Annotated in this window: 53 protein-coding genes and 2 pseudogenes (1 of these 55 running past the window's edge); 38 read left to right on the top strand and 17 right to left on the bottom strand. The window is 70.4% G+C overall.

What is annotated here, in order from left to right; translation table 11 throughout:
* Window positions 1-72: 72 nt before the first annotated feature.
* On the bottom strand, window positions 73-510 hold the full coding sequence (locus CJ022_RS14905) for a hypothetical protein (protein ID WP_101927396.1): 438 nt from the start codon (window positions 508-510) through the stop codon (window positions 73-75).
* A 12-nt stretch (window positions 511-522) separates the two neighbouring features.
* Window positions 523-1,617, bottom strand: a complete 1,095-nt coding sequence (locus CJ022_RS14910; protein WP_101927397.1) for a DNA/RNA non-specific endonuclease — start codon at window positions 1,615-1,617, stop codon at window positions 523-525.
* A gap of 170 nt (window positions 1,618-1,787) precedes the next feature.
* Here CJ022_RS14910 and lptM point away from each other — a divergent pair, with 170 nt between their 5' ends.
* From lptM to CJ022_RS14965, 11 genes and pseudogenes are all read left to right on the top strand, one after another.
* Window positions 1,788-2,138 (top strand): LPS translocon maturation chaperone LptM, encoded by a 351-nt coding sequence (gene lptM, locus CJ022_RS14915; RefSeq protein ID WP_101927398.1) that lies wholly within the window; start codon window positions 1,788-1,790, stop codon window positions 2,136-2,138.
* A 63-nt stretch (window positions 2,139-2,201) separates the two neighbouring features.
* Window positions 2,202-3,068, top strand: coding sequence for a diaminopimelate epimerase (gene dapF / locus CJ022_RS14920; RefSeq protein WP_101927399.1), 867 nt, complete (start codon window positions 2,202-2,204; stop codon window positions 3,066-3,068).
* Window positions 3,065-3,739: a DUF484 family protein gene (locus tag CJ022_RS14925; RefSeq protein WP_101927400.1), complete on the top strand. Its 675-nt coding sequence runs from the start codon at window positions 3,065-3,067 to the stop codon at window positions 3,737-3,739. Before dapF ends, CJ022_RS14925 begins: the two co-directional genes overlap by 4 nt.
* Window positions 3,740-3,779: 40 nt before the next feature.
* Window positions 3,780-4,655, top strand: a complete 876-nt coding sequence (gene xerC / locus CJ022_RS14930) for a tyrosine recombinase XerC (RefSeq protein WP_101927401.1) — start codon at window positions 3,780-3,782, stop codon at window positions 4,653-4,655.
* Window positions 4,656-4,702: 47 nt separating this feature from the next.
* Entirely contained in the window at window positions 4,703-5,098 is a 396-nt protein-coding gene (locus CJ022_RS14935) for a hypothetical protein (RefSeq protein WP_101927402.1), read from the top strand.
* A 95-nt stretch (window positions 5,099-5,193) separates the two neighbouring features.
* On the top strand, window positions 5,194-5,745 hold the full coding sequence (gene hslV / locus CJ022_RS14940) for an ATP-dependent protease subunit HslV (RefSeq protein WP_101927403.1): 552 nt from the start codon (window positions 5,194-5,196) through the stop codon (window positions 5,743-5,745).
* 185 nt (window positions 5,746-5,930) lie between these two features.
* A pseudogene (gene hslU, locus CJ022_RS14945) lies at window positions 5,931-7,273 on the top strand (ATP-dependent protease ATPase subunit HslU).
* A 74-nt stretch (window positions 7,274-7,347) separates the two neighbouring features.
* Complete coding sequence (locus CJ022_RS14950; RefSeq protein ID WP_158238437.1) at window positions 7,348-8,544, top strand: DUF1176 domain-containing protein; 1,197 nt, start codon at window positions 7,348-7,350, stop codon at window positions 8,542-8,544.
* Window positions 8,545-8,595: 51 nt separating this feature from the next.
* On the top strand, window positions 8,596-9,039 hold the full coding sequence (locus tag CJ022_RS14955; protein ID WP_101927405.1) for a hypothetical protein: 444 nt from the start codon (window positions 8,596-8,598) through the stop codon (window positions 9,037-9,039).
* An 87-nt stretch (window positions 9,040-9,126) separates the two neighbouring features.
* The gene (locus CJ022_RS14960) at window positions 9,127-9,483 is read left to right on the top strand and encodes a type II toxin-antitoxin system prevent-host-death family antitoxin (RefSeq protein ID WP_143704005.1); all 357 of its coding nucleotides are present in this window, start codon (window positions 9,127-9,129) and stop codon (window positions 9,481-9,483) included.
* Between the two features lie 2 nt (window positions 9,484-9,485).
* A complete protein-coding gene (locus CJ022_RS14965) occupies window positions 9,486-10,133 on the top strand; it encodes an AAA family ATPase (RefSeq protein WP_199171566.1) in 648 nt (215 codons plus the stop codon).
* 84 nt (window positions 10,134-10,217) lie between these two features.
* On the opposite strand, the gene CJ022_RS14970 is transcribed toward CJ022_RS14965, so the two are convergent.
* From CJ022_RS14970 to CJ022_RS14985, 4 genes are all read right to left on the bottom strand, one after another.
* Complete coding sequence (locus CJ022_RS14970) at window positions 10,218-11,339, bottom strand: HlyD family secretion protein (protein WP_101927586.1); 1,122 nt, start codon at window positions 11,337-11,339, stop codon at window positions 10,218-10,220.
* Window positions 11,336-12,946 carry an MFS transporter gene (locus CJ022_RS14975; protein WP_233198824.1) on the bottom strand — a complete coding sequence of 537 codons (1,611 nt, stop codon included), beginning with the start codon at window positions 12,944-12,946 and terminating at the stop codon, window positions 11,336-11,338. Before CJ022_RS14975 ends, CJ022_RS14970 begins: the two co-directional genes overlap by 4 nt.
* A gap of 286 nt (window positions 12,947-13,232) precedes the next feature.
* Window positions 13,233-14,711 (bottom strand): SulP family inorganic anion transporter, encoded by a 1,479-nt coding sequence (locus CJ022_RS14980; RefSeq protein ID WP_101927408.1) that lies wholly within the window; start codon window positions 14,709-14,711, stop codon window positions 13,233-13,235.
* Window positions 14,712-14,890: 179 nt separating this feature from the next.
* Window positions 14,891-15,346, bottom strand: a complete 456-nt coding sequence (locus CJ022_RS14985) for a nucleoside deaminase (RefSeq protein WP_101927409.1) — start codon at window positions 15,344-15,346, stop codon at window positions 14,891-14,893.
* 103 nt (window positions 15,347-15,449) lie between these two features.
* Here CJ022_RS14985 and ubiE point away from each other — a divergent pair.
* The 3 genes and pseudogenes from ubiE (at window position 15,450) to CJ022_RS15000 (ending at window position 19,611) form a co-directional block, all read left to right on the top strand.
* Window positions 15,450-16,185, top strand: a pseudogene (gene ubiE / locus CJ022_RS14990) (bifunctional demethylmenaquinone methyltransferase/2-methoxy-6-polyprenyl-1,4-benzoquinol methylase UbiE).
* Window positions 16,186-16,473: 288 nt separating this feature from the next.
* On the top strand, window positions 16,474-18,597 hold the full coding sequence (locus tag CJ022_RS14995; protein WP_101927410.1) for a M1 family metallopeptidase: 2,124 nt from the start codon (window positions 16,474-16,476) through the stop codon (window positions 18,595-18,597).
* 279 nt (window positions 18,598-18,876) lie between these two features.
* On the top strand, window positions 18,877-19,611 hold the full coding sequence (locus tag CJ022_RS15000) for a hypothetical protein (protein ID WP_101927411.1): 735 nt from the start codon (window positions 18,877-18,879) through the stop codon (window positions 19,609-19,611).
* Between the two features lie 24 nt (window positions 19,612-19,635).
* Here CJ022_RS15000 and CJ022_RS15005 read toward each other — a convergent pair whose 3' ends face one another.
* Window positions 19,636-20,118, bottom strand: coding sequence for a hypothetical protein (locus CJ022_RS15005; protein ID WP_143704006.1), 483 nt, complete (start codon window positions 20,116-20,118; stop codon window positions 19,636-19,638).
* Window positions 20,119-20,233: 115 nt separating this feature from the next.
* Complete coding sequence (locus CJ022_RS15010; protein WP_101927587.1) at window positions 20,234-21,733, bottom strand: MATE family efflux transporter; 1,500 nt, start codon at window positions 21,731-21,733, stop codon at window positions 20,234-20,236.
* Window positions 21,734-22,077: 344 nt separating this feature from the next.
* Here CJ022_RS15010 and CJ022_RS17305 point away from each other — a divergent pair, with 344 nt between their 5' ends.
* Together CJ022_RS17305 and CJ022_RS16925 are read left to right on the top strand one after the other, a co-directional pair.
* Entirely contained in the window at window positions 22,078-22,254 is a 177-nt protein-coding gene (locus CJ022_RS17305) for a hypothetical protein (RefSeq protein ID WP_199171567.1), read from the top strand.
* Window positions 22,255-22,335: 81 nt separating this feature from the next.
* Window positions 22,336-23,124, top strand: coding sequence for a hypothetical protein (locus CJ022_RS16925; RefSeq protein WP_143704007.1), 789 nt, complete (start codon window positions 22,336-22,338; stop codon window positions 23,122-23,124).
* Window positions 23,125-23,421: 297 nt separating this feature from the next.
* Here the strand turns inward: CJ022_RS16925 and CJ022_RS16930 are convergent, their stop codons facing one another.
* The 3 genes from CJ022_RS16930 to CJ022_RS15015 all read right to left on the bottom strand — a co-directional run bounded on the left by CJ022_RS16930 (window position 23,422) and on the right by CJ022_RS15015 (window position 25,734).
* Window positions 23,422-24,069 carry a hypothetical protein gene (locus CJ022_RS16930; protein WP_143704008.1) on the bottom strand — a complete coding sequence of 216 codons (648 nt, stop codon included), beginning with the start codon at window positions 24,067-24,069 and terminating at the stop codon, window positions 23,422-23,424.
* A 57-nt stretch (window positions 24,070-24,126) separates the two neighbouring features.
* Complete coding sequence (locus tag CJ022_RS16935) at window positions 24,127-24,438, bottom strand: hypothetical protein (RefSeq protein ID WP_143704009.1); 312 nt, start codon at window positions 24,436-24,438, stop codon at window positions 24,127-24,129.
* A gap of 345 nt (window positions 24,439-24,783) precedes the next feature.
* Window positions 24,784-25,734, bottom strand: a complete 951-nt coding sequence (locus CJ022_RS15015; protein WP_101927413.1) for a carbohydrate kinase family protein — start codon at window positions 25,732-25,734, stop codon at window positions 24,784-24,786.
* Between the two features lie 216 nt (window positions 25,735-25,950).
* Between CJ022_RS15015 and CJ022_RS15020 the strand changes: the two genes are divergently transcribed.
* From CJ022_RS15020 to rarD, 15 genes are all read left to right on the top strand, one after another.
* Entirely contained in the window at window positions 25,951-26,994 is a 1,044-nt protein-coding gene (locus tag CJ022_RS15020; protein ID WP_101927414.1) for a rod shape-determining protein, read from the top strand.
* A 174-nt stretch (window positions 26,995-27,168) separates the two neighbouring features.
* Window positions 27,169-28,251 carry a rod shape-determining protein MreC gene (mreC, locus tag CJ022_RS15025; protein ID WP_101927415.1) on the top strand — a complete coding sequence of 361 codons (1,083 nt, stop codon included), beginning with the start codon at window positions 27,169-27,171 and terminating at the stop codon, window positions 28,249-28,251.
* The gene (gene mreD / locus CJ022_RS15030; protein ID WP_101927416.1) at window positions 28,248-28,727 is read left to right on the top strand and encodes a rod shape-determining protein MreD; all 480 of its coding nucleotides are present in this window, start codon (window positions 28,248-28,250) and stop codon (window positions 28,725-28,727) included. The genes mreC and mreD overlap by 4 nt, the downstream gene beginning before the upstream one ends.
* A 32-nt stretch (window positions 28,728-28,759) precedes the next feature.
* Window positions 28,760-30,823 (top strand): penicillin-binding protein 2, encoded by a 2,064-nt coding sequence (gene mrdA / locus CJ022_RS15035; protein ID WP_101927417.1) that lies wholly within the window; start codon window positions 28,760-28,762, stop codon window positions 30,821-30,823.
* Entirely contained in the window at window positions 30,820-31,932 is a 1,113-nt protein-coding gene (gene rodA / locus CJ022_RS15040) for a rod shape-determining protein RodA (protein ID WP_101927418.1), read from the top strand. Before mrdA ends, rodA begins: the two co-directional genes overlap by 4 nt.
* 89 nt (window positions 31,933-32,021) lie before the next feature.
* Window positions 32,022-33,155 (top strand): lytic murein transglycosylase B, encoded by a 1,134-nt coding sequence (gene mltB, locus CJ022_RS15045; RefSeq protein WP_101927419.1) that lies wholly within the window; start codon window positions 32,022-32,024, stop codon window positions 33,153-33,155.
* Window positions 33,152-34,456: a septal ring lytic transglycosylase RlpA family protein gene (locus CJ022_RS15050; protein ID WP_101927420.1), complete on the top strand. Its 1,305-nt coding sequence runs from the start codon at window positions 33,152-33,154 to the stop codon at window positions 34,454-34,456. The genes mltB and CJ022_RS15050 overlap by 4 nt, the downstream gene beginning before the upstream one ends.
* Before the next feature lie 55 nt (window positions 34,457-34,511).
* Complete coding sequence (locus CJ022_RS15055; protein ID WP_101927421.1) at window positions 34,512-35,759, top strand: D-alanyl-D-alanine carboxypeptidase family protein; 1,248 nt, start codon at window positions 34,512-34,514, stop codon at window positions 35,757-35,759.
* 383 nt (window positions 35,760-36,142) lie between these two features.
* Window positions 36,143-36,421, top strand: a complete 279-nt coding sequence (locus tag CJ022_RS15060) for a DUF493 family protein (protein WP_101927422.1) — start codon at window positions 36,143-36,145, stop codon at window positions 36,419-36,421.
* Between the two features lie 25 nt (window positions 36,422-36,446).
* Window positions 36,447-36,911, top strand: a complete 465-nt coding sequence (locus tag CJ022_RS15065) for a BLUF domain-containing protein (protein WP_101927423.1) — start codon at window positions 36,447-36,449, stop codon at window positions 36,909-36,911.
* Complete coding sequence (gene lipB / locus CJ022_RS15070; protein WP_101927424.1) at window positions 36,908-37,579, top strand: lipoyl(octanoyl) transferase LipB; 672 nt, start codon at window positions 36,908-36,910, stop codon at window positions 37,577-37,579. Before CJ022_RS15065 ends, lipB begins: the two co-directional genes overlap by 4 nt.
* Before the next feature lie 82 nt (window positions 37,580-37,661).
* Window positions 37,662-38,672, top strand: a complete 1,011-nt coding sequence (lipA, locus tag CJ022_RS15075) for a lipoyl synthase (RefSeq protein ID WP_101927425.1) — start codon at window positions 37,662-37,664, stop codon at window positions 38,670-38,672.
* Window positions 38,673-38,903: 231 nt separating this feature from the next.
* The gene (locus CJ022_RS15080) at window positions 38,904-41,096 is read left to right on the top strand and encodes a carboxy terminal-processing peptidase (protein WP_101927426.1); all 2,193 of its coding nucleotides are present in this window, start codon (window positions 38,904-38,906) and stop codon (window positions 41,094-41,096) included.
* A gap of 226 nt (window positions 41,097-41,322) precedes the next feature.
* Window positions 41,323-42,255 (top strand): drug/metabolite exporter YedA, encoded by a 933-nt coding sequence (gene yedA, locus CJ022_RS15085; protein WP_101927427.1) that lies wholly within the window; start codon window positions 41,323-41,325, stop codon window positions 42,253-42,255.
* Complete coding sequence (gene rarD / locus CJ022_RS15090) at window positions 42,252-43,163, top strand: EamA family transporter RarD (RefSeq protein WP_101927428.1); 912 nt, start codon at window positions 42,252-42,254, stop codon at window positions 43,161-43,163. Before yedA ends, rarD begins: the two co-directional genes overlap by 4 nt.
* Window positions 43,164-43,167: 4 nt before the next feature.
* Here rarD and CJ022_RS15095 read toward each other — a convergent pair whose 3' ends face one another.
* Window positions 43,168-44,244 (bottom strand): alpha/beta fold hydrolase, encoded by a 1,077-nt coding sequence (locus tag CJ022_RS15095; protein WP_158238438.1) that lies wholly within the window; start codon window positions 44,242-44,244, stop codon window positions 43,168-43,170.
* Window positions 44,245-44,397: 153 nt separating this feature from the next.
* On the opposite strand from CJ022_RS15095, the gene CJ022_RS15100 reads away from it, so the two are divergent.
* Both CJ022_RS15100 and CJ022_RS15105 read left to right on the top strand, forming a co-directional pair.
* Entirely contained in the window at window positions 44,398-45,411 is a 1,014-nt protein-coding gene (locus tag CJ022_RS15100) for an XdhC family protein (RefSeq protein ID WP_101927430.1), read from the top strand.
* Window positions 45,408-46,025: a nucleotidyltransferase family protein gene (locus tag CJ022_RS15105; RefSeq protein WP_101927431.1), complete on the top strand. Its 618-nt coding sequence runs from the start codon at window positions 45,408-45,410 to the stop codon at window positions 46,023-46,025. The genes CJ022_RS15100 and CJ022_RS15105 overlap by 4 nt, the downstream gene beginning before the upstream one ends.
* 12 nt (window positions 46,026-46,037) lie before the next feature.
* On the opposite strand, the gene CJ022_RS15110 is transcribed toward CJ022_RS15105, so the two are convergent.
* From CJ022_RS15110 to CJ022_RS15130, 5 genes are all read right to left on the bottom strand, one after another.
* The gene (locus tag CJ022_RS15110; RefSeq protein ID WP_101927432.1) at window positions 46,038-46,346 is read right to left on the bottom strand and encodes a hypothetical protein; all 309 of its coding nucleotides are present in this window, start codon (window positions 46,344-46,346) and stop codon (window positions 46,038-46,040) included.
* On the bottom strand, window positions 46,343-47,671 hold the full coding sequence (locus CJ022_RS15115) for an ABC transporter permease (protein ID WP_101927433.1): 1,329 nt from the start codon (window positions 47,669-47,671) through the stop codon (window positions 46,343-46,345). Before CJ022_RS15115 ends, CJ022_RS15110 begins: the two co-directional genes overlap by 4 nt.
* Before the next feature lie 10 nt (window positions 47,672-47,681).
* Window positions 47,682-48,848, bottom strand: a complete 1,167-nt coding sequence (locus CJ022_RS15120; RefSeq protein ID WP_101927434.1) for an ABC transporter permease — start codon at window positions 48,846-48,848, stop codon at window positions 47,682-47,684.
* A 46-nt stretch (window positions 48,849-48,894) separates the two neighbouring features.
* Entirely contained in the window at window positions 48,895-49,584 is a 690-nt protein-coding gene (locus CJ022_RS15125) for an ABC transporter ATP-binding protein (RefSeq protein WP_101927435.1), read from the bottom strand.
* A 118-nt stretch (window positions 49,585-49,702) separates the two neighbouring features.
* On the bottom strand, window positions 49,703-50,935 hold the full coding sequence (locus CJ022_RS15130; RefSeq protein ID WP_101927436.1) for an efflux RND transporter periplasmic adaptor subunit: 1,233 nt from the start codon (window positions 50,933-50,935) through the stop codon (window positions 49,703-49,705).
* Window positions 50,936-51,167: 232 nt separating this feature from the next.
* Here CJ022_RS15130 and CJ022_RS15135 point away from each other — a divergent pair, with 232 nt between their 5' ends.
* From CJ022_RS15135 to CJ022_RS15155, 5 genes are all read left to right on the top strand, one after another.
* A complete protein-coding gene (locus CJ022_RS15135) occupies window positions 51,168-52,118 on the top strand; it encodes an ABC transporter ATP-binding protein (RefSeq protein ID WP_101927437.1) in 951 nt (316 codons plus the stop codon).
* The gene (locus CJ022_RS15140) at window positions 52,118-52,909 is read left to right on the top strand and encodes an ABC transporter permease (protein WP_101927438.1); all 792 of its coding nucleotides are present in this window, start codon (window positions 52,118-52,120) and stop codon (window positions 52,907-52,909) included. Before CJ022_RS15135 ends, CJ022_RS15140 begins: the two co-directional genes overlap by 1 nt.
* A gap of 33 nt (window positions 52,910-52,942) precedes the next feature.
* The gene (locus CJ022_RS15145; RefSeq protein WP_101927439.1) at window positions 52,943-54,802 is read left to right on the top strand and encodes a CIA30 family protein; all 1,860 of its coding nucleotides are present in this window, start codon (window positions 52,943-52,945) and stop codon (window positions 54,800-54,802) included.
* 93 nt (window positions 54,803-54,895) lie between these two features.
* Window positions 54,896-56,077 carry a sensor histidine kinase gene (locus CJ022_RS15150; RefSeq protein WP_101927440.1) on the top strand — a complete coding sequence of 394 codons (1,182 nt, stop codon included), beginning with the start codon at window positions 54,896-54,898 and terminating at the stop codon, window positions 56,075-56,077.
* A gap of 79 nt (window positions 56,078-56,156) precedes the next feature.
* Window positions 56,157-56,240, top strand: partial view of a response regulator transcription factor gene (locus CJ022_RS15155; RefSeq protein WP_101927441.1) — the 5' portion only. Its footprint extends 546 nt past the window's final position; the window shows 84 of its 630 coding nt (coding positions 1-84); the start codon lies at window positions 56,157-56,159; the stop codon falls past the right edge of the window.

The raw sequence follows: 56,240 nt of genomic DNA on the forward strand, positions 1-56,240 counted from the left end.
GAAGCGCCACCGGCAACGCCCGATCGCGCGCCTGCACGCCGGCTCTGCGTCTGATCGTTCGCGAACGCGCGTTTACGGCGCGCCGGTCTCGGCCTTGTAGCGCTCGAGGTAATCGCGATATCGGGTGTCGTTGAGATTCCCCGACAGCCGGTAGGGCGGGGTGTAGGCGAACTGGAAGTCGTAGCGGCCGTCGCGTTCGACGATCAGCGTGCTGGTCGTCCAGGTCTGGCCCTTCTGCGCCTGCATGATGCGGTTGATCTCGGCGAAGCCGGCCTTGGCATCCGGCGACAGGCGGAACGCGACCTTCTCCAGCGGCGCCTGCGGGGCGCGTGCGATCGCGAAGGAGATGCTGCTGGTGCGCGGCGCGCCACCGTCGTCGTCGGCCAGCGATTCGAAATCCACGACCAGCCGCAGCCAGTCGCGCTCGCCCCATTCGCCGTCGTTGACGTCGCGGACGCTCGCGGCCACCGCACGCACGGTGTCCGCGTAGGCGGCATTCAGATCATCCATTCGCGGGTCGCATCACTTGTTGGGGAAGGTCTGGTCGATCCAGTCGCCGCCATCCACGCGATATTCGGCCACGAAGACATCCGGGCGGCTGCTGGTGTTGCCCGGATTGTATTGGGGCGAGACCCGCATATCCACGTCGTGCCCGGCTTCCGCCAGGCGCGCGAGCTGGTTCTCGAAGCGCTTGTACGCGCCGTTGTTCAGATTGGGCAGGTCGTCGCCGATCGGCTTGCCGTTGCCGGGCACGACGTTGAGCCGGTTGGTCGGGCCGCCGAGGCGGTCGGCGATGACGTGGAAGCCGACGTCGGTGGGACGGCCTTCGTGGCCGATGTCGCGCTGCAGGCCGGGGTCGTTGCGGCCGACCGGTTCCAGGTCGACGCGCCCTTCGGCGCGGATCACGCGCGCCTGGTCGTCGGTGGTCCAGCGGTAGGTGCCGAATTCGTAGACGCTGTCGGGACGCGTGGCATTCGCGGCGAGGTTGAAGTCGTCGATCGACTCGAAACTCAGCAGCGGCCGGCCGCCGACCGTGGTGCCGGTGTCCGCGCGGGCCAGCGCATCGCCGAGGGCGTCGTCGGTCGCGCGGGCCGCCGGGCCGGCGACGTCGCCCGGATCGTCGAGGCGTCCCGTGACGCGCGCGACGTCCGCAGTGTCGGCCGCGGCATCGGCGAGCTTCGCGCCCTTGGCCGCCTTGTCCGCGCCCTTGGTGCCGACGATGGCCAGTAACGCCTCGGTCGTGCCGCGGCCGATCGCCTCGCCGTAATGGCCGGCCTGCCAGTCGGCGACGATCGGATCGACGACCGCATCGACCAGCAGGCCCGGGTTGCGGGCGAGGGTGCTGACCACGTCGGCCGCCGCTTCCATCCGCTGGCCCCCGCGTTCGGCGGAGGGCATCCAGCCGGGGGGATCGAGGGTCTGACCGCTGGCCTGTTCGTAGAGGCCGGTGACGCCGTCGACGGCCCAGCCGGCGGGGCCGAGGTCGTAGCCGGTCCTGAGCACGCCGGCGCCGAGGTCGACGACGCCTTCGCCGGTTTCCCACAGCGTCTCGCCCGCGCCCTTGAAGAAGCCGCCGACCTGCGAGGCGGCGTCGCCCAGTCCATCCAGAATGCCCATCGTGGCGGTTCCCGTGCGCGCCGCGGCGCGTCGACAGTGGTGACCGGGGCAGTCTGGACAGGGGCGCGGATGCGGACAATCTGGGGCAGACCCTTGGTGATGGCCGCGCGGCTGCACCGGGTCCGCGCGCGCGGCTTCGCTTCCCCCGGGCCAGCCGCTAAACTCCCGCGATGACCACACGCCTCCCGATCGCCGTCTGCCTGACCGCGCTGCTGCTCACCGCCTGCGGCAACAAGGCCGACCTGCTGATGCCCAACGAAGTCCCGCCCGAGGACGCGAGGCGTTTCATCATCGAATCGTCCGTGCCGACGCAGGAAGAGCGTGATGCGGCGGCCGAAGCGGCGGAGGACGCGCAGATGGCCCGCGACGACGCCGAGGATGCGGCGCTCGACCGCGAGGCCGGCGACGACACCGGCACCGACGACATGGACAGCGATGCCGACGACATGCAGACCGATCCGGTCGATCCGCTGCCGCCGGTGCCGGTGATCCTGGACGTGCCCGCCCCCGTGACCCCGTGATCGCGCCTCTGCCGCCGACGCGGGACGCGCACGCCGCCGGTGGCTGACGCGGTCGCTCTCCGCATGGCGCGCTCGGGTGCGTCGTTGCGCTTCAGCAAGATGCACGGCGCCGGCAACGATTTCGTCGTGCTCGACCTGCGCGGTGGCGTGGCCGCGCCGTCGCCGGCCACGTGCCGCGCGCTGGCCGACCGCCACACCGGCGTGGGCTGCGACCAGATCCTGACCGTCGAGGCGCCACGCGCACCGGGCAGCGTCGCCAGCTACCGCATCTGGAATGCCGACGGTTCCGCGTCCGGTCAGTGCGGCAACGGCGCCCGCTGCGTCGCCGCGTGGCTGGTCCGCGACGGTGCCGCGCGCGCGCCGCGTTTCGCGCTCGACAGCCCGGCCGGCTCGCACGCGGTCGACGTGCTCGACGACGGCACCTATCGCATCGCGATGGGCGTGCCGCGGTTCGATCCGGGCGACGTGCCATTGGCCGGCCTCGGCACGGCGCAGGCGGTCTACACGGTCGACCTCGCGCCGTTCGGCGCGGTGCGTTTCGGCGCGGTGTCGATGGGCAATCCGCACGCGGTGCTCGAGGTCGACGACGTCGACGCCGCGCCGGTCGCCACGCTGGGGCCGCAGCTGCAGCGCGCTGCGTGGTTTCCCGAGTCGGCCAACATCGGCTTCGCCCAGGTCGTCGCCGACGATCGCATCCGCCTGCGCGTGTTCGAGCGCGGCGTCGGCGAAACGCTGGCCTGCGGCAGCGGCGCCTGCGCGGCGGTCGCGGTGCTGGTGCGACAGGGGCGGGTGGGGCGCGATGTCGCCGTCGCCCTGCCGGGCGGCACGCTGCGCATCGTCTGGCCCGACGACGCGGCGACGCTGACGATGGCCGGACCGGCCGCATTCGTTTTCGAAGGGGAGACTTCCGACATGAGCCAGACCGCATGACTGAGACCACCGGCAAGCTCGGCGCCCACGAGGTCGCGGCCTGGCTGCGCCGGCAGCCGAAATTCCTGCAGCAGTTCCCCGATCTGGCGTTGACCCTGGTCGTGCCGCGCGAAGACGGGCCGGCGGCGTCGCTGGCGAGCTACCAGCTCGAAGTGCTGCGCGACAAGAACCGCGAACTGACCAAGCGGCTGCGCGATCTGTATGCGATCTCGCAGGAGAACGAACGGCTGGCCGTGCGCACCCACCAGCTGACGCTGGCGCTGCTGCGCCAGACCGATGCCGCGTCGACGGTGCGTGCGCTCGCCGCGACCCTCGCCGAGGACTTCAACGGCGATCTCGTGCGCGTCGTGCTGTTCGCGCCGGTCGACGGCCTGGCGCAGGAGGACTGGCTGCAGATCGTCGAACGCGACGACCGCCTGCTGCAGCCGTTCGCCGACTGCCTGAAGGACGAGGAGCCGCTGTGCGGCCGCCTGCATCCCGACAAGCAGGCGCTGCTGTACGGCGCGCGCGTCGACGAGGTGCAGTCGAGTGCCTTGCTGCCGCTGGCGGGTGTCGGCCTGGTCGCGGTGGGCAGCCACGACGCCAACCGCTTCTATCCCGGCATGGGCACGCTGTTCCTGCGGATGATGGGCGAGGCCTTCGCTGCCGCCATGCGGCGTTTCGACGCCTGATCGCGCTGGTCCGCGCGGGCGACCCACCCTAGGATGCCGCATGGCCATCGACGCATTCCTCGCGCACCTGCAGGTCGAGCGCCGCATGTCGGCGCACACGCTCGACGCGTACAGGCGTGATCTCGGCGGTCTGCGCGACTGGGCCGAGGCATGCGGGCAGGCCGATCTGTCGGCGCTCGCGACCGAGAACATCCGCGCCTTCATCGCCGCCGAGCATCGCCGGGGCCTGTCGCCCAAGAGCCTGCAGCGACGCCTCTCGGCGTGCCGCAGCTATTTCCAGTGGCTGCTGAAGCACGGCCGCATCGTCGCCAATCCCGCCGCCGGCGTGCGGGGCCCGAAGGCGCCGCGCAAGCTGCCGCAGGTGCTCGACGTCGACGAGGCCACGCAACTGGTCGAAGTGCCGACCGACGCGCCGCTGGGCCTGCGCGACCGCGCGTTGCTGGAACTGTTCTATTCCTCGGGCCTGCGCCTGTCGGAACTGTGCGCGTTGTGCTGGCGCGATCTCGATCTCGCCGGCGGCCTGGTCACCGTGCTCGGCAAGGGCGGCAAGCAGCGCGTGGTGCCGGTCGGGCGGCATGCGCGGACCGCGCTCGACGCCTGGCGCCAGGAGAGCGGCGCGGCGCGCGATGCACCGGTCTTCCCCGGTCGCGGCGGCAAGCCGATCACCGCGCGCGCGGTGCAGTTGCGCATGCGCGTGCTCGCGCAGCGCCAGGGCCTGTTCAAGCGCGTGCATCCGCATCTGCTGCGGCACAGCTTCGCCAGCCACGTGCTGGAGTCGTCCGGCGATCTGCGCGGCGTGCAGGAACTGCTGGGGCACGCCGACATCGCGACGACCCAGATCTACACGCATCTCGATTTCCAGCATCTGGCGAAGGTCTACGACGCCGCCCATCCCCGCGCGAAGCGGCGTTCCTGAGCGCCCGTCCCCGCGTGTCGAACGCCGCGTCTCACGAGGTCCCCGGCATGAACCTGCGCATCGTCATCGGCCTGGCCGTCTCCGTCGTGCTGCAGATGCTGCTCGGCGCGCTCGCGACCGGGCTGTTTCCGCCGGCGCCTTCGGGCACCGCGCCGCTGTGGACGGCGCTGCAGGCCGGCGCGATCGCGCTGCTCGCCTCGGGCGCCGGCGCATATGCAGCGCGCCAGCCGTTCCTGCGTGCGGCGCTGGTGCTGTGGGCGGTCGGCTGGGTGTCGTCGGTGCTGGTGCTGCAGCGGCTCGGCGGCGCCGGCCTGACGTTCGCCGATGCCGCCACGCCGAACGCGATGGCGATCGTCGTCTCCGGCCTGGCGACCGTGCTCGGCGCGCGCCTCGGTTGGCGCCTGTACCGGCAGGCGCATCCGGCAGGACACGACGCGCGCTGAATCCGCGCGCACCGTCGGCCGCGCGTGGTGTGGCGGCGTGGGCTTGAACGCGGACGCCGCGTGCCCCACGTCTGCTGGACATCCACGGAGGCCGCATGGACCCCAGCCAGAACCCCAGTGTTTTCCACGCCACGACGATCCTGTCCGTGCGCCGCAACGGCAAGGTCGCGATCGCCGGCGATGGCCAGGTCACGCTCGGCCACACGGTGATGAAGGGCAACGCCCGCAAGGTGCGCCGCCTCGGCAAGGACGGGCGCGTGCTGGCCGGGTTCGCCGGCGCCGCCGCGGATGCGTTCACGCTGTTCGAACTCTTCGAATCGAAGCTGGAAAAACACGGCCAGCTGACCCGCGCCGCGGTCGAGATGGCGCGCGACTGGCGCACCGAACGCCGCTTTGGAAAGCTCGAAGCGCTGCTGACGGTCGCCGATGCCGAGACATCGCTGATCATCAGCGGCACCGGCGATGTCATCGAACCCGACGACGGCATCATCGCGATCGGCTCGGGCGGCTCGTACGCCCTGTCGGCCGCGCGCGCCCTGATGGCGCACACCGAACTCGACGCACGCACCGTCGCGACCGAAGCGCTGCACATCGCCGGTGACATCTGCATCTACACCAACCGCAACGTGGTCGTCGAAGAGCTCTGATCCGGAAAAGAGCCCTCGCCCGCCTGCGGGTGAGGGGTTGGGGTGAGGAGCCTTCGCTTCCGTACTCCAGTCGCTGCAATCGACGCCGTGCCATCGTCCCTCATCCGCCCACCGGGCACCTCCGCGTCCGCGGAGGCAAGCGCTTCTTCCGCACGCGGGAGAACGAAGCAAGCGAGAAGTCCCTTATGCCAAGCAAGCCCGATACCTCCAGCAGCACCATGACCCCGCGCGAGATCGTGCAGGAACTCGACCGCCACATCGTCGGCCAGCAGGCCGCCAAGCGCGCCGTCGCGATCGCGCTGCGCAACCGCTGGCGCCGCGCGCAGCTGCCGGCCGAGCTGCGCAACGAGGTGATGCCGAAGAACATCCTGATGATCGGCCCGACCGGCGTCGGCAAGACCGAGATCGCGCGGCGGCTGGCGACGCTCGCCAACGCGCCGTTCGTCAAGGTCGAAGCGACGCGCTTCACCGAGGTCGGCTACGTCGGCAAGGACGTCGAGCAGATCATCCGCGACCTCGCCGACACCGCGGTCAAGCTGTATCGCGAACAGGCCAAGGTGCGCGTGCGCACGCAGGCCGAAGAGCGCGCCGAGGACCGCATCCTCGATGCGCTGCTGCCCAAACGCGAGGCGCCGCCGCCGACCTTCGGGTTCGGCCCGCAGGCGACGGTGGACATCGGCGCCGAGCCGTCGAGCCAGGAGTCGGAAACGCGCCGCAAGTTGCGTCGCCAGCTGCGCGCGGGCGAACTCGATGCGCGCGAGATCGAGCTGGAGCTCGCGGCCGGGCAGGGCGTCGACATCATGACGCCGCCGGGCATGGAGGAGATGGGCCAGCAGCTGCGGCAGATGTTCGCCAACCTCGGCGGCGGCAAGACCCACAAGCGCAAACTGACGATCCAGGCCGCGCGTCCGCAGCTGATCGAGGACGAGGCCGGCAAGCTGGTCAACGAGGACGAGGTGCGCGAGGCCGCGATCGAGGCCTGCGAGCAGCACGGTATCGTCTTCATCGACGAGATCGACAAGGTCGCCAAGCGCGGTGAGAACGTCGGCGGCGGCGATGTCAGCCGCGAAGGCGTGCAGCGCGACCTGCTGCCCCTGGTCGAAGGCAGCACGGTCAGCACCAAGTACGGCTCGGTCAAGACCGACCACATCCTCTTTATCGCCTCGGGCGCGTTCCACCTCGCCAAGCCCAGCGACCTGATACCCGAGATGCAGGGCCGCTTCCCGATCCGGGTCGAACTGACCGCGCTGACCAAGGACGATTTCGTCCGCAGCTGAAGACCGAAGGCGTGGGCCTGACCTTCGCCGACGATGCCGTCGACCGCCTCGCCGAGATCGCCGCGCACGTCAACGAGCGCCAGGAGAACATCGGCGCGCGTCGCCTGCACACGGTGCTCGAACGCCTGCTCGATTCGCTGAGCTTCGAGGCGCCCGACCGCAACGAGCCTGTGGTCATCGACCGCGACTACGTCGACCGCCATCTGGGCGAACTGGTCGAAGACCAGGACCTGAGCCGCTACATCCTCTGATCGCGTCCGCGTTCATCGCGGTGGCACATCGGGCCCGCATCATGGCGGGCCCGATCGTGTGTGGACGACCTGCAATGTCGAACGCTGCATGCAAGGTGCTGGTGGTGCTGGGCCTGCTGGCGTCGACAAGCGCCTGCGCCCCGCGCGATGCGACCCCGCCCGGGGCCGTCGCGACGCCCGCGGCGACACCGGGCACCGACGCGGCCGTATCGCGCGACGCACCGGGCGTGCAGGCCGCGCCCGCCGGCACGCCCGCGGCGCCGGTGTATCGCACGTTCCGCGATGTCGTCGTCGCCTGCGACAACGCCCGGCGGTGCGCGGCGATCGCGGTCAGCGACAGTGCGTCGGGCCTGGTGCTGTCGCTGACCCGGGACGCGGGGGCGGACGGCGCGCAGATGCTGCGGCTGCGCGCGCCGTGGGACGGGATCGAGGCTTCCGGTCTGCAGCTCGACGATGCCGCCGCGCCTGCGCTCGCCGCGTTGCCGTGGCAGCGCGACGCGGGCGAATCCGCCGGCTTGCGGCTCGACGATCCCACGGCGATCGCGCGTTTCATCGAGCAGGTCCGCGACGGCGCGCAGTTGCGCAGCGGCGAGCGGCGCGTGTCCCTGTCGGGCCTCACCGCGGCGCTGCTCTACATCGACGCACACCAGCAACGGCTCGACACGCCCGGCGCCTGGGCACGACGCGGCGAGCGCGATGGCGCCGCCGTGCCGGACGCGCCGGCGCTGCCGGTGCTCGCGCGCGTCGCGACACCGCCGCCCGCGCTGTCCGATGCGGCCGCCGCGCGGCTCACGCGTGGCGTGCGCGCGTCCCAGGCGGCTGCCTTGCAGGCGCAGGACTGCAATCCGGCGGGCGGCGACTTCGATGTCGCGCGCCAGGACGCCGCGGTCGCGCTCGATGCGCGCGACGCGCTGGTGTTCGTGACCTGCTTCAGCGGCGCCTACCAGGCATCGAGCCTGGTGTTCCGCGTGGCGCGCGACGGCCGTGAGGTGCGCCGCCTGACGTGGCCGGTGCCGCACCTGTCCGACGACAGCGAGCCGCTGGCCGATCTCGATCTGCTGGTCAGCCCCGACTTCGATCCCGCGACCGGCACGCTCGGCCAGTTCGCGAAGGGCCGTGGCATCGGCGACTGCGGCATCAGCGCGCACTGGCGGTTCGACGGCCGGGCGTTCCAGCTCGCGCACTACGCCGAGATGACCCGCTGCGGTGGCCTGACCGCCGACGACTGGCCGGTCCTGTGGCGCGTGGCGGCGCCTGCCGGCATGCCTTGAGCCCGCCGGGCGACGTTGCCACAATCGCGCACCCTGTCCGGTGTGCCGCTCATGTCCCTGTTGTTCCGACTCGTCGCCATCCTGCAGATCGCCGGTGGCTTCTACGGCCTGGCCAGCGCGCTGGTGCGTCTCGCCGGCGGCGTGCCGGGCGGCGCGGCACTGCTGATGCTGGTGTTCGGCTTGCTGCTGTCGACGTTCGCGCTGATCGCCGGCGTGCTGCTGCTGGAAGGCGACGCGCTCGGCGAGCGGCTGTCGCGGATCGCGCTGGCCCTGCAGATCCCGCTCGTCGCGAGCCCGTGGCTGAGCTATGCCTGGCATGTCGGCGCGACGGTGCCGCTGCAGTTCCGCTTCGGTCGCAGCGTGGTCGTCGGCGTGGACTGGTCGGTGCCGTCGGAGGCGTTCCGGCTGGCCCTGGCCGGGCCGTCGACGGTCGCGTTGGGCGTGAACCTGCTGGCACTCGCGCTGTGGCTGGTGCTGCGCTTCGCCCGCCGCTGAGGCGGACGCCGGCCCCGGCACTGGCGTGAGGGGCCAGAAAGGCCATTTGGGGTATATTGGCCCGACCCTGCCGCAGGAGTGGACGCGATGACGATGTCCCTGAAACTCGATGCCCTCGACGCGCTGACGCGCACGCCGGCGTCGGACGTCAAGAAGCTCGGCTGGCGCGGGGTCATGAAGACCGTCGCCCGCGACGGCAAGGTCGTCGTGACCCACCACAACACGCCCGAGGCGGTGATCCTGTCGGCCGACGAGTACGCCGCGATCCTGCAGGCGCTCGACGCGGCCGGCGCGGCCCAGCGCTCGGCGCTCGACACCCTGCGCGCGCGCTTCGACGACCGGCTGTCCGCGCTGCAGGCCGACGACGCCGCGGTGCGCCTGCGCAGCGCGATGCGTGGCCCCGCGCGGTTGCGCGGCAAGGTCAAGGCCGGCGCGACCTGCTGAGCGTGGCACGTCCGGTCCTCTACGTGCTGGCCGGCGTCAACGGCGCCGGCAAGAGTTCGGTCGGCGGCCATCTGCTCGAACGCGCCGGCCTGGCGTGGTTCAACCCCGACATCTTCGCGCGCGAGCTCGCTGCCGCGACCGCCTGCACGATGCCCGAGGCGAATGCGGAGGCTTGGCAGGAAGGCATGCGCCGGCTCGACGTCGCACTCGCGAACGGGCACAGCCATGCGTTCGAGACCACGCTCGGCGGCAACACCGTGCCAGCGCGCATCGCCGGGGCCGCGCGGACGCACGACGTGCTGATGTGGTTCTGCGGCCTAGCCTCCGCCGAGCAGCACATCGCGCGCGTGCAGGCGCGCGTTGCGGTCGGTGGCCATGACATTCCGGAAGCGAATATCCGCGCGCGCTGGACACGGGCACGCGAGAACCTCATCGCGCTGATGCCGGTGCTCGCGCAGCTACAGGTCTACGACAACAGCGTCGACGTCGCGCGCGGGAACGCGGTGCCGGATCCGGTGCTGCTGCTGGAGATGATCGACGGCGCGCTGGTGGTGCCGGATGCCAGCGACGTCGACGCGCTGGCGGCGACGCCGGAGTGGGCGAAGCCGGTGCTGGAGGCGGCGCTGGAGTTCCTGGACCGACGCGACTGACGCGCGCCCTGCAGCCTTTCGACGCATGGCCAGTCAGAGAGGCCGCGGTTGCCGCCGATCGCCGGAGGCGCGGCGGGCCCGGATTCAGGGCGCGCGCGAAGGCCGCGAGTCGGCCGCGCGCTCCCCCGCTCCCGTATCCACACTGACCTCCACCGACATGCCCGGCCGCAACCGCGCCGCCAGCGGCTGGTCGCGATCCACCGCGATCCGTACCGGAATGCGTTGCGCGATCTTGACGAAGTTGCCGGTCGCGTTGTCCGCGGGCAGCACGCTGAACTCCGAACCGGTCGCGGGTGAAATGCGTTCGACGCGGCCGGTCAGCCGCGCGCCGCCGAGGGCGTCGACGGTGAAGCTCGCCGGCTGGCCGACGCGCATGTCGACCATCTGCGTTTCCTTCATGTTCGCCAGCACCCAGACGTCCGCCGGCACCACTGCCATCAGCTGCGTGCCGGCGTTGACCAGCGCGCCCTGGCGCACGGTGACCTGGCCGAGCAGGCCGTCGTCGGGCGACGTGATGCGCGTGTTGTCGAGATCGATCTTCGCCAGCGCCACCGCGGCTTCGGCGCTGGCCACCGCGGCTTCCAGACTGTCGCGGTTGACGTCGACGCTGCGCGCATCCTGCTCGGAGATATCGAGCGAGGCGCGCGCCTGTGCGGCCGATGCGCGCGCCTGCGCGCTGCTGGCACGGGCGAGATCGCGGTCGTGCTCGGAGATCAGCCGTTGGGCAGCGAGTGCTTCGATACGGCGAAGATCGATCGCGGCGACATCCGACTGCGCCCGCGTCGCCGCGATGTCGGCGGCGCTGCGGGCGATGCCGGCTTCGGCGCTGCGTCGCGACTGCGTGGCGTTCGCCAGCGCGGCCTGCTGCACGCGCAGATTGGCCTGCGCCTGTTCGTAGCGCTGCCGGTAGATGCGGTCGTCGATCGTCACCAGCAGCTGGCCGCGCGTCACCGGCTCGAAATCCTGCACCGCGACCTCGGTGACGTAGCCCGAGACCTGCGGGGCGATCAGCGTCACGCGGCCGCGCACGGTCGCGTTCTCGGTGCTCTGCACGCTGCTGCCGAACGGTGGCAGGCGCCAGGCGTAGAGCACCAGCAGCACGCCGGCCAGTGCGATCGCGGCGAACGCGGCGATCTGCAGCACGCGTCGGCGACGCGATGGTGCGGCCGGCTGTTCGGGTGGGGGTGTCGGGGCGGTTGCGCTCATGCGGAATCCGGGGCGGCAGAAGACGGCGGCGATGCGGGCGTTGCCGGCGCGGCGCGCAGACGCGCCCAGACCCGCGACGCGATGATCCACACCAGCGTGCAGAACGCGATGAAGGCGATCAGCAGGAAGACATCGTTGTAGGCCAGCACATTGGCCTCGCGCGTGGCTGCGCTGCCGAGCGCGCGCACCGCGAGCGCGTTGCGCTGCGCGGGATCCGCGATCGTCGCGGCGTAGCCGTTCGCGGTGGCCTGCACGCGCGCGGAGACCAGCGGATCGAGCAGGGTCAGATGTTCGGTCAGCACACTGGAATGGAACTTCTCGCGCATCGTCTGGAACGTGCCCAGCAACGCGGAACCGAGCAGGCCACCGAGGTTCTGGGTCATGCCGAACAGCACGACGAAGCTGATCAGGTTGCGCGGCTGGCTGATCACCGGACCGATGCCGGCGATCAGCATCGGCCCGAGGAAGAACGTGCTGCCGAACGCGAGCAGGAACTGGCTCACATACATCTGTTCGGGCCGGGTGACGTTGCTGGCCTGCGCGTCCATCAGCGCACCGGTCATCATCAGCGCCAGCGAGATCAGTACCGGTTGCCAGGTCTTCGCCGGATCGATCGTCAGCGCGCTCGTCGCCAGACCGGCCACGCTGCCGACCAGCACGATCACGAACAGCGTGCGCATCTGCTCGTTGCCGAGGCCGAGCGCCTGCAGGAAGCCAACCGCGCCGGTCGCCTGTTCCGACAGCACGATGCGGATCAGCACGATCGCCAGCGCCAGGCGCAGCATCGGCCCGGTCGCGAGCCAGCGCGTGTTGAGCAATGGCCGCGCGCGGACGTGTTCGATCGCGATCGCCGCCGTCACCAGCACCATCGATGCCGCCAGGGCCCACCCCAGCCATGCGGTCTCCGTCCACCATGCGAGACGACCCTGCGCGAGCACCGCGGTCAGCAGCGCGATGCCGGGCGCGAACAGGCCGAACGTCACGAAGTCCAGCGGCTCGAAGGCCTTGTGCCGGTCACCGGGCGGCAATTTCAGCAGCAGCACGCCGCCGAGTGCGACCAGCGCGAGGCCGAGTTCGAACATGTACAGCCCGCGCCACTCGCCGAACTCGAGCAGATCGGTCGAAAACACGCGCGCCAGCGGCAGCGCAAGCTGCCCGATGCCGAGGCCGATCACCAGGCCGCGCAGGCGATGCTTCTGCGGAAACGCCTGCAGCATGTAGTACAGGCCCAGCGTGTTGAGCGCCGCGCCGGCGATGCCGTGGCCGGCGCGCACCGCGATCGCCGAGCCCAGATCGTTGACGAACAGATGCGCCAGCGTGATCAGCGCATAGAGAATCAGGAACGCCTCGGTGAACAGCCGCAGGCCGAACTGCTGGCGGAACTTCACCAGCAGGATGTTCATCGACACGTTGGTCATCACATAGGCCGCCGGCAGCCACGCGATCTCCGATGCGTACGCGCCGAGCGCGCCCTGCAGATTGACCAGATTCGCGGTCACCAGCGCATTGCCGAGGCCGCCGGTGATCGCGACGATGAAGCCGACGAGGCCGAACGCGATGCGCCGCCGCGTGGAGTGCAGCGGCGTCGATGGCGAGCCTGGCATCATCGGCCGCTCGTGCGGCGCCCAGTCGCGCGGCGCGTAGCGATCCGGGCGCAAGGCCGACCGGTCCGGAACCGCGGGAGGCGGCGTGGAGGGCGGCGGACTCGACATGTGGCCAGTCTGTGCCGCTGCCAGGATCAGGACAAGCCGCGCGGCGGCATGCAGCGTTCGGCTCGGCGGCCGCCGATTTCACGGTCCGGCGACCCACGGGCGTACCGCGCACGCGCGTGTCTGCGTGCGTGCGGCGCGCACCGCCGGGCGGACAATGCGACCCCGGCCGGGGTCGTCCGCGTCAATGTCCTGCGGAGAGGCGCGCCTCCGGCTTGTCGTGCACGCCGAGCCGCTCGACCAGTGTCGCGCTCGCGGCATTGAGACCGAGCACCTCGACGTCCACACCACGCGCGCGCAGTTTCATCACCACGGTGTCGAGGGCGCCGATCGCGCTGAGATCCCAGAAGTGCGCGTGTGTCAGATCGATCACCACACGCGGGACCGGTTCCAGCAGATCGAAGGCATCGCCGAATGCGTTGGCCGACGCGAAGAACACCTGGCCGCGCACGGTGTAGCGACGTGTGCCATCGGCGTCGAGCACGTCCTCGACATCGAGCAGCCGGCCGACGCGCCGGGCGAAGAACAGCGCCGACAGCAGCACGCCGGTCAGCACGCCCTTGGCGAGATCGTGCGTCGCCACGGTGACGACGACGGTGCTGAGCATCACCACGCTCGATCCGGGCGGATGCCGGCGCAGGTCCAGTAGCGACTGCCAGCTGAAGGTGCCGATCGAGACCATGATCATCACCGCGACCAGCGCGGCCATCGGAATCATGCCGACCCACGGCCCGGCGAACACCACCAGCGCCAGCAGCACGGTGCCGGCGACCATCGACGACAGCCGTCCGCGGCCACCGGATTTCACGTTGATCACCGACTGGCCGATCATCGCGCAGCCCGCCATGCCGCCGAGGAAACCGGTGGCGATGTTGGCCGCGCCCTGGCCCACGCATTCGCGGTGCTTGTCGCTGGGCGTGTCGGTCATGTCGTCGACGATGCGCGCGGTCAGCAGCGATTCGAGCAGGCCGACGACCGCGAGCGTCACCGACACCGGCAACACGATGCGCAGCGTCTCCAGCGTCCACGGCACGTCCGGCAGCAGGAACACCGGCAGGCTGTCGGGCAGCGCGCCCATGTCGGACACCGTGCGCACGTCGATGCCCATTGCGGCGACGAGTACGGTCATCGCGACGATCGCGACCAGCGGCGACGGCACCGCGCGCGTGATGCGGGGCAGGCCGTAGATGATCGTCAGCGCCGCCGCGCACAGCGCGTACACCGTCCACGGCATGCCGATCAGTTCCGGCAGCTGCGCGGCGAAGATCAGGATCGCCAGCGCGTTGACGAAGCCGGTGATCACCGAGCGCGACACGAAGCGCATCAGCGATGCGAGCTTGAGTACGCCGGCGAGGATCTGGAACGCGCCCGCGAGCAGGGTCGCGACCAGCAGGTACTGCAGGCCGTGGTCGCGCACCAGCGTGACCATCACCAGCGCCATCGCGCCGGTCGCGGCGGAAATCATCGCGGGCCGGCCGCCGAAGATCGCGGTGACCACGGCCATCGAGAACGATGCGTAGAGACCGACGCGCGGGTCGACGCCGGCGATGATCGAGAACGCGATCGCCTCGGGAATGAGTGCGAGCGCGACGACGAGTCCGGCGAGCACGTCGCCGCGGATATTGCCGAACCATTGCCGGCGCAGCGGAATCTTGGAATGCATGGAAACGCCCTGGCGGGGCCGGACACGCGACGGTGTCCGGCGGGATGACGGTGCATGGCATAGCGCGGCGACGCCCGGTGGGCGGCGCGGAAGCGGCGGCTATGGTGGCGTGGTCGTCATCGAAGGGCAGGGCGGCTGACGCGTGGGCGCGCAGTCTAGCGCAGGCGGGCGGGCGCGGCTCAGTCCTCGCCGATGTCCTCGTTCCAGACGTCCGGATGCGCGGCGATGAAACCGCCGAGCAGGTCCATGCATTCCTGGCTCTGCAGGTCGATCACCTCGATGCCGGCTTCGCGCAGCCAGTCGATCCCGCCCTGGAAGGTCTGCGATTCGCCGACGACCACGGTGCCGATGCCGAACTGGCGCACGAGGCCGCTGCAGTACCAGCACGGCGCGAGCGTCGTGACCATGATCGTGTCGCGGTAGCTGCGCTGACGCCCGGCCTTGCGGAAGGCATCGGTTTCGCCGTGGATCGACGGATCGCTTTCCTGTACGCGCCGGTTGTGGCCGCAGCCGAGCAGGCGTCCGTCCTGGTGGTACAGCGCCGCGCCGATCGGGATGCCGCCCTCGGCCAGGCCCTGGCGGGCTTCGGCAATGGCGGTGTCGAGCAGGGCGCGGTAGTCGGGCGTGGCGATCATCGGGGACATCGTCGGCAAATGGCTGACGAGTCTGACCGCAGCGGCCCGCGGGGTCGAGCCGGCATACACGGGCGGACGCCGGCGGATGAGGGATAATCGCCGGATGAACGACGACTCCAGCAAGCCCGGCACCACCCATTTCGGTTTCCGCGACGTCCCCACCGGGGACAAGCTCGGTCGCAGGCAACTACGACCTGATGAACGACCTGATGAGCATGGGCATCCACCGGGTGTGGAAGCGCTATTTCGTCGCGACCGCGCAGGTCAAGAAGGGCGACCGTGTGCTCGACCTGGCCGGCGGCACCGGCGACATCGCGGCGCTGCTGAAGTACCGGGTCGGCGATTCCGGCGAACTGGTGCTCGGCGACATCAATGCCGCGATGCTGCGCGTCGGCCGCGACCGCATGACCAACCGCGGCCAGGTCCGCGGCTTCGAGTACGTGCAGTGCAATGCCGAGACGCTGCCGTTCCCGGACGCGAGCTTCGACCTGGTGACGATCGCCTTCGGTCTGCGCAACGTGACCGACAAGGCCGCGGGCCTGCGCGAGATGCTGCGCGTGCTGAAGGTCGGCGGCCAGGCGCGCGTGCTGGAGTTCTCGGAAGTGAAGGCGGACTGGTTCAAGCCCGTGTACGACTTCCACTCCTTCCAGATCCTGCCGCGGCTGGGCAAGCTGTTCGCCCGCGACAGCGACAGCTACCAGTACCTTGCCGAGTCGATCCGCAAGCATCCGCCGCAGGACGAACTCAAGGCGATGATGGAAGACGCCGGCTTCGCGCGCTGTCGTTACCGCAACCTCAGCGGCGGCATCGTCGCCATCCACGACGGCTACAAGGCCTGACGCGTCCGCGCACGTCACGCGGCCGCTGCATTCCGCGGCGGGACGCGTGCAGCGCAGGCCGGCAGCGCCCGTGAACGAGCCGGGCAGACGCACTGAGCGATCGGACCCGCCAGCCCGGAGCGCGCCAGGAGACATCGTCGTCCCCACGCACGCGGGAATCCGGCGACATGGCGCCATTGATGCCGCGGCCGCGCAGCCGCAACCTGCGTCTCGAACGACGGGAAACCGGGTCCCGCGGACGCTGACCAGCTCTCCGCGGGCCGATCGCGTGCCCTGACGATCGCCTCCATGCGGCTCGCCTCGCGTGGCGCGTCCTCCGTGCCGCCCCGGGGACTCAGGAGCGACACGGTAAACTGCCCGCGGTTTCCGCCCCGAGTATGGTCCGTGATCCGAATTCCCCTGACCCGTTTCCCCCAGCTGGCCTCGCTGCTGCTGCTGTCGGCGCTGGCCGTCACCGGCTGCAAGCCCGACACCGCCGCGACCCCCGACGCCGCGTCCTCCGGTTCCGGCGCGGCCCCCGCCGCCGCCGGCGACCGCGACGAACACTCCTATGCCGAGCCGGCCAAGGTCGTCACCGAGGATCTCGCGCTGGACATCGCGCTGGACTTCGACGCGAAGACCATCGCCGGCACCGCGACCTACACCCTGCAATGGCAGGACGACAGCGCCACCCAGCTGGTGCTCGACACCCGCGACCTGACGATCTCCAGGGTCGAAGGCGAGGCGGGCGGCGCGTGGCAGCCACTGCAGTACACACTGGCCGAGGCCGATCCGACGCTCGGCAGCAAGCTGACCATCGAGACCCCCGAGCGCAATGCCAAGGTCCGCGTCACCTATGTGACCTCGCCCGACGCGTCCGGCCTGCAGTGGCTGACGCCGGAGATGACCGAAGGCAAGGCGCTGCCCTTCATGTTCAGCCAGTCCCAGCAGATCCACGCGCGTTCGTGGGTGCCGCTGCAGGACACCCCGGCGATCCGCTACACCTACACCGCACACGTGACCTCGCGTCCCGACGTCATGGTGCTGATGAGCGCCGACAACGCGCCCGACGCGCCGCGCGACGGCGACTACACGTTCTCGATGCCGCAGAAGATCCCGTCGTACCTGATGGCGATCGCCGCCGGCGACCTGGTGTTCAAGGAAATCTCCGGCCGCGCCGGCGTCTGGGCCGAGCCGGCGATGATCGATCGCGCGGTGGCGGAGTTCGCCGACACCGAGAAGATGATCGAAACCACCGAAGCGCTGTACGGCCCCTACCGCTGGGAGCGCTACGACCTGCTGATCCTGCCGCCGTCTTTCCCGTACGGCGGCATGGAGAATCCGCGCCTGTCGTTCATCACTCCGACCGTCATCGTCGGCGACAAGTCGCTGGTCTCGCTGATCGCACACGAGCTCGCGCACAGCTGGTCCGGCAACCTGGTGACCTTCTCCAGCGCCAAGCACGGCTGGCTCAACGAAGGCTTCACCAGCTACGTCGAGAACCGCATCGTCGAGTCGCTGTACGGCAAGGAAGTCAGCGACATGGAGTTCGTCATCGCGCGCAATGCGCTGGCGGGCTCGATCAGCGCGATGCCGGAAGCGACCCAGGCATTGGCGGTGAAGCCGGGCACCGAGCTCGACGCCGATGGCGCGCTGAGCGCGGTCACCTACGACAAGGGCGCCTGGTTCCTGCAGTTCCTCGAGCAGCGCTTCGGGCGGCAGACGTTCGACGCCTTCCTGCGCGGCTACTTCGACCATTTCGCGTTCCAGAGCATCACCACCGAGCAGTTCCTCGCCTACGCGAAGGAACACCTGTTCGACAAGGCGCCCGACACGGTCACCGACGCCGAGATCCAGGAATGGATCTACGCGCCGGGTATCCCGTCGTCTGCGCCGCAGGTGCTGTCGCGTAATTTCGGCATCGTCGATTCCGCGCGCCTGGCCTGGCTCGGCAGCGCGCAGTTGCCGCCGGCGCAGATCACCGATGCGTGGTCGACCCAGGAATGGCTGCACTTCCTCGAAAGCCTGCCCGAGACGCTGACGGTCGAGCAGCTGGCCCAGCTGGATGGCGCCTATGCGTTCACCGGCACCGACAACGGCGAGATCGCGATGCGCTGGTATCCGCTCGCCATCCGCAGCGGCTACACGCAGGCCAACGAGGCACTGGCCGCGTTCACCGAGCGCGTCGGCCGTCGCAAGCTGATCATGCCGATCTACACCGCGCTGGTGCAGACCGAGCCGGGCCTGGTGCTGGCGAAGGAGATCTTCGCGCGCGCCCGTCCGGGCTATCACCCGATCACGACCGGCTCGGTCGAAACGCTGATCGCCGACGCCAGGCCGGCGCCCGCGCCGCCGACCCCGCCGGCCGCCCCCGAGGCGCCCGACGCGCCCGAGGCCGATCCGGCCACGGTGCAGGCACCGCCGACGCGCTGAGCCGCGCAGTCGAGACGCAGACGACGGCCGCCTTCGGGCGGCCGTTCTGCGTTCTGGCGTGCGGTGCGGGACGGAGGACGGCACGCGGCGACCTCAGCGCATCGAAGCGACGCATGCGCCCCGCGCGGTGTGGAGAACGCCTGACCCAATGGCTGCGCCACGCGGCCTGCGCGTGCGCCGCATCGCGCCAGCGCGGTACGCTCGCGTGATGCCGCGCGTCGCCATCGCCCGATCGCGCAGCCGCACGCGGCACGTCGCCGCCCGTACGAGGACTTCCGCATGACCGCACGACATCTTCCGCTCGCCGCCGCCCTGCTGGTTGCGCTGCTGCCGCTGACCGCCTGCCAGGACCGCGAGGCCCAGGCCGCCGCGCAGGCCGCGTCGCTGGCCGCCGCCAGCGAACAGGCCGCCACCGACGGCGAGCGCGACTTCGAGGCCGCCGTGGCCGCCGAGAACTGGCCGCTGGCGAAGGCCCAGGCCGACGTGCTGCTGGCGCGCTACCCCGACACCGCCGCGGCGGGTCGCGTGCGCGCGCAGTTCGATTCAGTGAAGACCAAGGGCGACGAACTGCGCGAGGCCGCACGCACCGAGGCGCTGTGGAGCTACAACAGCGAGGCCGTCGAAGGCGGCCAGCAGCTGTCCGCGGCGATCTACGCCAAGGACAACCTCGACGTCGACGGCACCGGCGCCAAGCAGGTCCGGTTGATCTTTCGCGACCATCCGTCGTGGGGCCGCAGCAGCTACCTCGTGCTGCAGGCCGGCGATTTCGACTGCTACGGCAGCTGCCGCGTCGGCGTGACCGTCGACGACGCCGCGCCCGTGCGCATGGCCGCGAACCGGCCGAAGACCGACGAGGCGATCGCGATGTTCATCGACGACGAGCGCGCGCTGTGGCGGATGCTGGAGGGAGCGAAGACCGTCAGCGTGGAATTCCCGGTCGAGGCCGGCGGCACCCGCACCGCGGTGTTCGAAGTCGCGGGCCTCGATCGCGCCCGCCTGCCGGCCTGGAACTGAGCGCGCGCGCCGACGCGCCCCGCGTCATCCGCCGATGCAGTTGTTCTGCGCGACGGTGAGCTGCTGTCGCGCGGCGTTGCGCTCGCGCACGATGGCGCGCTGCTGGGCATTCCGCTGCGCGCGCAGGCCCGAGCGGTCGGTGGGATCCGTCGCGTCGGCATTGCGCGCAGCGCGTTGTACATCCGTCGCGGCGAGCTGGCGCTGAGCCGCGGCAATGCGGTAGTCCGACGGCGCCTGGATCGACTGGCGCGCCGTCTGCAGGCAGCGCGCACGCGGCGACAGTGCCGGCATCGGCGAGACCGGGCGGTTGGCATCGTCGGTGAGACCACGCACCGGAGGCGGTGGCTGCAGCACTGAGTTTCCGGTCGGCGTCGCATCGATCGGCCGCAGCGCGGGCGCCGGCGTGGGCAACGGATCGGCCGGCCGGCGCAACTGCTGCGCGGACGCGGACGTCGCGGCGAACGCCAGCGACGAGGCCACGCACAGCAGGAGCAGACAACGGCGCATCGGGACCACCAGTGGCGCCGCAACACCGCGGCCGGTAGTACAGGAATGGACGCGTTGCGCGTCCTGGACAAGCCTTGCCGCGCTGCCGGGTCGTGCCACGTTCATCGCCGCCGGCTCAGGCACGCGCCGGATCCGGCCGCAACGCGGGTTCGCGCGGCGGCGTGTCGGCGACCGGGCAGGGCGGCTGCGCCGGCACCTCGGCGGGAATCGCGATGCTGTCGGCGTCGCCCGGCAGCATGCGCGCGGCGCGCCAGCCGCCGAAGCGGTAATAGCCGACCGCCAGCAGCATCGCGCACAGCGCACTGGCCGGGAAACTCCACCAGATCGCATCGACGCCCAGCACCGGCTGCAGCAGCGTCGCGAACGGCACGCGCACGCCCCACAGCGCGATCGCCAGGATGATCAGCGGCGGCAGCACCGCGCCGGTCGAGCGCACCACGCCGAACATCACGAAGGTCACGCCGAAGAACAGGAACGACCAGATGGCGATGTGGTTGAGATGTCGCGCGATCTCCAGCGCCGCGCTGCCGTCGGGCAGGAACAGCGCCAGCGTGAAGCGGTCCAGCAGGATCAGCGGCGCGATCAGCAGGCCGGTCATCAGGAAGTTGAAGAGCACGCCGTGGCGCGCGATCGCCGACACGCGGTCCCAGCGCCCGGCGCCGACGTTCTGCGCGGCCATCGTCGAGCACGCCGCACCGATCGCCATCGCCGGCATCTGCACGTAGGTCCACAGCTGTAGCGCCGCACCGTACGCGGCCGTGGTCTCGATGCCGTGGTGGTTGACCATCGAGATCATTGCGATCATCGCCGCCGACAGCATCACCATCTGCAGGCCCATCGGCACGCCCTTGACCACCAGCGCTTTCACGATGGTCCAGTCCGGGCGATAGAGGTGCCGCTCGGTGCGGTCGATCCACAGCCGGTGGCGCCGGTGCCGCAGCCACGCCAGCAGCGCCGCGAGGCTCAGCGCATTGGCGATCAGGTTCGCCAGCGCGGCGCCGGCCATGCCCATCTCGGGCAACGGGCCGACGCCGAACATCAGCAGCGGCACCAGCACGATGTCGAGCGCGACCACCAGCAGCAGGAACAGGAACGGCGTGCGCGCATCGCCGGCGCCGCGCAGGATCGCCGACAGGAAGGCCAGCGCGTACAGGAACGGCACCGCGAGGAAGATGATCTTCAGGTACGCCTCCGCGTGCGGCAATGCGCCCGCGGGCGTGCCCATCCATTCCAGCACCACGCGCGACAGCGGCAGGCCGGCCGCGGCGATCAGCACCGAGGCCGACAGGAAGAACGTCGCGCTGGTGCCGATGACGCGCTTGGCCTCCGGCACGTCGCTGCGGCCGATCGCCTGGGCGACGAGGATCGTCGCCGCCATGCCCACGCCGAACACCGCGCCGAGCAGGAAGAACAGGATGTTGTTGGCATTGGCGATCGCCGCCAGCGCGTCCTCGCCGAGAAAGCGCCCGATCCAGACCGCGTTGACCGACCCGTTCATCGACTGCAGCACGTTGCCGCCGAGGATCGGCAGCGCGAACACGAACAGCGTGGATGCGATCGGCCCGGTAGTCAGGTCGCGGGGCTGGGAGGCGGGCGTATCGGAGCGAGGCGGCATGCGCGCATTCAATTGGGAGGCGGATCGCGGACTGGTGAGGATAGGCGGTACGGCCTGCGCTCACGGCCTGCGGGCGTCGCGACCCCGACGTTTCGAACAACAAATCACCTTCAGCCTATGCCCGCGAACGATGTGGGGCATGCTCAGCAGAGGTGGTTCACTTGGATTTAATTGCCTCCGTCCCGTTTTTTCCGGACTGGTCTTGCATGGGAATTCGGAAACGGAATGGGCGCCTCGAGGCACCCTTCTCACGTCCGGATGTCACAAGCCGCATCGCGTCTCCGTCGAACGCTGGAGAAGGCGCTTGCCGTCGGCAAGAATGCCCATCGCGAACGGAGAACACGATGCTCATTCTGCAAGTCCTGCTGCTCGTCGCCGGTCTGGTCGCCCTTGTCATCGGCTACCGCAAGCACAACCGCAATCTGATGATGGCCGCGGCGCTGGTGCTGTTAGTCGCCGGTTCGGTGTGGGAGTTCGTGTCGGGATTCAATGCGTCGCGAGCGCAGCATCAAGCTCCGTAGCAGTTCACGGTTCGCTCCAGGTTAGTGACTTTGACCCCGTTAACTCGCAGAATTTAGCTTGCTCTGAGCGGAGTTGAAGCCATGGAAAACCATCTGATTCATCACTACACGAGCATCGGAGCGCTAGCTTCGATTCTGCAGAATCGAACAATTCGCTTTGGTCGTCTGGATACCTTAGACGATACAGAGGAAGCACAGAGCATCGGTGATTTCGATTTCGGTTCAATGCTTTTCGCGAGCTGCTGGGTCGAAAAGGCTGAGGAGGACATTGCACAATGGGCGATGTATGGCCACGCCATGAAAGGCGTCCGGATATCTCTGCCTAGGCAGCCATTTTCTCAGGTCCCGATGCTCTCACCGACGTTTCTAATGAATGGATTGCGGTGCCCTGGTTACGTGCTATCTCCTGACCAGATCGAGGACGAAAGCATGTTTCTCTCCAGAGTTAACTATGTGGCCGATATAGCCGCAGAATACGCTGCTCGCGTTCAGCACCTGCCTCCTGACGGAATCAATGTCAACGGCCGAATAGTTCAACTTGCTACGTACAAGCACCTCCGCTGGTCATTCCAGCAGGAGGTGAGATTTGTGCTTCATGCGACCGTTGGCCCTTCGAGTTGGACCGACGACGCGGACTGGGCGCGACAGTACAGCGAGCTAGCAGAAGCCTCCATCGCAACGAAATTGCGCCCCACTGTTCGCTACATCGATAGGGAGTTGTCATCAGCTGCCTTAGCTAGCGCGAAGATTGTGCTGGGTCCGCTGACGGACACATCCGAACAGCTGATCGTTGAGTCCCTCGTCAATTCCCTGGCTCCTGGGGTGCCGATACGCAAGAGCGAACTGACCGGTCTTATACGTCATCGCTAGTCGCTGTTTTCTGTCACTAGACTCGTCCTTAAGCAGTCGCCGCCATCGAATCGAGGGAGTGGCTTGGACGATCGGCCAGTCGATTTCCGGCTAACGCCGTTGACGAGGGTGAGCCCTCAGCGGCTACTGCAAGCTGCTCTTCGCGATCAAATGGCATCACGACCAAGCGGAGAAGGATGCGGAAGAAGAAGCGCGAGCAGGAATGGAGCGGTGGAGGCGGCGAGGCGTAGCCGCGTACCGGAGATCATCCATGGATGGGTTGATCGAGATCTAAAGTAAATTTGACCGCTTTAGTTATTAAGATGCATGCCGAATTCTCTGATTCCACTGCTGGATTGTCAGTCGCTCGCGCATGGCGCTTAGAAGGTCTGTAAAGCAATCGGAAATCAACTTTCGAGTGCTGTCAGTCGCGACCTGCGTCACGAGTTCCACACTGCCGAAGATGGTGCTGTACTCGTATACGACCCATACATCCTTGATGTTGAGTGGAAGATTGACGTACGAGTAGACCGGTGATCCGAAGGTTGTCGTTGTCTTCGGTGGTAGCAGGACTGAGTTTGGATTCGAGTCCTCCTCAAGCGTGTTCTTGAAGAGTGACTGCCTAGAAACATTTCTGTTTCTTATCTCGTTGGACAGCGGGGTTTGGTTGATTGGAGTGGTGGTATCTCTGTAAAGCTCAAGGGATATCTGTCCTGGCTCTCCTACGAGCAAGACAGACCTGACACGAATGGTAGCGTTGGAGTAATTGTCGATCTGCACAGAAAAATTGCACTGCATCTGGTCTTGGCTATAGGTAACGCCGACGCCATTTGCGTTTATTAGCTGTGCAAGCTGCCGTTCGAGTCTTTTGTTTCGTAGCCAGCTATAGATCCAAGCAATTGCGCCCAGTACTGCAGCCGCTACAAGGCTTTTCGACACGTCAGCGAGCAGCGAAATTATGTCCATGCAACCTAACGCCTGAAGTGGGCCGTGCCGCGAAACGGCATCGGTTTGAGTGAACTGTCAGCGCTCAATCCGTTGCGAGTCGGACTGCCGAACCTCAGCTTGCGGCGCATCCTGCGCTTGAGGTGCGGGTATCGCAGGCGCTTTATCGCTCGATCCTGCGGAAGCGGCGGTTCCATAAATCTCGAGGAAGCCAAGGAATCCAATCACAAAGAATGCTCCGCCTAAGCCCTCTAGGATCATCTCAATGAGCTTTGACAGGTATGGCAGAGGTAGGATGTATCCAGCCGCTGCGGCGATCAGATAAGTCGGAATGCTGGCGATGAGGCAGTACTTCTGCCATTTGGATAAACGATTCCACGCTTTTCGCATCACGACTGTCTCCCCCTTTGATCGCTAACTATTATTCGACCCCGTAAATAGGCCGTTGCGTGGAGTATGCAGTGGAATTCCTCCCTTCGCCAAGGTTCGTATTTCTATCTGTATCCGATGACTTGTCACTTTGCCATTGATTGGTTGGCTCGGCATCTGTCTGCGTTACCTAGCGGCTTCCGAGGATCGGAATTACAAGTCTAACGTGGGGTGTGGCGCTGCTGAATGTGTTCGGTGAGTATCGCCGTGCCGCTGCTCAGCTGTCCAAGGGATTTCCGTCCAGCAGAACGAAACAGGGCGCCTCGAAAGGCGCCCTGTTTTCAGAACTTCGCAATGTCACCCGACTCAAACCGTCGTCTTGCTCTCCAACGCGTACCCGAACTGCTGCCGGAACTGCAGCGAGAACTCGTCGTAGTCGAAGCGCTGGTTCTGGGTGCCGGGGTGCTCGACCTTCAGCGCGCCCATCAGGTTGCCGATGCGGCCGATGGTCAGCCAGTCGCAGCCTTTCTCGATGCCGAAGATCAGGCCGGCGCGGAAGGCGTCGCCGCAGCCGGTGGGGTCGGTCACGCGGCGCTCGTGCGCCGGGGGCACATCGTGGGTCTGGCCTTCGGCATGGATCACCACGCCCTTGGGGCCGCGGGTGCAGATGTAGGCGCGCACCTTGCCGGCGATGACGGTCTCGTCCCAGCCGGTGCGTTCCTGCAGCAGGTTGGACTCGTAGTCGTTGACGACCACGTAGTCCGCCAGGTCGATGAACTTGCGCAGCTCTTCGCCGTTGAACAGCGGCATGGCCTGGCCGGGGTCGAAGATGAAGGGGATCTTGCCTTCCGAGAATTCCTGCGCGTTCTGCAGCATGCCGTCGCGGCCGTCCGGGCCGACGAGGCCGATGGTCACGTTGGGGACGTCGCGCACGTGGTTCTCGTGGCTGCGCATCATCGCGCCCGGGTGGAAGGCGGTGATCTGGTTGTTGTCCAGATCGGTGGTGATGAAGGCCTGGGGCGTGAACAGGTCGGGGATCTCGCGGACCTGGGACAGGTCGATGCCGTGTTCCTCGAACCATTCGCGGTAGGGGCCGAAATCCTGGCCGACGGTGCCCATCGGGATCGGATCGCCGCCGAGCAGCTTCAGGTTGTAGGCGATGTTGCCGGCGCATCCGCCGAACTCGCGGCGCATCCGCGGCACCAGGAACGAGACGTTCAGGATGTGCACCTTGTCGGGCAGGATGTGGTTCTTGAACTGGTCGGGGAACACCATGATGGTGTCGTAGGCCAGGGAACCGCAGATCAGTGCAGACATCGGGCGCCGCTCGTGACGTGGAGGCCGGCTAGGGTAGCGGCCCGGGGTGCGGGGGGCCAGCGCGGAGCCCGGCCCGGCGGGCGAGGCGGCAGCGGCCCGGGCCCCGCCGGGGCGCTCGTCGGGTCTCGCACGGCGCGTGCACGGGCGGTGTGGCAGGCGCTTTTTTTGCTAGGCTAGCGGGCCCTGTTCTGCCCCCTCGACGGACGCCTTTTCCTGATGTTCAAGAAGTTCCGCGGTCTCTTCTCCAACGACCTGTCCATCGACCTGGGCACTGCAAATACCCTCATCTTCGTCCGCGGCCAGGGCATCGTGCTCAACGAGCCGTCGGTCGTGGCCGTCCGCCAGGACCGCACCGCCGGCCAGAAGGTCGTCGCCGCGGTCGGTTCGGAGGCCAAGCAGATGCTCGGCCGCACGCCCGGCAACATCACCACGCATCGCCCGATGAAGGACGGCGTCATCGCCGATTTCACCTACACCGAGGAGATGCTGAAGTACTTCATCAAGAAGGTGCACAAGTCGCGCTTCCTGCGGCCGAGCCCGCGCGTGCTGATCTGCGTGCCGGCCGGGTCGACCCAGGTCGAGAAGCGCGCCATCAAGGACTCGGCGCTCGAAGCTGGCGCCCGCGAGGTCTCGCTGATCGAGGAGCCGATGGCGGCCGCGATCGGCGCCGGCCTGCCGGTGACCGAGGCGCGCGGCTCGATGGTCGTCGACATCGGCGGCGGCACGACCGAAGTCGCGGTGATCGCGCTCAACGGCATCGTCTACTCGCAGTCGGCCCGCATCGGCGGCGACCGCTTCGACGAGTCGATCATCAACTACGTGCGCCGCAACCACGGCATGCTGATCGGCGACGCGACCGCGGAGCGGATCAAGCTCGAGATCGGCTGCGCGTACCCGCAGGAACGCCCGATCGACATGGAAGTGTCAGGCCGGCATCTGGCCGAGGGCGTGCCGAAGATCATCACCATCAGCTCGAGCGAAGTGCTCGACGCGCTGCGCGAGCCGCTGTCGGGCATCGTCGAGGCGGTCAAGCAGGCGCTGGAGCAGACGCCGCCGGAGCTGTGCGCCGACGTCGCCGAGCGCGGCATCGTGCTGACCGGTGGCGGCGCGCTGCTGCGCGACCTCGACCGGTTGATCAGCGAGGCCACCGGCCTGCACGTGCAGGTCGCCGAGGATCCGCTGACCTGCGTCGCACGCGGCGGTGGCCGGGCGCTGGAACTGCTCGACCTGCACGGCAACGAGTTCTTCGCGGCCGAGTGACGCGGTCGCGCCAGCGGGCGGCGTGCCGGCGCGGCCTGACCGCGCGCGCCACCCCGTCCGGCGACACCAGCGGGATCCGGCTGGCACACGGGTCTGCGCGGCGGGACGGCATCCGCGCGAGGCGGGCCACGGCCGCGAATCCACAACCCGACTCCTGACCCCGGCCTCCCGCACGTGTCCTCCTACGCCCGCTCTCCTGTTCCCCGGCCCGGCGATGTCGCCGGGACGCTGCGGTTGCTGGCCTATCTGGCGCTGTCGCTGGTGCTGCTGGTCTCGGACCATCGGGGGGGCTGGCTGACCCAGTTCCGCAACCAGGCGAGCGTGGCCGTGCAGCCGCTGTGGTGGCTGGCGGGACTGCCGTCGCGGGTCGGCGACAGCATGCGCAACGACGCCGCGACGCGCTCGCAGCTGGCGGCCGACAACCGGCGCCTGCGCAACGAACTGCTGGTGCTCAACGCCGGCCAGGCGCGGCTGCGGGTCGAAGCGGTCGAGAACGCGCGCCTGCGCAGCCTGCTCGGCGCGGTCGAGCAGGGCAGTCTCGACGTGCAGCTCGCGCCGATCCTCGATGTCGACCAGGACCCGACCCGGCAGCGCCTGCTGCTCGATACCGGCAGCCGCAACGGCGTGCGCGTCGGCCAGAGCGCGATCGACGCCGGTGGCCTGCTGGGCCAGGTGATCGCGGTGACGCCGTCGACGGCGACCGTGCTGCTGCTGACCGATCTGGAGCACGCGGTGCCGGTGATCATCGCCCGCAACGGCGTGCGCCTGGTCGCCTACGGCAGCGGCCGCGCCGGCCACCTGGCGCTGCGCAACATTCCCCTGTCGGCGGAAGTCGAGGTCGGCGATACCGTCGTCACCTCGGGGCTGGGGGGCCGCTTTCCACCGGGCTTTCCGGTCGGCACGATCACCGCGCTCGAACCCGACGACAGCCGCGCCTTCCTGGTCGGCGACCTGACCCCGGCCGCGCAGCTCGACCGCGGCCGCGACGTGCTGCTGCTGCGCGACGTGGTGGTGCCGGTGTCGACGGCCGATCTCGACGCCGAGGCCGCCGCCCGCGATGCCGCCGCCGCGCAGGCCGAGGCCGAGGCGCGCGCCGCGGCGGAAGGCGGCGCGGCATTGCCGGATACCGGCGCCGATCCGGCCGGGAGCACGCCGGCATCGACCAGCCCCGCCGGCGATGTGCCCGCGCCGTCCGCCGCCCCGACTGCCACGCCCACGCCTGCCACGCCGCCCCCGCCCGCGGAGACCCGCCCATGAGCCGGCGTCGCCATCCCTGGTTGCTGCCGGCCAGCGTGTTCCTCGCGCTGCTGCTCGGCCTGCTGCCGCTGCCGCTGGCCCTGCAGCCCTACCGGCCGTTCTGGCTGGCGCTGGTCGTCGCCTACTGGGTGATCGAGGATCCCGAGCGCGTCGGGCTCGGCGTCGCCTTCGCGGTCGGCCTGATCGGCGATCTCGCCTTCGGTGGCCTGCTCGGCGAACAGGCGCTGCGGCTGGTAGTGATGAGCTTCATCCTGCAGCGCTTCCGCGCCCAGCTGCGGTTCTTCCCGCTGGCCCAGCAGGCGCTGGCGATCGGCGGCCTGCTGCTCAACGACCGCGTGGTCAGCGCGGCGATCCATCTGGCGCTCGGCGTGCCGCAGCTGCCGTGGACCTACTGGCTGGCGCCGCTGATCGGCATGGCGCTGTGGGCGCCGCTGTATCTGGTCATGGACGCGCTCCGCTTCGGGCGCCGTTCGTGAGTCGCGCCGCGCACCACCGGCGCGCCTGAGCCATGGGGCCGCGCCGCCATCGTCCTGGCATCCGCGACAACGCCGGCGAGTCGGCGTCGTTCCGGCTGCGCGCGCTGATCGGCTTCGGCGGTGTCGTGCTCGCGCTCGGCGCGCTGGCCGGCTGGTACTTCAAGCTGCAGGTCGTCGATCACGACGTCTACGCGAAACGTTCGGAAGCCAACCGCATCAAGCCGCGGCCGGTGGTGCCGGGGCGCGGTCTGATCTACGACCGTGCCGGCCGCATCCTCGCCGACAACGAACAGGCCTACCGCCTCGACGTGACCCCCGAGGACGTCGACGATCCCGACGCGCTGATCGCCGAGCTGTCGAAGATCATCGCCCTGTCGGCCGAGGACATCGAACGCTTCGACCGCGAGCGCCGCGCCCAGCGCAGCTTCCACGCGGTGACGCTGAAGCTGCGCATCAGCGAGGACGAGATGGCGCGCTTCGCGCTCGACCGCTGGCGCTTCCCCGGCGTCGAGGTCGTGCCGTATCTCAACCGCCACTACCCCTACGGCGACCTGTTCGCCCACGTGGTCGGCTACGTCGGCCGCACCGACGAGGGCGATGTCGCGCGCTACGGCGAGTCGCACCTGCTGTTCCCGCAGACCGGGCGCACGGGTCTGGAGCGCTATTACGACGACATCCTGCGCGGCAGCATCGGCTACGAGCAGGTCGAGACCAACGTCGAGGGGCGCGCGCTGCGCCGGCTCGGCATGGTGCCGGCGACGGCGGGCACCGACCTGCGGCTGAGCGTGGACGCCGAACTGCAGCAGGCGATGGCGCTGGCCTTCGGCGGCCTGCACGGCTCGGCCGTCGCGGTCGATCCGGCGACCGGCGACGTGCTCGGCATGGTCAGCCTGCCGAGCTTCGACCCCAACCTGTTCGTCAACGGCATCTCGCACGCCGACTACCGCCGGCTGATGGACGATCCGGCGCGGCCGCTGTTCAACCGCAACGTGCTGGGCGGCGGCCCGCCGGGCTCGACGATCAAGCCGCTGGTCGCGCTGGCCGGCGTCGACAGCGGCCTGCGCACGCCGGAGTCGCGGGTGTTCTCGACCGGCGAGTTCTTCATCCCCGGCCAGCGCCGCGGCTACCGCGATGCGGCGCGCGGCGCCGGCTGGACCGACCTGCGCGATTCGATCGCGCGCTCGGTCAACTACTACTACTACCAGCTCGCCTACGAGATGGGCATCGAGCGCTTCGACCAGTACATGACCCGCTACGGCTTCGGCCAGGCGACCGGCATCGACCTGCTGGGCGAGAACATCGGCGTGGTGCCGTCGCCGCGCTACAAGGCCTCGCGCACCCGCGAGCCCTGGTATGCGGGCGAAACCGTGATCGCGGGCATCGGCCAGGGCTACTGGATCGCGACCGCGCTGCAGCTCGCGCGCGGCACCGCGGCGATCGCCAGCGGCGGCGAGCTCAATACGTTGCACCTGGCCGCCGAACGCCGCGACGGCTTCGACGCGCCGTGGCGCGCGGTGCCGCGGCCGGCGCCGACGCGGATCACCGAGCGCCCCGAGCATCTGCGCGCGGTGCAGGAAGGCATGGTCACGACGATCCACGGCCGCGGCACCGGCACGCGCATGGCGATCGGCGCCGAGTACCGCATGGCCGGCAAGACCGGCACCGCGCAGCGCGTGAGCCGCCGAGGCAGCGCCAGCACCGATCCGCGCAACCTGCCGTACCACCTGCGCCACCAGGCGCTGTTCGTCGGCTACGCGCCGGCGGAAGACCCGAAGATCGCGCTCGCGGTCATCGTCGAACACGGCGGCTACGGCGGCACGACCGCCGCGCCGATCGCGCGCAAGATCTTCGACGCGTGGCTGCTCGGCACGATGCCCGAGGTCGAGGTCGATCCCGTCACCGGCGCGCCGCTCGCGGTCGCCGCCGCGGGCCCGCAGGCCGCGCTGGCGCCCGAGCCCTCGTTCGAGACCGTCACCGGCGGCGTGCGCACCGCGCCGCGCGATGCCAACGGCCGCTTTCCGGGCGTGCCGGCGCCGCGCGTGCCGGCCGGGGCGCCGCGTGAATCCGATGCCGCGCCTGCGGAGGTGACGCCGTGAACGTGATCCTGCGCTGGCTGCTCGACATGATCGGGCGCTTCGTGCGCACGCTGGACTGGCCGCTGCTCGCCGCGCTGCTCGCGCTGATGGGCATCGGCCTGGCGGTGCTGCACAGCGCCAGCGGCCAGAACCTGGCGATGGTGCAGTCGCAGGCGCTGCGCTACGGCGTCGGCCTCGGCGCGATGTGGGTGCTGTCGCGCATTCCCGCGATCGAGCTGCGCCGCTTCACGCCGCTGGCCTACGGCATTTCGCTGCTGCCGTTGATCGCGGTGCTGTTCATGGGCACCGGGCGCAGCGGCCAGCACTGGCTCAATCTGGGCGCGTTCTACGTGCAGCCGGCCGAGCTGATGAAACTGTCGCTGCCGATGATGGCCGCCTGGTGGCTGGGCCAGCAGGCCGGACCGCCGCGTCTGGCGACGGTGCTGGTCGCCGCGGCGATCATCGGCGTGCCGACCGGCCTGGTGCTGCTGCAGCCGGATTTCGGTACCGCGATGCTGGTCGCATCGGGCGGCGCGTTCGCGCTGTACCTGGCGGGCCTGTCGTGGTGGTGGTTCGTCGGCGGCGCCGCCGCGGTCGTGGTCTCGGCGCCGGCCGCGTGGTTCTTCTATCTGCAGCAGTACCAGAAGGACCGCATCCTGACCTTCCTCGATCCCGAATCCGATCCGCTCGGCACGGGCTGGAACATCATCCAGTCGAAGATCGCGATCGGCTCGGGCGGGCTGACCGGGCAGGGCTGGGGCGACGGCTCGCAGTCGCATCTGAACTACGTGCCCGAGCACACGACCGATTTCGTGTTCGCGGTGCTCAGCGAGGAATTCGGCTGGCTCGGGGTCGTCGTCGTGCTGGGCCTGTACCTCTTCATCATCGGCCGCTGCCTGTGGATCGCCAGCGAGGGACGCGACGGCTTCTCGCGCCTGCTGGTCGGCAGCCTGGCGCTGGCGATGTCGGTCTACGTCATCGTCAACGGCGGCATGATCTCGGGCATGTTGCCGGTGGTCGGCGTGCCGATGCCGCTGCTGAGTTTCGGCGGTACCGCGGCGGTGTCGCTGCTCGCGGGCTTCGGCGTGATCATGGCGGTGCAGGCGGGCAGCCGGCAGAAGCGGCGCTGAGCGCGGCACGCGCGCGATCTGACCGCAGCGCAACCGTGGCGTCTGCGCAGGTGTCGGCGCTCCGCGGGTGCGTGCTAACCTCGCGCCCGATGAGCCGACGCCCCTATTTCCGACTCGCCGCTGGCCTGTTGCCGCTTGCCCTCGTGGCCTGCGCCACGCCGGCAAACCCGTCACTGGCGCAGGACGCCGACGACTTCGCCGCGGTCACGCCGCTGCCCGAACCGGCCCGGCCCGAAGGCGCACTGCTGCCGAAGGTGCCGCAGCCCGAGGAACGCCCCGTCGCACCGGAATCGGTCAGCGACGCGTCGATCCCGCGCGCGCAGCGCGTCGAGAACTTCGTGACCTACACCGCGCAGACCTACGGCGTGGAGCCGGCGCACGTGCGCCGCACGCTCGCCCAGGCCAGCGTGCAGCAGCCGATCCTGACCGCGATCAGCCGCCCGGCCGAAGCCGTGCGTCCGTGGCGCGACTACCGGCCGATCTTCATCAACGATGCGCGCATCAACGGCGGCGTCGCCTTCTATCGCGAGAACCGCGCCGCGCTCGAGCGCGTGGCCGCCGACACCGGCGTGCCCGCCGAGTACATCGTCGCGATCATCGGCGTGGAGACCAGCTACGGCCGCATCACCGGCAACTGGAAGGTGCTCGACGCCCTGTACACGCTGGCATTCGACTACGCGCCGCGCGCGCCGTTCTTCGCCGGCGAGCTCGCGCAGCTGTTCGCGCTGGAGAAGGCCGAGCCGCAGCTCGACATCCTGCAGCTCAAGGGCAGCTATGCCGGCGCGATGGGCATGGGCCAGTTCATGCCGTCGAGCTACCGGCTGTGGGCGAAGGACGGCGACGGCGATGGCCGCCGCGACCTGCTGACCCACAAGCCCGACGTGTTCGCCTCGATCGCCAACTACTTCGTGCTGCACGGCTGGCAGCGCGGCGGTCCGGTCGTCGCCCGCGCCCAGCGCGATGCGTCGGCCGCCGACTTCAAGCCCGAGAACTGGGATCCGGTCTATCCGCTGGCCGATCTCGCACGTCGCGGTTACCGGCCTGCGCCGGGCGAGCCGACCGCCGAGGGCGCCACGCTGCTGTCGCTCGATGGCGATGCCGGCATGGAGTACTGGCTCGCGTACCGAAACTTCTATGTGATCACCCGCTACAACCGCTCGCCGATGTATTCGCTGTCGGTCCACCAGCTGGCGCAGGCGATCCGCGCCGGAGTCGGCCCGTGACGCGATGGCTGCTGCCGCTGGCGGCGGTGGCCCTGCTGGCCGGTTGCGCCGGCACTCCGAAGAAGTCCGGTGAGACCCCGCCCGGGACCGCGTCGAGCGGTGCGCCGGCAGCGCCGGCCGCCTCGCGCGGGCAGGGCGGCCGCAGGGTGTCGCCGTATGCGCCCGCGCAGGAAGATCCCAGCACCCGCGGGCACTACACCGCCGGCGGCCTGTACCGGCCGGGCGTGCCCGACAGCCTGCCCGACTACCTGCCCAACGTCGACGCGATACCCGAGCCGGAGGTCGTCGACCTGCCGCGCTCGCCGGTCGGCAACCGCAGCCCCTACCAGGTGCTGGGCAAGACCTACCACGTGCTCGACGACCACAGTGCGTTCGTCGAGACCGGTACCGCGTCGTACTACGGCGCCAAGTTCCACGGCCGCCTGACCTCCAACCGCGAGGTCTACGACATGTACGCGTTTACCGCGGCGCACAAGTCGCTGCCGCTGCCGAGCTTCGCGCGCGTCACCAATCTCGACAACGGCAAGTCGGTCGTCGTCCGCGTCAACGATCGCGGGCCGTTCCACGAAGGCCGCGTCGTCGATCTCAGCTACGCCGCGGCGGTCAAGATCGGCGTGCATCCGCGCGGGACCGGACGGGTCCAGGTGCAGGCCCTGAGTCCGGGCGAGAACGCGCAGCTCGATCGCGAGTGGGTCGCCTCGGCGCCTGCCGCGCCGCCCGCGGTCGCCGCGGCCGCGCCGACGCCGGCCGCCAGCGCGATCGACAGCATCGTCGAGGCCCTGCCCATCGCCAGCGCCCGCGCCGACGAACGTCCCGCGCCGCTGCCGGCGCAGGCGAGCGCGGCCGACGGCCGCTTCAACATGTACCAGAACGGCAGGGTCATGACGGCGGACGATTTCGACGCCTGGCTGACCGCCCGTGGTCTGCGCCTGGAGAACGGGCGTCAGGTGCCGATCCATCCCGCGCCCGCTGCCACCGCTGCCGCCAGCCCGGCGCCTGCGCCGGTCGTCGCGCCGCAGGCGACCGCCCCGGCACCCGCACCCACGCAGGTCGTCGCCAGTCCCGGCGGTGCCGGCGTGACCCTGCAGGTCGCCGCTTTCGGGGCGCGCGCCAATGCCGAACGCGCGCTCGCCACCCTGCACGGTGCCGGCATCGCCGCGGCCTCGCTGCAGGACGGCACCGCCGCCGGCAAGCCGGTCTGGCGCCTGCGCGTCGGGCCGGTGGACTCGGCGCGCATCGGCGAGGTGTCCTCGCGCGTCGCCGGTCTCGGTTTCGGTGCGCCGACCGTGGTCCGCGACTGAATTTTTCTTGTCACCTGCCGGTCCGCACGACCGGCGTTCCGGAGTTCCGCCCCAGATGAAAGTGTCCGTAGTCGTGTCGCGCGTGCTGTTCGCCGCTGTCGCCACCACGCTGTTCGGTGTCGCCATTGCCCAGACCCCGGCGCCCCAGCCCGCACCCCAGCCGCAGCCCGCGCCGCAGCCCGCCGCGCCCGGCGCCGCGCTCAGCGACGAGTTGCCGACGCCGCCGCCGCCGAGCGTCAACGGTACCGCCTGGGTGCTGATGGATTACGCGACCGGCCAGATCCTCGCCAGCCACAATCCCGACGAGCGCGTCGAGCCGGCCAGCATCACCAAGGTGATGACCAGCTACGTCATCGCCGCCGAGCTCGCCGCCGGCAAGATCACCCCCGACGACCAGGTGATGATGAGCGAGAACGCCTGGCGCAAGGGCGGCGCCGGCACCGACGGCAGCTACAGCGGCTTCCCGGTCAACCAGACCGCCAAGCTGCTGGACATGGAAATCGGCATGGTCGTGCAGTCGGGCAACGACGCGGCGATCGCGCTGGCCGAGCACACCGCCGGCAGCGAGGAAGCCTTCGCGCAGCTCATGACCGCTTATGCCAAGCGCATCGGCATGAACAATTCCAACTTCACCAACGCCAGTGGCCTGTCGGGCCCGGAGCACTACTCGACCGCGCGCGACCTGGCGCTGCTCGGCCGCGCGATGGTGCGCGACTACCCCGAGGAGTACGCGCACAACAAGATCAAGGAATTCACGGTCGGCCCGATCACCCAGCGCAACCGCAACCTGCTGCTGTGGCGCGACGACAGCGTCGACGGCATCAAGACGGGTCACCATTCGGGCGCCGGCTACTGCCTGCTGGCGTCGGCCCAGCGCGGCGACCAGCGCCTGATCTCGGTCGTCATGGGCTCGACCAGCGAATCGCAGCGGGCGACCGATTCGCTGGCGCTGCTGAACTGGGGTTTCCGCTTCTTCGAGACCCACGCGGTCTACGACGCCGACAAGCCGGTCGCCACCCAGAAGATCTGGAAGGGCAAGGCCGACGAAGTGCAGCTGGGCGTCGCCGAACCGATGCTGGTCAGCATGCCGCGCGGCAAGTACGCGCAGCTCAAGCCGACGATGGACATCCCCGAGACCCTGGTCGCGCCGATCGAGAAAGGCCAGCAGATCGGCACCGTGCGGGTGACGCTCGACGGCGAGGTCATCGCCGAGCGCCCGCTGGTCGCGCTGGAAGCGGTCGAGGAGGCCGGTTTCTTCAAGCGCCTGTGGCACGAGCTGCTGATGTGGTGGAACGCGGACTGAGCGCCGCGCGCTGCATGGACGCGTGATCCCGACAGGGCCGGCATTGCCGGCCCTGTCGCGTTGGGGGCAGGCGGATCGCATCGTCTTATGCGGCCGATTCCGTTGCCGCGCGCGTGCGTGCGACCGGGGCCTGGGTGGGATTCCCGTCGCGCGCGAGCGCGCGCCTGCAGCAGCGCAGGTCTGCGTGCGATGCAGACGTGCGCCGGATACGTGCCAGCGATCTCCCGACACGACCGATGTGCGACGCACGGCGCAAGGCGCGGCCACGCTGCTCGGCAGCGCGAAGCCGCACGCGCCGTGCGCCGGCTCTCGTTTCCTGACCCGCGCCTGATGCCGGCCGCGCGCCGCTTGGGTTCGCGGCGCGTCGCCCCGATAATCCCGCGATGGACATTTCTTCCGACAATCCCGAGCACGGCTTCCAGTTTCCGGGCGTCTTCGAGCTCACCGCGATGGGTCCGGCCGAGGCCGGTCTCGACACCGAGATTCCGACCCTGCTGCAGGCCGCGGGCATCGAAGTGCTGCACGAGACCGTGACCTCGCGCGCGTCGAGCGGGGGCCGCTTCGTGTCGATCAAGCTGAGCTTCCGCGCGACCTCGCGGGCACAGTACGACGCCGCCCACGAAGCCCTGCGCGCGCATCCCGAGGTGCGGTGGACGCTGTGACCGCAGGTCCGACGCACCGATTCCGATGATCCGGCAACTGCTCTACCGCAGCGCGCAGCTCTACGAGTTCACCGCTGCCGACATGCGCCGGCTGTTGCAGGATGCGCGCGCCGACAACGCGGCGCAGGACGTGACCGGCGTGCTCGCCTATCGCGACGGCACGTTCCTGCAACTGCTCGAAGGCGCGCCCGACGTCGTCGATGCGCTGTACGCGCGCGTCGCCGGCGATCGCCGGCATTGCGACGTACGCCTGTTGTCGCGCGGCACCCGGGCCACGCGGCTGCTGCCCGGCTGGGCGATGGCCTATGCCGAAGCGCCGGGCGACGACGATGATCTTCCCGCGTTCGAAGGCCTGGCGCCGGATGCGCCCGCGCTCGGCCTACTCGCACGCGCGGACGACGCGGTGGCCGGCCTGCTGCGGCGTTTCCTGACCGGCGGCCCGGTGCCACCGGGTGGCCTGGTCTGCGCGCAGCGCTGGGCGCTCGCATGACCACCGGCGCGGCGCCGGCCGCGATGGTCCGCCCGCTCGGGCGGCAGCCCTACCTGCCGGTGTGGCGTGCCATGCAGGCCTTCACCGATGCGCGCGACGAGGACACCGCCGACGAGCTCTGGGTCGTCGAGCACGAGCCGGTCTTCACCCTGGGCCAGGCGGGCAAGCCGGAGCACGTGCTCGCGCCGGGCGACATCCCCGTGGTGCAGGTCGATCGCGGTGGCCAGGTCACCTATCACGGCCCCGGCCAGCTGGTGGTCTATCCGTTGCTCGACCTCCGCCGGCTCAAGATCGGCGTGCGCGACTACGTCTGCCGCATCGAGCAGGCGATCATCGACACGCTCGGCGACTGGAACATCGGCGCGGTGCGGCGCGACGGCGCGCCCGGCGTCTACGTCAACGAGGCCAAGATCGCCGCGCTCGGCATCCGCGTGCGGCGCGGCTGCACCTTCCACGGCCTGGCGTTCAACGTCGAGATGGACCTGGCGCCGTTCGACCGGATCAATCCCTGCGGCTACGCCGGCCTCCAGGTGGTCTCGCTGTCGGACCTCGGCGGACCGGGTTCGCTGCAGGCCGTGGCGCCGGCGCTGCTGGAACATCTGGCGCGGCAGTTCGGTCTCGCGCTGGCCGACGCGCCGCCGCCGGCGCTGCCGCAGGCGACTGAATGACACGCAGCATCCCCGCCCCTGCCGCAGACAGCTCTCCGGGCGGGGCCTACAATGGTCCGGTGTTTCGCGACCCGACCCGTCCATGACCCGACCCGCCGACAAATCGATTCCGTTGCAGGTGGTGTCCTCGCCTGTCGCGCCGCCGTCGCTGCAGACCGGCGTCAAGCAGGTCGCGGGCGACAAGATCGCGCGCTCGCCGGTGCAGTTCGCCGATGCGCCGGTGCTGCGCAAGCCGTCGTGGATCCGCGTGCGGATTCCGTCGAACGGTGCGGTCGCCGCGCTGAAGTCGAAGCTGCGCGAGAACCGGCTGGTCACGGTCTGCGAGGAAGCGAGCTGCCCGAACATCCACGAATGCTTCGGCCACGGCACCGCGACCTTCATGATCCTCGGCGAGGTGTGCACCCGACGCTGCTCGTTCTGCGACGTCGCCCACGGCCGGCCCAAGCCGCCGGATGCCAGCGAGCCACTGAACCTGGCGACCACGATCGCCGACATGGGCCTGAAGTACGTCGTGATCACCTCGGTCGACCGCGACGACCTGCGCGATGGCGGCGCCCAGCATTTCGTCGATTGCATCACCGAAGTCCGCAAGCAGTCGCCGCACATCCGGATCGAGGTCCTGACCCCTGATTTCCGCGGCAAGGGCCGCATGGAGCGCGCGCTGGAGATCCTGGCGACGAATCCGCCCGACGTCTTCAACCACAACGTCGAGACCGTGCCGGAGCTCTACCGCAACGTGCGCCCGGGCGCGGACTACCAGTGGTCGCTGACCCTGCTGCAGAAGTTCAAGGCCCAGCATCCGGGCGTGTCGACCAAGTCCGGCATCATGCTCGGCCTCGGCGAGACCATGGAGCAGGTGCAGGGCACACTGCGCGACCTGCGCGCGCACGATGTCGACATGGTCACCATCGGCCAGTACCTGCAGCCCAGCGCGCACCACCATCCGGTGCTGCGTTACTGGACGCCCGAGGAATTCAAGGCGCTCGAGGATTACGGCATGGCGCTGGGTTTCAGCCATGTCGCGTCCGGTCCGCTGGTGCGGTCGTCCTACCACGCCGACCGCCAGGCGATGGAAGCCGGCGTCGCCGCCTGATGCCGCCGGCCGCCGGGTGGTGGCTGCATCCGCTGTCCGCACCGTGACGTGCGCTGAACACGACCGGCCGCATTCGCGGACCGCGGTGGGGGCATTCATGCCCAGGCCAGCCGCGACGCTTAGATTCGAGTTGCACGGGGCATGCAACTTTCGGCACTGTCGAGCCGTCCATTCACGCGACAGGCTCGATCGCATGTCCATGATGCCCGCATCCGCTACCCAGGTACCCGCATGAAAGCTTCCCGCGTCGTTTCCGGCTCCCTGATCGCCCTCGCGCTGGCGGTGCCGCTCGCGCTGATGGCGCGGCCCGATGCCGTGACCGATATTCCGACCACGCCCAACGTCGACCAGGTGTCGGCGTCGAAGCTGGTCTACGGGCTGCTGTCCGACAGCCGCTACGCCTACCGGCCGCGGCCGCTGGATGCGGCGATGTCGGTCGACATCTTCGACCGGTATCTGGAAAACCTCGATGCCGGCAAGCTGTTCTTCACCGCCGAGGACGTCGCGCGGTTCGAGCCGTACAAGGCGGGCATGGGCGGCGCGGTGCGTGATGGCGACATCGCCCCGGCGCTCGAGATCTTCTCGGTCTACAAGGCGCGCGTCGCGGCGCGGTCCGCGTACGCGCGCGATCTTCTGAAGCAGGACATCTTCGACTTCACCGGCAACGACCGCTGGGAGTTCGACCGCGAGGACGTGCCGTGGGCCGCCGACGACGCCGAGCTCGATGCACTGTGGCGCCAGTCGGTGCGCAACGACTGGCTGCGTCTGGAACTGGCCGGCAAGGCGCCCGACGAGATCCGCAAGACGCTCGACCGGCGCTACCTCAACCTCGCCAACACGGTCGCGTCGCTCAACAGCGAAGACGCGTTCAGCAGCTTCCTCAACGCGTACACCGGCTCGATCGATCCGCATACCGACTACTTCAATCCGCGCGCGGCCAAGCTCTTCAACCAGAGCATGTCGCTGTCGCTGGAAGGCATCGGCGCGCAGCTGCAGAAGCAGGACGACGTGGTCGTGATCCGCGAAGTGATTCCCGGCGGCCCGGCAGCGATGAGCAACCGGTTCAAGCCGGGCGACCGCATCGTCGGTGTCGGCCAGGGCACCAACGGACCGATGGAAGACGTCATCGGCTGGCGCATCGACGACGTCGTCGAGAAGATCAAGGGACCGAAGGACACCCAGGTGCGGCTGGACGTGATCCCGGGCGAATCCACGCTCGACAGCGAGCCGGTCCGCATCACGCTGACCCGGGCCCGCGTGCGCCTGGAAGAGCAGGCCGCGAAGGCCGAGACGCTGACCCTGCCGCCGAGCGAAGCCGGCGGCGTGGAGAAGCGCATCGGCGTCATCAAGCTGCCGGCGTTCTACCAGGACTTCGAAGGCCGCCGCAGCCGCGACGGCGAGTACGCGTCGGCGACGCGTGACGTCGCCAAGCTGCTCGAGCAGTTCCGTAACGAGAAGGTCGACGGCGTCGTGCTCGACCTGCGCAACAACGGCGGCGGTTCGCTGACCGAAGCCGTCGAGCTCACCGGTCTGTTCATCGACCAGGGTCCGGTGGTGCAGGTCCGCGAATCCGGTGGCCGCGTCGGCGTGCAGGCCGATCGCGATCCGGGCGTCGCATGGGACGGCCCGATGGCCGTGCTGATCAACCGCGGCTCGGCCTCGGCATCGGAGATCGTCGCCGGCGCCATCCAGGACTACGGCCGCGGCCTGATTATCGGCGAGACCACCTTCGGCAAGGGCACGGTGCAGAACCTGGTCGATCTCGACCGCTGGCCGGCCAATGAGACCAAGCGCTTCGGCCAGGTCAAGCTGACGATCGCGCAGTTCTTCCTGCCCGGTGGCAGCAGCACCCAGAACAAGGGCGTCGAGCCTGACATCCACTTCCCGGTCACGGTCGACGCGACCGAGTTCGGCGAGAGCACCTACGACAACGCGCTGCCTTGGACGCGCATCGCCGCGGTGCCGCACACCCAGTACGGCAATTTCGAATCGCTGCTGCCCAAGCTCAACGGACTGCACGAGACCCGCGTGGCCTCCGATCGCGAATTCCAGTGGTGGGCCGAGGACATCGCCGAGTTCCGCGCCGAGCGCGACAAGGAATACGTGACGCTGAACCTCGAGGAGCGTCGCATCGAGCGCGACCGCCAGGCCGAGAAGCGCCAGCAGCGCCAGGAAGAGCGCAAGGCCCTGGGCCTCGAACTCGACCCGCTGGCCGACGATTCCGACGACGACGGCCTGCAGGCCAGCGAGCGCGCGATCGCCCAGCAGAACCGGCTGGAAAAGGCCGCCGAAGAACGCCCGGATCCGCTGCTGCGCGAGTCCGCGGCGATCCTCGCCGACGCGGTGCGCCTGCTCAACAACGACCGCCAGATGTCGGCGATCGTGTTGCCCGAATCGACCGCGCCGGGTCGCTGGGCGCGCTGATCCGCTGCGCCGTCTGAAGATGAAGCCGCCGCGCGCGATCGCGGCGGCTTTTTTTGTGCGGGGAGGCATGCGCGTGTGCGCGATCGGGCGTCCCCGGTAACGCCCCATCGCGTGAGTGCGCGCCGACAGCAGGACTGCAACAGCACCGTTCCAGCCGTGCAACGCGGCGCGGGCGTAGAATTCCGCTCCCGCCTGCGCGGTCGCCTTTCCTTCTCCCGGAACTCCCATGAGCGTCGCGCCGGTGTCGCGTCCTGCCTCGGTCCTGTCCATCGCGCTCGCGCTGGCGGCGGTCTATCTCGTCTGGGGGTCGACCTACCTGGCGATCCGTTTCGCACTCGAAGGCGGCTATCCGCCGCTGCTTATGGCAGGCGGGCGGTTCCTGGTCGCCGGTGGCCTGATGTACGCCGTGCTGCGGCTGCGCGGCGTGCCCGCGCCGACCTGGCCGCAGTGGAAGAATCTCGCGGCGATGGCCGTGCTGCTGCTCGGCCTCGGCAACGGCATGGTCTGCATCGCCGAGCAGAGCGTGTCGTCGGGGCTGGCCGCGGTCGCGGTGGCGTCGGCGCCGATCTGGATCGCGCTGTTCTCGGTCATGCGCGGCGAGCGGCCCAGCCGCGTCGAATGGCTGGGTCTGGCGATCGGCTTCGCCGGCGTGCTGTGGCTCAACGCGGGCAGCTCGCTGACCGCGACGCCGCAGGGCCTGGTCGCGCTGCTGATCGCGCCGCTGGCCTGGGCGTTCGGGTCGGTGTGGAGCCGTGGCCGCGACCTGCCGTCGCCCTTCATGGCGGCCGGTGCGCAGATGCTCGCCGGCGGCGTGCTGATCCTCGCCGCGGGCTTCGCGGTCGGCGAGCGGCTGACCGAGCTGCCGACGCCGAAGGCGACGCTGTCGGTCGCGTATCTCGCCTCGTTCGGTTCGATCATCGGCTTCACCGCCTACGTGTGGCTGCTGCACAACGTGCGGCCGACGCTCGCCGGCAGCTACGCCTACGTCAATCCGGCGATCGCCGTGCTGCTCGGCGCGTGGCTCGCGGCCGAGCGCTTCAGCGTCCACGACCTCGGTGCGATGGCGGTGATCCTGGTCGCCGTGGTCGCGATCACCCTGGGCCGCGCGAAGGCGAAGGCGCCCGCGCCGGTCGCGGTCGCGGCCGGAGACGACGCGTGATCGACGCCGCGCAGAGCCGCCGCGGCCTGTGGATCGCGGTCGCCGCGTTCGTCATCTGGGGCCTGATGCCGATGTACTGGTATCTGCTGCGCGAGGTGCCGTCGTTGCAGATCGTGGTCCACCGGTCGATCTGGTGCGCGATCCTCGTCGCCGCGTGGCTGACGCTGCGGCAGGGGCGCGGCTGGCTGCGCGAGATCCTGGCGCAGCCGCGGCTCGCCGGCATGCTGGCGATCTCCGGCTGCCTGATCGCCGCGAACTGGGGCCTGTACGTCTGGGCGGTCAACAGCGGCCACGTCGTCGAAGCCAGTCTCGGCTACTTCATCAATCCGCTGCTCAACGTCGTCATCGGCGTCGTGTTCCTGCGCGAGCGGCTGTCGGTGCCGCAGTGGATCTCGGTCGCGCTGGCCGCAGGCGGCGTGCTGTGGCTGACCTTCAACTACGGCAGCTTCCCGTGGATCGCGCTGTGCCTGGCGGGCTCGTTCGCGCTGTACGGCCTGATCCGCAAGTTCGCCGCGGTCGAGGCGGTGCAGGGCCTCGGCGTCGAGAACCTGTTCGTGTTCGGCCCGGCGCTGATCGCGCTGGCATGGTTCGAGACCCAGGGCGGCGGCGGTTTCTTCTCGGCCCGCTGGGGCGGCTGGACCGACGTGCTGCTGGTGCTCGGCGGCGCGCTGACGGCGATTCCGCTGATCTGTTTCGCCTACGCGGTGCGCCGCGTGCCGCTGACGATCGTCGGCCTGCTGCAGTACATCGGCCCGACGCTGCAGCTGCTGCTCGGCGTGTTCTTCTTCGGCGAAGCCTTCGGCATCGATCGCGCGGTCGGCTTCGGCTTCATCTGGGCCGGACTGGTGGTCTTCGCCGTCGACGGCTACCTGCAGGCGCGCCGACGCATCGTCGCCCAGCAGGCCTGACGCGTCAGCGCACCGCCAGCGCGCGATCGGGACAGGTCGCCGACGACGGTGTCCGGTCGAACCAGTCGACGACGACCGGCGCGAGCAGGTCGAGCCGCATCGGCAGGCTCAGATGGTCTTCGCCGGCCAGCTCCAGATAGCGGGCCTGCGGCGCCGCCGCCGCGAGCGCGCGACCGTGCGCGACCGGCACGTGGCGGTCGTCGGCGCCGTGCACCAGCAGCACGCAGGCGTGCACCTGCGCCAGCGCGTTGCCGACGCTGACCCCGTCGAGCGGCAACTGCAGCGTGTCGCCGGCCTGCACGATCGCCGCGTCCAGCAGCGCGGGGTCCACCCGCCAGCGCATCCAGCCCTGGGCGACGCGCGCGGACCAGCCGTCGGCGTCTTCGGTCAGCAGGTGCGGCACCATCGCGCGGATCGCGTCGGCGGCGTTGTCGAAGGATTCGAACGCGACGACGCTTTGGGCGTCCAGGCGCGGATCGGCGGCGCTGAAGATCGCCGTCGCGGCGCCGTAGGACACGCCCAGCAGATGCAGCGGGCCGACGATCTCGCCACGCGCGCGCAGGGCGGCGACGGCATCGACGATGTCCGCCGATTCGCGCGTGCCGTAGCCGGTCGGCGCGTCGCCGGACCGGCCGTGGTTGCGCAGGTCGAGGGTGATCGTGCGGTAGCCGGCTTCGGCCAGCGCCAGCGACCACGGCAGCAGCGAGCCGCCATCCATCATCCAGCCGTGCAGCAGCACGACCGTGCCGCGTGGTGTCGCCGGTGCGGCAGTCGGTGCGGTGAAGTCCAGGTCGAAGTCGAGCGCGTCCGTCTCCACCTGGTCCGGACGGTAGGCGTAGTCGAGCCGGTAGTCGTTCGGATCGAGCGCGCGCCAGAACAAGGCGACGCCGTCGCCGGTCGTCACGTGGCCGGCGCGATGCGGCAGGCGGGCGAACGCGGCGTCGATGCGCGCCGCCGGCAGCAGCGGCGAAGCGCCGGCCGGCGCAGCGAGGTTGCCGGCCAGCGACGAGGCAAGGCCCGGCCACGACGAGAAGCCCGCGACCAGCAGGCAGGCACACAACAGACAGACGGCACGCAACATCGCACAGGCCAGGGATCGAACGGTCGGCCACGGTAGCGACGCGGGTGTCGACGCTCTACCGCGGTTCGATGACGCTTCGATGACAGGCCAGCGACCGTTCAGTGGCAGCCGACGTCGACCGGCGTCCACGATCCGTCTGGCACAGTAGCGCGCATGTCCGATGCCGCCTGTTCTTCCGATGTCGCCGCCGCCGTCGACGACGCGTCCGGGTCCGCCCCCCATGCCGTGATCGGCGCGGCCTGCGCGGCCGCGCGCGCGGGGCGCCCGGCGACGCTCGCGCTGGTGCTCGAAACCGACGGCTCGACCTATGTCGCCGCCGGCGCCGCCGCGTTGTTCGGCCCCGGCACGCGCCAGGTCGGCTGGCTCAGTGGCGGGTGCCTCGAGCCGGAAATCGCGCGCCGCGCCGAGGTCGCCGCCGCCACCGGCCGGCTCGGCTGGATGGAGGTCGATACCCGCGACGACGAGGACATGCTGTCGGGCTCGGCGCTGGGCTGCCGCGGACGCCTGCGCCTGGCGCTGTTGCCGCTGGCCGCGCTCGCCGGCATCGACGCGCCGCTGCAGGCCTGGCAGGACGGACGCACGCCGCTGCAGTGGCGGATCGACGCGCGCGGTACGGTCGCGCTGACGGCCGGCGCCGCGCGCGGCGACTGGACGCTGCCCGCCGATGCGCCGGACTGGCGCGCGTCCGCCCCCTGGACGCTGACCTTCGACGCGCCGCCGGAGCTGCTGGTCTGCGGCGCCGGTCCGGAATCGCCGACCCTGCTGCCCCTGCTGCGCACGCTGGGTTGGAAAACGACGCTGGCCGAGCGCCGCCCGCGCTGGGCCGGCGAGGCGCGCCATGCCGACCGCCATGCCGCCGACGGGGTCGCCGCCGCGTTGCGCGCCGCGCCCGGCTTCGATGCCGCGCTGGTCATGCACCACAACTTCGAACTCGACCGCGATGCGCTGGAACTGCTGGCGACGCACGAGGTGCCCTTCGTCGGCCTGCTCGGGCCGAACCGCCGGCGCGAGGACCTGTTCCAGGTGCTGCCGGCCGAGACGATCCACGCCCTGCGGCCGCGCCTGCGATCGCCGATCGGCCTGAAGCTCGGCGGCCGGGGCGCCGAGGCCATCGCGCTGAGCATCGCCGCGCAGCTGCAGGCCTGGCGCCACGGCGAGGCGGCATGAGCCACGGCCATGCCGCGATCGTGCTGGCCGCGGGCGGCAGCCGCCGCCTGGGACGTCCGAAGCAGCTGCTGCCGCGGGCGGGTGCGCCGTTGCTGCGGCACGTGCTCGACCTCGTCGCCTCGACCCGGCCGCTGCGCGCGGTGCTGATCCTTGGCGGCCATCGGGATGCGATCCGCGCTGCGCTGGGACCGGCGCTGCCGGCGCCGTTCGAGGCGATCGAACACGCGGGCTGGGACACCGGCCTCGCCGGCAGCCTGGCCTGCGCGGCGCGGGCGCTCGCGGATCACGCGGGCCCGGTGCTGATCGTCGGCAGCGACCAGCCCGCGCTCAACGCCCTGCATCTGCGCGCGCTGCTCGACGGCGCAGCGCAGGTCGCGTCGCGGTGCGCGGCCGTGCTGCACGGCGATCGCCCCGGCATTCCCGCGGTCGTGTCGCCCGCGCTGCTGGCGACCGCGGCAGGGCTGCAGGGTGACCGCGGATTCGGCGCCGGGCTGGCGGCATTGCCGGAGGCCGAGCTGTTCCGTCTGCATGCGCCGCTGCTCGGCCACGATCTCGACAGCGAGGACGATGTCCGCGTCGCGATCGCACAGGGCTGGCTCGACGCCGACGCGTGAGGCGGGCGCGGATCAGCCGCGCGCGACGAGCATCCACAGCAGGGCGAGGCTGCCGACGACGGCGATCACCAGCGTGCCGACGCGCCAGCGCTGCGCGCGTGCCCGCAGCCGGCGCACGCGCTCGTCGTTGAGCACGCGTGCCTGCTCGATCAGCGGCGCGGTGCGCTGCTCGGCCTTTGCGTAGATCGCATCCGCGCGCGGCGGATCGGCTTCCGCGCGCAACGCGGCGTGTTCGTAGAGTTCGAACGCGCGCGCCTGCAGGGCCTGGATCTTCTGCGCCAGGTCGGCGTTCGACAGCGTCTGCGGCAGCGGTTCGCTCATGCGGCGCGCAACGCGGTCGTGACCGGCAGCTGCGCCGCGCGCACTGCCGGGAACAGGCCGCCGATGAAGCCGATCGCGAGCGCCCACTTCAATCCGCTCCACAGCAGCGCGGGCGAGACCCGGAACTCGAACGTCACCTGGCCCACGCCGCCGGCCAGCGTCGAGGCGCTGTAGCCGTTGAACACCAGCCACGCGATCGCGCCGCCGAGAATGCCGCCGAGCAGCGCCAGCAGCATCGTCTCCAGCATCACCGCGACCACCACCGGCAGGCCGCGGAAACCGATCGCGCGCAGCGTGGCGATCTCGCGCGCACGCGCGGCGACGGTCGCGAACATCGTGTTGAGCGCGCCGAACACCGCGCCGATCGCCATGATCGAGCCGACGACGATGCCGATGATGCGCAGCACCTTCGACATGCCCTCCGACTGCTTGGCGAAATAGTCCAGCGTGGTGCTGACCGCGACCTGGGTGCGCGGATCGGCTTCCAGCGTCGCCTTGAACGCCTTGAACGCGGACGGGCTGGCCAGGCGCGCGGTGACCGATGCGCGGCTGCTGCCGCGGCGGTAGGTCGTGGCGACGACTTCCGCATCCGCCCAGATTTCCGAGTCCATCGCGTCGTTCGCTTCGAACGCGCCGACCACCTGCCACACGTCCGCGCCCAGCCGCACCGACTGGCCCGGTTCCAGCCCGGCGAACTGGCGGCGCGCGCCCTGGCCGACGACGAGCTCGCGCTTGCCGGTCTCGAACGCGCGCCCTTCGACGATGCGCAGGTTCGGTCGCACCTGCCAGGCCATCTCGCCGACGCCGCGGAACTGCACGCTGCCGTCCTCGTCCGGCGCGCCGCCGCGCACCGGCAGGTTGGCCGCGACGACGAGCTCGGGCGAGGCCAGCGGCCGGCCGTCGGCGTTGCGGGCGATCTCGGGTGCGTCGACGACGGCGGTGACCGTCGCGCGGTCCATGACCGACATGACCTCGGCCGCCGAGCCGCCGCGCAGCACGATCGCCGTCGAGGCGTCGCCGGTGCGGCCGAGCGTGTGCTGGTAACCCTCGGCCATCGACAGCAGCGCGACCAGCACCGCGACCACGCCGGCGATGCCGATGACCACGACCGACGACGCGCCGAGCCGCTGGCCCAGCGTGCTGATGCCGACCTGGCTGACCGACGCCGCCTGCCGGCCGCTGCGGCTGAGCACCATCCACGCCGCGGCGAGCAGGGCCAGCGCCAGCAGCACGTACCACGGCGAGGCGATCCAGATGCCGAGGGCGACGACCAGGCCCAGGACCAGGCCGGCGTTGACGAGCAGCGATTTCAGGAACTTGGGCATGGCGGTCTCCTCAGCGCCCGGCGAGCGCGTCGACGATGTTCAGGCGCATGGCGCGGACGGCGGGCAAGGCGCCGACCAGCAGGCCGATCGCGATCATCAGGCCCAGGCCCAGCAGCCAGCTGTTGGCGGTGATGCCGGGCAGCTGGATCATGCCGCCGCTGCCGGCGGTGACGATCTGGCCCGCGACCGCCGCCAGGCCCAGGCCGACGACGCCGCCGACCAGCACCAGCGTCACCGATTCGGCCAGCACCAGCAGCAGCACGCTGGTGCTGGAGAAACCGATGGTCTTGAGCACCGCGAGTTCGGAGGTCCGTTCGCGCACCGCCTGCGCCATCGTGTTGCCGGTCAGCAGCAGCAGGGTGAAGAACACCGCGCCCATGATCGAGCCGACGATCAGGCCGACATCCGCCATCTGCTTGAGCTGCGAGGCGAACGCGGCGGCCTCGGTCATCGTGCGCGTTTCGTCGGGCGAGTTCATCGACAGCGCGTCGATCGCCTTCGCCGCCCGGTCGGCGCGGCGCACGTCGGACACGCGGCTGACGTACCAGCCGACGTCGCCGTCGACGTAGGGCGTCGACTCCTCGAAGTAGTCGTAGTGCAGCAGCAACAGCTGGTCGTTGAAGCCGCCGGATTCCGCGTCGCGCGGACGCAGGGTGCCGACGATGTCGAAGGACCAGTTCAGGCTGCCGTCGCTGTTGGGGAAGATCGACGACATCAGCGGGATGCGGTCGCCGACCTTCCAGCCGAAGCGCTGCATCAGCTTCTCGCCGACCAGCACGCCGGTGCGGGTGCGCGCGAACGCGTCGCGCTCGGCCGGGTCGACCTCGATTTCCGGATACAGGTCGAGGTAGTTCGACGCGACCGCGAAGCTGAAGATCTGGTTGCGCTCGTTCTGGTACACGCCGCCGAACCAGTTGGCGTAGGTCACCGCCTCGATGTTGTCGACCGCCTCGATGCGTCGGGCCAGCGACATGGGCAGCGTCTCGATGAAGGACAGCCGCGACGAGGTCTGCAGGCGCTGCGCGCCGTCGGCGTTCTGGCCCATCTGGGTGAACGCGACGCGGATGCCGTCGAGCAGCCCGAACAGCAGGAACGCCGCGATGATCGACGCCAGCGTCAGGAAGGTGCGGGTCTTGCGCCGGAACAGCGCCGCCCAGATCAGGTGCAGGTATTTCATGGGATGTCCTGCGGAAGGTTGGCGCGGGAGTGACGGGCTGCGGCGCTCACGCCGCCGCGTCGTGGTCGCCGACCAGCGAGCCCTTGTCGAGGTGCAGCGTGTGGCTGGCGTACTCGGCGGCCTTGGGGTCGTGGGTGACCATGACGATGGTCTTGCCGTGCTCGCGGTTGAGCGTCTGCAGCAGGCCGAGGATGTCCTCGGCCGACTGGCGGTCGAGATCGCCGGTCGGTTCGTCGCAGATCAGCAGCGTCGGGTCGGAGACGATCGCCCGCGCGATCGCCACGCGCTGCTGCTGGCCGCCCGAGAGTTCGTTGGGCTTGTGCGAGGTGCGGTCCGCGAGGCCGACGAGGGTCAGCGCGATCTGCGCGTTGCGCTTGCGCTGCGCACCGCCGAGCTTGGTCAGCAGCAGCGGCAGCTCGACGTTCTTCTGCGCGGTGAGCGCCGGCATCAGGTTGTAGAACTGGAACACGTAGCCGACGTTGTGGCTGCGCCATGTCGACAGCTGGCCGCCGCTCATGCGGTCGATGCGCTCGCCCTTGACCGCGATCTCGCCGCCGGTGGGCGTGTCGAGGCCACCGATCAGGTTCAGCAGCGTCGTCTTGCCCGAGCCCGACGGCCCCATCAGCGCGACGAAGTCGCCCTCGGCGATGTCCAGGTCGACGCCGTGCAGCACTTCGACCTTTTCAGGGCCGCGCTGGTACGTCTTGGTGAGATTGCGGATCGAGACCAGTGCCATGTGCTTCCCCGTCGTTGTGGGCCGTGACGCGCACGGCCGCCGATGTCGTCGCCGCGCCCGGCGCAGTGTGCTGCGATGCCGGCCGGCGCACGCCCCCCGCGCGCCGCTCCGATTCTGCCTACTCCGCGTCGCCCGGCTGCACGCGGGCGCCGTCCTCGAGCGCGTCGTCCGGGTCGAGCACCAGCTCGTCGCCGGCCGCGAGGCCCTCGAGGATTTCCACATTGCCGCCGATCCGCTCGCCCGTGCGCACCGCGCGTCGGACCGCGCGTTCGTCCTCGACGACGAACGCGACGTCGGCGCCGTCGCGCTCGACGATCGCCGCCGCCGGCACGCGCACGTGGCGCGGCGCATCGGCGTCGCCGGCGGGCCGCGCCTGTTCGAGGAAGCTGACCGTCGCGCCCATGTCGGGCACGATCCGCGCGTCCTTGGCGTCCAGCGCGATGCGCACCTTGACCGTCGCCTTGCCGCGGTCGGCGGTCGGCACGATGGCGATGACGCTGCCGGGGATCTTCCAGTCCTGGTAGGCGTTGAGCGTGGTCTCGACCGGCATGCCGGGCTGCACGCGGCCGATGTAGGACTCGCCGACATCGACTTCCACTTCCAGCGACTCCATGTCGACGATGGTGCCGATGCCGGTGCGGGTGAAGCCGCCGCCGGCCGACAGCGGCGAGACGATCTCGCCCGGCTGCGCGGCCTTGGCGACGACCACGCCGGCGAACGGCGCGCGCACCAGAGTGTCGTCGACGCCGATGCCGGAGATGCGCAGCTGTTCGCTGGCGACGGCGGTGTTGCGGCGCGCGGTGGCGAGCTGCGCGCGCAGCGCATCGCGCTGGGCGATGGCCTGTTCGTGCTGCGCCTTGGAGACCAGCTGCTGGCCGACCAGGGTCTGCAGGCGGCTGGCGTTCGCCTCGGCTTCCGCCAGTTGCGCCTGCACGCCGCCGACCTGGCTGCGCGCCGCTTCGAGCTGGGCGACCGACAGGTCGCGGCGCGCATCGGCGTCGATCGGATCGAGCGTCGCCATGATCTCCCCGGCCTCGACATGCTGGCCTTCCTCGATCCGCACCTCGCGCACGCGGCCGGTGATCTTGGCCGACACCGTCGCCATGCGCCGGGCGACGACGTAGCCGCTGGCATCGAGTACCGAGCCGGCCGCGGCGCCGGACGCGGGCGAGGCGACGACGACGGTCTCGACCGGTGTCGCGCGCGGGCCCAGCGCGAGCGCGGCGAGCGCCAGCAGCACCAGTACGGCCAGCGCGATGCCGAGCCCGATCCACAGCCCGCGCCGCGACGGGGGCGGCGGGGCACTGCGGTCGATCCGGAGTTCCTTGAGCAGATCTGCGTGTGTGTTCATCGTTCCATCAGACGGTGCGGACAGGCCGAGTGTGACCGCGGCTCCGGCGCGATTCCAATCCGCCGGACGTCACGCCCGGGCCGGCGGCGCGGTCGGTGCGTGTCGGTGGAGTCTGGCCGCCGGCAGGCCGTGCCGTCATGTGACGTCTGTCATGCGCTTCGGATGACGGCGGCGACTGCCGCGGACGGCCGCCGCGGCCGAGACTGCCGCCATCCCCGACAGGAGCGTCCCGATGTCCGCGAAGCCCGCGTTCCCTGATGCCACGCCGAGACCGCCGCTCGCCCGCCTGCGCGGCGTCTCGCGGACGCGGGGTCGCGTGCGTGCGCTCGACGGCATCGACCTCGCGCTGCCGCCGGGCCAGGTCACCGCGCTGCTCGGCGTCAACGGTGCGGGCAAGACCACGGCGATCGAGATCCTGCTCGGCCTGCAGCCGGCCGACGGCGGCGAGGTCACGCTGTTCGACCGGCCTCCCTCGGACGCCGGGGTGCGCCGCCGGGTCGGGGTGATGCTGCAGCAGGCGCAGCTGCCCGAACGCCTGCAGGTCGGCGAGCTGCTCGCGCTGACGCGCAGTTGGTATCCAGATCCGCGCAGCGTCGCCGACTGCGTCGCCCTGGCGGGGCTCGAGGGGTTGCTCGGCCGCCGCTACGGCCGGCTGTCGGGCGGCCAGCAGCGCCGCGTGCAGTTCGCGCTCGCGCTGTGCGGGCGGCCGCGGCTGCTGTTCCTCGACGAACCGACGACCGGGCTCGACATCGGCGCGCGCCAGCAGGTGTGGCGCGCGATCCGGCAGCTGGTCGCGGACGGCGTCGGCATCCTGCTGACCACGCATTACCTGGAGGAAGCCGAGGCACTGGCCGACCGCGTCGTCGTGCTCGACGCGGGCCGCGTGCGCGCCGACGGCAGCGTCGCGGAGGTGCGCGCGCAGGTCGCCCAGCGCCGCATCCGCTGCACGACGGAGGTGCCGGCCGACCGCGTCGCGACGTGGCCGGGCGTGCGCAGCGCGGCGCGCGTCGACGGGCAGCTCGTGGTCGTGGCCGAGCAGGTCGAGGTCGTGTTGCGCCGCTTGCTGGCCGAGGACGCGGCGCTCGCCGATCTCGACGTGCAGCGCGCCGGTCTCGCCGAGGCCTTCGTCGCGATGACCGCGACGCAGGCGACACCTCAGACCGCACGCGAGGAGACCGCATGATGGACACGACCCCGTTCGCCACCGCGCAGCCCCGCCGCGCCGACGCGCGCGTGCGCCTGTGGCGCTGCTACCTGCTCGAGACACGCTGCGAACTGCTGCGGCTGCTGCGCGAGCCGATGTACGTGATTCCGACGCTGCTGTTCCCGGCGCTGTTCTACGCGATGTTCGGCCTGCTGATGGCCGGGCGCGCCGGCGACGAGGCGGCGCGCTATCTGCTGGCGACCTACGGCGTGTTCGGCGCGATGGGCGCCGGCCTGTTCGGGCTGTCGGTGACGCTGGCGATCGACCGCGAACGCGGCTTCTTCGCCCTGCGTCGCGCGCTGCCGGCGCCGCCAAGCGCGTGGCTCGTCGCGCGGATGCTGATCGCGATGCTCTTCACGCTGGTCATCGTCGCGGAACTCGCCGCGCTGGCCACGCTGTTCGGGGGCGTGACGCTGGCGCCGGCGCAATGGGCGCTGCTGTGGACGGTGAGCGTGCTCGGCGCGTTGCCCTTCTGCGCGATCGGCTTGTACCTGGGCAGCATCGCCAGTGCCAACGCCGCGCCGGCGCTCGTCAACCTGCTGTTCCTGCCGATGGCCTTCCTGTCGGGCCTGTGGCTGCCGTTGTCGATGCTGCCGGACGTGTTCGCGCGGCTGGCGCCACTATGGCCGGCCTGGCACCTGGCGCAGATCGCGCTCGGCGTGGCGGGGCAGACGGGACCGCAGCCGCTGTGGCTGCACCTGCTGGTGCTGACGGTCGTGACGCTGGCCTGCGGCGTGCTCGCGTTGCGCCGGCTGGCGCGGGCGGTCTGAGATCATGCATCCAACGGATTCGGGGAGAACGCAATGACACGGAGACAGGGACTCGGCCAGCGTCGCTGGCCCGGGGTGGCCGCGGTGGCGGCGCTGGTCGCGGTGCTCGGCATCGCGGTGGCGATGCCGGCGCAGGAGCGGACGGCGGCTGCATCGCCACCGCCGGCATCGGACGCCAGCTTCGCCATTCGCGACGCGCGCATCTTCGATGGCGTCGACGTCATCGAGCGCGGCACGGTCGTGGTGCGCGACGGCCGGATCGAGGCGGTGGGCGCCGACGTCGGGGTGCCGGACGGCATCGCCGTCGTCGACGGGGCCGGCCGCACGCTGCTGCCCGGCCTGATCGACGCGCACGTGCATGCCTGGGGCGATGCGCAGGCCGACATGCTGCGCTTCGGCGTCACCAGCGGGATCGACATGCACGGCGTGGCCGGCCGGCTCGCGGCGCTGCGCAGGCAGCGCGAGGACTCCGGCAACGCGACGCAGGCCGACCTGTGGGCGGCCGGCACGGCGGTCACGGCCGAAGGCGGCCACGGCACGCAGTACGGATTCCCGGTGCCCGCGGTCGCGGCGACGACCGACGTCGAGGCGTTCACCGCGCAGCGCATCGACGAGGGCGCGGATTTCATCAAGATCATCGTCGAGGACATGGGCAGCTACGGCGCCCGCCGGATCCCCACGCTCGATGCCGCGCAGGTGCGCAGCGCGGTCGCCGCCGCGCATGCGCGCGACCGGATCGCGGTCGCGCACGTGTCCACGCTGGACAGCGCGCGCATGGTGCTCGGAGCCGGCGTGGATGGGCTGGTGCACATGGTCGACGATGCGCCGATCGATCCTCCGTTCGTGCACGAGATCGCCGGGCGCGACGGCTTCGTCATCCCGACCCTGGCGGTCATCGCATCGGTCGGCGGCGACGGCGACGGCGCGCGGCTGGCGGCGGATCCCGCCATCGCGCCGCGGCTGTCGGCGGGCCAGCGCGGCACGCTCGAGGCGGCGTTTCCCCTCGCCGCGAACCCGCAGCGCCTGCGCCATGCGATCGCCAGCGTCCGCATGCTGCACGACGCAGGCGTCCACATCCTGGCCGGCAGCGACGCGCCAAATCCGGGCACGGCGCAGGGCGCCAGCCTGCACGCCGAACTCGCACTGCTGATGCAGGCGGAGATGGCGCCCGAAGAGGTGCTGGCGTCGGCCACGTCGCTCCCGGCGGCGCGGTTCGGCCTGGCAGATCGCGGCCGCATCCTGCCGGGCTATCGCGCCGACCTGCTGTTGGTGGACGGCAATCCGCTGCGCGACATCCGCGACACCCGGCGCATCGCCAGGGTGTGGAAGAACGGCCATGCGGTGGAACTGGACGCGCCGGAACCGGTGCCGACGGCCGACGCGCCGGTCGCGCCCGTGGGCGCGGGTGTGATCAGCGATTTCGACGCCGGCCTGTCCGCGGCCTTCGGCAGCTGGGCGCCGACCACCGACCAGATGGCCGGCGGCGCCTCGACCGTGGCGCAGGCGCGCATCGACGGCGGTGCCGACGGCTCGGCCGGCGCCCTGTCGGTCACCGGCGAGATCCTGCCGGGCTTCGCGTATCCGTGGTCGGGCGTGATGTTTTTTCCTGCCGCGCAGCCGATGCAGCCGGTGGACCTGTCGGCGCGCACCGAGCTGGTGTTCCGCGTGCGCGGCGACGGCCGCCGCTACAGCGCGATGCTGTTCTCCGGCGCGGCCCGGAACGCGATGCCGGCGATGCAGACCTTCGAAGCGGGCGACGCATGGACCGAGGTGCGGCTGCCGCTCGCGGCCTTCCCCGGTGCCGACCTGTCGCAGGTGCGGGGCATCGCCTGGACCGCCGGGCCGCCGGCCGGCACGTTCGCCTTCGCGATCGACGATGTGGAACTGCGCTGACATGGCGGGCGCGTCGCCGACCGCCGGCGCGATCGCGTCGGCACCGCGCGACGCGGCTGCATGAGCAGGCCCGGGCCGGCTACGCTGCAGGCCATGTCCGACGCCGCCCGCCTCGATGCCCTCCGTCGGTACACCGGCCTGCGGCCGGCGCCGGATTCGGTCGTCGGCGCGGCGCTGCGGCAGGGCCGGCCGGTCTGGACCGAAGGCATCCATGTGCTGTGGTCGGTGTGGGTGTTCGTGGTGCCGGTCTTCTCGCCCTACGGTTACGACCTGCGCTGGGCGCTGCTGACGTTGCTGACGTATCCGGTGTTCCTCGCGCTGTTCGCGGGCGCCCTGCTGTTGCCGCAGCGGCGCGCGCCGTGGTGCGCGCTGGGGATGATCGTGCTGTGCCTGGCGCTGCTGCCCTGGTACGTGTCGGGACTGAGCTACTTCGTCTTCGGCTGCGTGTTTCTCGGCGCGCTGTCGCGGCACGCGCTGTGGCGCTACGTCGTCACGCTGCTCCTGCTCAACGCGGTGCTGATGGTATGGGCGCGGCAGTTCGGGTATCCGTGGTCGGCGATCGGCTGGCTGCCGGTCACCACGCTGGTGATCGGGCTGCTGGTGCACGTGGAGCATTTGAAGCACGCGCAGGACGCCGCACTGCGGCTGTCGCACGACGAGGTGCGCCGGCTCGCCGCCGTCGCCGAGCGCGAGCGCATCGGGCGCGACCTGCACGACCTGCTCGGCCACACGCTGTCGATGGTCGCGCTGAAGGCGGATCTCGCCGCGAAGCTGGTGCCGCGCGATCCCGCAGGCGCGCAGCGCGAGATCGGCGAGGTGGGCGGCATCGCGCGCGACGCGCTGGCGCAGATGCGCCAGGCCGTCAGCGGCATCCGCGCGAGTGGCCTCGCCGCGGAACTGGCCTCGGCGCGACTGCTGCTGGAAACGGACGGCGTCGCCTTCGACTACGCGCTCGACGAGGCCGTCGCGACGGCAGGGCTGCCCGCCGATGTCGAGAATGCGCTGGCCATGACGCTGCGCGAAGCGGCGACCAACGTGCAGCGTCACGCGCACGCGCGCAGTGCGCGGGCGACGTTCTCGCGCGACGGCGATGCGGTGCGGCTGCAGGTGCACGACGACGGCCGCGGCGGCGACATCGCCGCGGGCAATGGGCTGACCGGCATGCGCGAACGCATCGAGGCACTGGGCGGGCGCCTGCGCATCGACGGCAGCGCCGGCGGGACCCGCGTCGAGGCCTGGCTGCCGTTGCCCGGTACGGCGCTGCCGTCGCCATGACGGCGCGGCCTGCCGCGCGCGGCGTCCGCGTTCGCGTGCCGCATCGCCGTGCGCGTCCACGCCTGCTACGGTCGCCGCGATGACCACGTTGCCCGCTGCCGACGCCCCGATCCGCCTCGTGCTCGCCGAAGACCAGGCGATGGTCCGCGGCGCGCTGCGCGCA

This window comes from Luteimonas rhizosphaerae (assembly GCF_002849595.1).
Lineage (GTDB): Bacteria > Pseudomonadota > Gammaproteobacteria > Xanthomonadales > Xanthomonadaceae > Luteimonas > Luteimonas cellulosilyticus.

Coding starts and splice junctions, on each gene's coding strand:
- CJ022_RS14905 (WP_101927396.1), bottom strand. CDS start 510: ATGGATGATCTGAATGCCGCCTACGCGGACACCGTGCGTGCGGTGGCC.
- CJ022_RS14910 (WP_101927397.1), bottom strand. CDS start 1,617: ATGGGCATTCTGGATGGACTGGGCGACGCCGCCTCGCAGGTCGGCGGC.
- lptM (WP_101927398.1), top strand. CDS start 1,788: ATGACCACACGCCTCCCGATCGCCGTCTGCCTGACCGCGCTGCTGCTC.
- dapF (WP_101927399.1), top strand. CDS start 2,202: ATGGCGCGCTCGGGTGCGTCGTTGCGCTTCAGCAAGATGCACGGCGCC.
- CJ022_RS14925 (WP_101927400.1), top strand. CDS start 3,065: ATGACTGAGACCACCGGCAAGCTCGGCGCCCACGAGGTCGCGGCCTGG.
- xerC (WP_101927401.1), top strand. CDS start 3,780: ATGGCCATCGACGCATTCCTCGCGCACCTGCAGGTCGAGCGCCGCATG.
- CJ022_RS14935 (WP_101927402.1), top strand. CDS start 4,703: ATGAACCTGCGCATCGTCATCGGCCTGGCCGTCTCCGTCGTGCTGCAG.
- hslV (WP_101927403.1), top strand. CDS start 5,194: ATGGACCCCAGCCAGAACCCCAGTGTTTTCCACGCCACGACGATCCTG.
- CJ022_RS14950 (WP_158238437.1), top strand. CDS start 7,348: ATGTCGAACGCTGCATGCAAGGTGCTGGTGGTGCTGGGCCTGCTGGCG.
- CJ022_RS14955 (WP_101927405.1), top strand. CDS start 8,596: ATGTCCCTGTTGTTCCGACTCGTCGCCATCCTGCAGATCGCCGGTGGC.
- CJ022_RS14960 (WP_143704005.1), top strand. CDS start 9,127: ATGACGATGTCCCTGAAACTCGATGCCCTCGACGCGCTGACGCGCACG.
- CJ022_RS14970 (WP_101927586.1), bottom strand. CDS start 11,339: ATGAGCGCAACCGCCCCGACACCCCCACCCGAACAGCCGGCCGCACCA.
- CJ022_RS14975 (WP_233198824.1), bottom strand. CDS start 12,946: ATGATGCCAGGCTCGCCATCGACGCCGCTGCACTCCACGCGGCGGCGC.
- CJ022_RS14980 (WP_101927408.1), bottom strand. CDS start 14,711: ATGCATTCCAAGATTCCGCTGCGCCGGCAATGGTTCGGCAATATCCGC.
- CJ022_RS14985 (WP_101927409.1), bottom strand. CDS start 15,346: ATGATCGCCACGCCCGACTACCGCGCCCTGCTCGACACCGCCATTGCC.
- CJ022_RS14995 (WP_101927410.1), top strand. CDS start 16,474: ATGCGGCTCGCCTCGCGTGGCGCGTCCTCCGTGCCGCCCCGGGGACTC.
- CJ022_RS15000 (WP_101927411.1), top strand. CDS start 18,877: ATGACCGCACGACATCTTCCGCTCGCCGCCGCCCTGCTGGTTGCGCTG.
- CJ022_RS15005 (WP_143704006.1), bottom strand. CDS start 20,118: ATGCGCCGTTGTCTGCTCCTGCTGTGCGTGGCCTCGTCGCTGGCGTTC.
- CJ022_RS15010 (WP_101927587.1), bottom strand. CDS start 21,733: ATGCCGCCTCGCTCCGATACGCCCGCCTCCCAGCCCCGCGACCTGACT.
- CJ022_RS17305 (WP_199171567.1), top strand. CDS start 22,078: ATGCTCATTCTGCAAGTCCTGCTGCTCGTCGCCGGTCTGGTCGCCCTT.
- CJ022_RS16925 (WP_143704007.1), top strand. CDS start 22,336: ATGGAAAACCATCTGATTCATCACTACACGAGCATCGGAGCGCTAGCT.
- CJ022_RS16930 (WP_143704008.1), bottom strand. CDS start 24,069: ATGGACATAATTTCGCTGCTCGCTGACGTGTCGAAAAGCCTTGTAGCG.
- CJ022_RS16935 (WP_143704009.1), bottom strand. CDS start 24,438: ATGCGAAAAGCGTGGAATCGTTTATCCAAATGGCAGAAGTACTGCCTC.
- CJ022_RS15015 (WP_101927413.1), bottom strand. CDS start 25,734: ATGTCTGCACTGATCTGCGGTTCCCTGGCCTACGACACCATCATGGTG.
- CJ022_RS15020 (WP_101927414.1), top strand. CDS start 25,951: ATGTTCAAGAAGTTCCGCGGTCTCTTCTCCAACGACCTGTCCATCGAC.
- mreD (WP_101927416.1), top strand. CDS start 28,248: ATGAGCCGGCGTCGCCATCCCTGGTTGCTGCCGGCCAGCGTGTTCCTC.
- mrdA (WP_101927417.1), top strand. CDS start 28,760: ATGGGGCCGCGCCGCCATCGTCCTGGCATCCGCGACAACGCCGGCGAG.
- mltB (WP_101927419.1), top strand. CDS start 32,022: ATGAGCCGACGCCCCTATTTCCGACTCGCCGCTGGCCTGTTGCCGCTT.
- CJ022_RS15055 (WP_101927421.1), top strand. CDS start 34,512: ATGAAAGTGTCCGTAGTCGTGTCGCGCGTGCTGTTCGCCGCTGTCGCC.
- CJ022_RS15060 (WP_101927422.1), top strand. CDS start 36,143: ATGGACATTTCTTCCGACAATCCCGAGCACGGCTTCCAGTTTCCGGGC.
- CJ022_RS15065 (WP_101927423.1), top strand. CDS start 36,447: ATGATCCGGCAACTGCTCTACCGCAGCGCGCAGCTCTACGAGTTCACC.
- lipB (WP_101927424.1), top strand. CDS start 36,908: ATGACCACCGGCGCGGCGCCGGCCGCGATGGTCCGCCCGCTCGGGCGG.
- lipA (WP_101927425.1), top strand. CDS start 37,662: ATGACCCGACCCGCCGACAAATCGATTCCGTTGCAGGTGGTGTCCTCG.
- CJ022_RS15080 (WP_101927426.1), top strand. CDS start 38,904: ATGAAAGCTTCCCGCGTCGTTTCCGGCTCCCTGATCGCCCTCGCGCTG.
- yedA (WP_101927427.1), top strand. CDS start 41,323: ATGAGCGTCGCGCCGGTGTCGCGTCCTGCCTCGGTCCTGTCCATCGCG.
- CJ022_RS15095 (WP_158238438.1), bottom strand. CDS start 44,244: ATGTTGCGTGCCGTCTGTCTGTTGTGTGCCTGCCTGCTGGTCGCGGGC.
- CJ022_RS15100 (WP_101927430.1), top strand. CDS start 44,398: ATGTCCGATGCCGCCTGTTCTTCCGATGTCGCCGCCGCCGTCGACGAC.
- CJ022_RS15105 (WP_101927431.1), top strand. CDS start 45,408: ATGAGCCACGGCCATGCCGCGATCGTGCTGGCCGCGGGCGGCAGCCGC.
- CJ022_RS15110 (WP_101927432.1), bottom strand. CDS start 46,346: ATGAGCGAACCGCTGCCGCAGACGCTGTCGAACGCCGACCTGGCGCAG.
- CJ022_RS15115 (WP_101927433.1), bottom strand. CDS start 47,671: ATGCCCAAGTTCCTGAAATCGCTGCTCGTCAACGCCGGCCTGGTCCTG.
- CJ022_RS15120 (WP_101927434.1), bottom strand. CDS start 48,848: ATGAAATACCTGCACCTGATCTGGGCGGCGCTGTTCCGGCGCAAGACC.
- CJ022_RS15125 (WP_101927435.1), bottom strand. CDS start 49,584: ATGGCACTGGTCTCGATCCGCAATCTCACCAAGACGTACCAGCGCGGC.
- CJ022_RS15130 (WP_101927436.1), bottom strand. CDS start 50,935: ATGAACACACACGCAGATCTGCTCAAGGAACTCCGGATCGACCGCAGT.
- CJ022_RS15135 (WP_101927437.1), top strand. CDS start 51,168: ATGTCCGCGAAGCCCGCGTTCCCTGATGCCACGCCGAGACCGCCGCTC.
- CJ022_RS15140 (WP_101927438.1), top strand. CDS start 52,118: ATGGACACGACCCCGTTCGCCACCGCGCAGCCCCGCCGCGCCGACGCG.
- CJ022_RS15145 (WP_101927439.1), top strand. CDS start 52,943: ATGACACGGAGACAGGGACTCGGCCAGCGTCGCTGGCCCGGGGTGGCC.
- CJ022_RS15150 (WP_101927440.1), top strand. CDS start 54,896: ATGTCCGACGCCGCCCGCCTCGATGCCCTCCGTCGGTACACCGGCCTG.